Below are 55,923 nucleotides of genomic sequence, written 5' to 3'. Positions count from 1 at the left end.
GACGGCACGGAGCTGAAGCGCGTGATGCGCACCGGCACGGTCGCGAGCGTCGACAACCGCAACTGGGAGCTGCGCGATCATCGCGAGCCGGTGCAGCGGCTGTCGCAGAGCCGCGCGATCGCGCTCGACATGGAGAGCGCGACGATCGCCGCGAACGGCTTCCGCTTCCGCGTGCCGTACGGCACGCTGCTATGCGTGTCGGACAAGCCGCTGCATGGCGAACTGAAACTGCCGGGCATGGCCGATCAGTTCTATCGCGCGCAGGTCGACCAGCATCTGCAGATCGGCGTGAAGGCGATGGAGATCCTGCGAACCAACGGGCTCGACAAGCTGCATAGTCGGAAGCTGCGGAGCTTCGCGGAAGTGGCGTTCCAGTAAAGCGCGCGGCCCGAGGGGATGTCGATGCCCCGCCGGGCTTCACGGCGGCCGGCGCGCGCACGCGGTCCGGCCGCGTGCCTGCGCCACCTGCCGGACCGCGTTGACGCTCGCCGCGACCGCATCGCGGCCTTCGTGGCCGGGCGCAATCTGCTGATCGGCCGCTGCCCACTGCGTCCCGGCGCCACGCGAGCCACCAGCCGCCCGCAGCCGAGATCTGGCGATTTTACTATTTGTAATCCTTATCATCAGGAATAGGCTCTCATGCGCGGCGTTACCCGACGCCTGCACCAAGGATCGACGAACAGTCGAATCCGATTGATTCCCATCATATTGAGAGCAGACATACCCGATGAAAATCAAAATCCTGCTGGCTTCCCTGATGCTTACCTCGTCCCTGTCGGCCATGGCCCAATGCGCGGTGATCGGACCGTCCAAGAACCCTTGTGGGCTGGTCGCGGTAATCGGCCCTACCAAGTGTGTGTGCACGTTGCCGGGCAAGTGATGAACCAGGCGCGCCCGCCGATGGGCGCGCCTCACCCGCGATTGGATCGCGACGGGGAAACAAATACTTCAACAGCGGGAGGGAGACCCTCTCTGCTGCGCAAAGCCGGGCGGGACGCCCGCAGCCTCGGGACACCCCGCTCAGGACACGGTCGGGCCGGAAGCGGGCAGTCAGCATCTCGGGGATTTCATCCTTGATCAGCCGCGCCGTTCCTTGAGTTTTCTCGGTTCCTCGTCAGCGACCGCCACGGTCTCCGCATTGGGCGACGCCATGAAGGCGTGCCCGGACACACCGGGATCCGCGGGAACGCGGAATGATCGTTTGGAAGCGTCGACCGTATTCGTCCGTGTCGCCGCTGGCAGCATCGGCGCGGCCGCCGCGCCGCCGAACGCGACAAGGCCGCCCGGCGCCGAAGCGCGCGGGCGGCCTTGTCTGTCGGTCGAACGTGCCGTTTCGCTCAGCACTCGCCCTTCTTCGCATGTCCCGGCGGGCAGTGATAGCCACCGTGGCCGCGATGGCGCCGGTGGTCTTCCCACTCGCGGCGCTCCCAGTAGCGGTGGCCGTCCCAGTAGCGGTCGCCGTGCCAGCCGATCACGACCGCGGGCGCTGGCGCGACCACGACGGGCGCAGGTGCGACGACGACCGGGGCGGGCGTGCCGATGTTCACGTCGACGTTCACGGCATGGGCGATGCCGGACAGCGAGATGCCGAGACCTGCGAGGGCGGCGGCGAGCAGCGAGCGTTTCATGTTGTTTTCCCGAATGGTGTGGAGATCGCGGCGCGACGAAGCGGATCGCCGGAGGCAGCGGACCTGTTCCGCTCCGCCATGCGCACCGTTAGACCGCAGTGTGCCGTTGCGCGGCGGGAAAAGCGAACGGGTTCTGTTACCGCAGATTGGCGGTGCGGCGCCCACGCAGGGCCGGGCGGGATGGGGTGATTTGACAATGGCGCGCCGCGATGCTGCATTTGCTGTGGCGCAGCATGCGGCGAACGGCCGCCGGATTTGACGTTCTCGAGTCGGCCGGTTTCGCGTGGCGTTACAAAATGAAGCAAATTGCACGCTGCCGGACACGGCGTTCCGGCGGCGTGTGTCCGGCGAGCCCCGGTGGCGAGGCTCGGGCCGGGCCATTTACAGATAGAACATCCGGTCCTCTTCCGGGCGCGGCGGATGCGATTCGTCGCCTTCCTCCTCGCCTTGGTCCTCATAGAACGCGAGCACTGCGTCGAGCACCTGGTCGGGATCGTCGATCACCTGCATCAGGTCCATGTCTTCCGCATTGATGAGGCCGTTCGGAATCAGCTGATCGCGGAACCACTGCAGCAACCCCTGCCAGAACGTGCTGCCGACGAGGATGATCGGCACGAGGCGCGACTTCTTCGTCTGGATCAGCGTGAGCACTTCCGACAGCTCGTCGAGCGTGCCGAAGCCGCCCGGCATCACGATCACCGCATCGGAGTTCTTCACGAACGTGACCTTGCGCGTGAAGAAGTGGCGGAAGCGCAGCGAGATGTCCTGGTAGTGGTTGCCGGCCTGCTCGTGCGGCAGCTCGATGTTCAGGCCGACCGACGGCGCCTTGCCGGCGTGCGCGCCCTTGTTCGCGGCTTCCATGATGCCGGGGCCGCCGCCGGAGATCACCGCGAAGCCGGCGTCGGACAGCTTGCGCGCGATCTGTACCGCGAGCTTGTAGTGCGGCGTATCCGGTTTGAGACGGGCAGAACCGTAGATGCTGACGGCAGGGCGGATCTCCGACAGGTACTCGGTCGCCTCGATAAACTCTGCCATAATCGTGAACATCTGCCACGATGCGCGCGCCTTCTTGGCCGTCGCGCGTTCTTGATCTGCGAGCGAACGCAGACTCGGAATCACTTTTCTCTTGTTCATAATGCCTGAAGAACGAAATCTGGAAGGTAAGACCCTGCTATTGGTTGACGGTTCGAGCTATCTGTATCGGGCTTACCATGCGATGCCTGATTTGCGTGGCCCTGGCGGGGAGCCGACCGGAGCGCTCTACGGAATCATCAACATGCTGCGCCGTATGCGCAAGGAAGTCAGTGCAGAGTATAGCGCTTGCGTGTTCGATGCAAAGGGCAAGACGTTCCGCGACGACCTCTATGCCGACTATAAGGCAAACCGGCCTTCGATGCCGCCCGATCTCGCATTGCAGGTCGAGCCGATCCACGGCGCGGTGCGCGCGCTCGGCTGGCCGCTGTTGATGGTCGAAGGCGTCGAGGCCGACGACGTGATCGGCACGCTCGCACGCGAAGCCGAGCGGCACGGGATGAAGGTGGTCGTGTCGACGGGCGACAAGGATCTCGCGCAGCTCGTCACCGACCACGTCACGCTCGTCAACACGATGACCAACGAGACGCTCGATCGCGACGGCGTGATCGCGAAGTTCGGCGTGCCGCCGGAGCGGATCGTCGACTACCTGACGCTGATCGGCGATACGGTCGACAACGTGCCGGGCGTCGAGAAGTGCGGCCCGAAGACGGCCGTAAAGTGGCTCACGCAATACGACAGCCTCGACGGCGTCGTCGCGCATGCGGGCGAGATCAAGGGTGTGGTCGGCGACAACCTGCGCCGCGCGCTCGACTTCCTGCCGCTCGGCCGCAAGCTCGTGACGGTCGAGACCGCATGCGATCTCGCGCCGCATCTCGAATCGATCGAGGCGACGCTCGCGACCGACGGCGAGGCACGCGACCTGCTGCGCGACATCTTCGCGCGCTACGGTTTCAAGACGTGGCTGCGCGAGATCGACAGCGCGCCGGCCGAAGGCAACGGCATCGACGCGCCGGACGGCGAGCCCGCGCCCGTGGTCGAAGCGAACGTCGCACGCGAATACGACACGATCCAGACCTGGGCGCAGTTCGATGCATGGTTCGCGAAGATCCACGCGGCCGCGCTGACCGCGTTCGACACGGAAACGACGTCGCTCGACCCGATGGCCGCGCGGCTCGTCGGCCTGTCGTTCTCGGTCGAGCCCGGCAAGGCCGCCTATCTGCCGGTCGCGCATCGCGGCCCCGACATGCCCGAGCAGCTGCCGCTCGACGAGGTGCTCGCGCGCCTCAAGCCGTGGCTCGAATCGGCCGACCGCAAGAAGGTCGGCCAGCACCTGAAATACGACGCGCAGGTGCTCGCGAACTACGGGATCGAGCTGAACGGCATCGAGCACGACACGCTGCTCGAATCGTACGTGCTCGAATCGCATCGCACACATGACATGGACAGCCTCGCGCTGCGTCATCTGGGCGTCAAGACGATCAAGTACGAAGACGTGGCGGGCAAGGGCGCGAAGCAGATCGGCTTCGACGAAGTCGCGCTCGCGCAGGCCGCCGAATACGCGGCCGAAGATGCGGACGTCACGCTGCAGCTCCATCACGCGCTGTATCCGCAGGTTGCGCGCGAGCCGGGCCTCGAGCGCGTGTATCGCGAGATCGAGATGCCGGTGTCGCGCGTGCTGCGCAAGATGGAGCGCACGGGCGTGCTGATCGACGACGCGCGCCTGGAAGCGCAGAGCAGCGAGATCGCGAGGCGGCTCGTCGATCTCGAAGCGCAGGCGTACGAGCTGGCCGGCGGCGAGTTCAACCTCGGATCACCGAAGCAGATCGGCCAGATCTTCTTCGAGAAGCTGCAGCTGCCGGTCGTCAAGAAGACGCCGAGCGGCGCGCCGTCGACCGACGAGGAGGTGCTGCAGAAGCTGGCCGAGGACTACCCGCTGCCGAAGCTGCTGCTCGAGCATCGCGGGCTGTCGAAGCTGAAATCGACCTATACCGACAAGCTGCCGCGGATGGTGAACCCGGAAACCGGCCGCGTGCACACGAACTATGCGCAGGCCGTCGCGGTGACGGGCCGCCTGGCGTCGAACGACCCCAATCTTCAGAACATTCCGGTGCGCACGGCCGAAGGCCGGCGGATCCGCGAGGCGTTCATCGCACCGCCCGGCCACCGCATCATGTCGGCCGATTATTCGCAGATCGAACTGCGGATCATGGCGCACATTTCGGGCGACGCGTCGCTGCTGCGCGCGTTCTCGCAAGGCGAGGACATTCATCGCGCGACGGCCGCCGAGGTGTTCGGCGTGACGCCGCTGGAGGTCAATGCCGACCAGCGCCGGATCGCGAAGGTGATCAACTTCGGGCTGATCTACGGGATGAGCGCGTTCGGCCTCGCATCGAACCTCGGCATCACGCGCGATGCGGCGAAGCTGTACATCGACCGGTATTTCGCGCGCTACCCGGGCGTCGCGCAGTACATGGAAGACACGCGCGCGGCCGCGAAGGAGAAGGGCTACGTCGAAACCGTTTTCGGCCGCCGCCTGTGGCTGCCGGAAATCAACGGCGGCAACGGCCCGCGCCGCCAGGCGGCGGAACGCGCGGCGATCAATGCACCGATGCAGGGCACCGCGGCCGACCTGATCAAGCTGTCGATGATCGCGGTGGACGAATGGCTGACGCGCGACGGCCTTGCGTCGCGGATGATCATGCAGGTGCACGACGAACTGGTGCTCGAGGTGCCCGACGCCGAGCTGCCGCGCGTGCGCGAAAAGCTGCCGGAAATGATGTGCGGCGTCGCGAAGCTGAAGGTGCCGCTCGTCGCCGAGGTCGGTGCGGGCGCGAACTGGGAAGAGGCTCACTGACCGGCGCCGATACGCGCCCCTTGTGACCTGCGACATATTGTTGCAGCGATGTCACTTATCGACAGGGTTTGCTTGTCGTCAAGGTGCAAGCTCCCGGACAATGCATGTCACACATGGCATGTATTGATGGCGAAGCGCGGCGCGCTTCGCTGCTCCGGGGGCGGACTCATCGATGTCGTTCGAACTACGCATCGATGATGTTCGAACTGGTTCGCCACGAAGTGCGCGGCTGCGCGACCTATCGCGCGGCTGCAGCCAGTTTTGAATCGCAAGGGGGTATCAGATGCATCGGATCATCATCGTAGGCGGGGGCGCGGGCGGCCTGGAGTTGGCGACACGGCTCGGCGATCGATACGGCGCGCGCGGCAAGCGTCCGGCGCGTGCACTCGTCACGCTCGTCGACCGCAATCCGACGCATATCTGGAAACCGCTGCTGCATGAGGTTGCCGCCGGCAGCATGGATCCGTTCACGCAGGAACTCGAATATGCCGCGCAGGCGCGCTGGCACGGCTTCGAATTTCAGCAGGGCGAACTGACGGCCCTCGACCGTGCCGCGAAGCGGATCACGCTGTCGCCCGTCAACGACAGCGACGGCGCGGAGCTGCTGCCGGAGCGCACGCTCGACTACGACACGCTGGTGATCGCGATCGGCAGCACGACGCATTTCTTCGGCGTGCAGGGTGCGCAGGAAAACGCGATCGCGCTCGATACCGTCGCGGAGGCCGAGCGCTTCCGCAAGCGGCTGATCGCCGCGTGCATGCGCGCCGAGCACCAGAACCCCGCGCCGGCGGATGCATCGGCAGCGGGCGAGCCGCGCATCCAGGTGGCGATCGTCGGCGGCGGCGCGACCGGCGTCGAGCTGTCCGCAGAACTTCGCAATACCGCGCAGGTGCTGTCGGCCTACGGCCTGCACAAGCTCGACCCGCGGCACGACGTCGGCATCGTGCTGATCGAGTCCGGCCCGCGCATTCTGCCGGCGCTGCAGGAGCGCGTGTCGTCCGCGACGGCCGAGCTGCTCGAGAAGCTCGGCGTGCGGCTGCTGCTCGGCGAGCGCGTGACCGAGGTGGCGCCGGGCGTGGTCCGCACCGCGAGCGGCAAGGCGGTGCGCGCCGACCTGACCGTCTGGGCGGCCGGCATCAAGGCGCCGTCCGTGCTCGCAAAGCTCGACGGCCTCGATGTCAACAAGCTCGGCCAGCTCGACGTGCGCCGCACGTTGCAGACGGTCAACGACGACAACGTATTCGCACTCGGCGACTGTGCGGCATGCGCGTGGCCCGGCAACGAGCGCAACGTGCCGCCGCGCGCGCAGGCCGCGCACCAGCAGGCGAATTTCCTGCTGAAGGCGCTCGCGTGCAGGCTGGACGGTCAGCCGCTGCCCGAGTTCACGTATCGCGATCTCGGTTCGCTCGTGTCGCTCGGCCACTTCAGCGCGGTGGGCAACCTGATGGGCGGGCTGATCGGCGGCAGCATGCTGATCGAAGGCCTGTTCGCGCGCTTCATGTACATGTCGCTGTACCGGCTGCACGTCGCGGCGCTGCACGGCTATCCGCGGATGGTGCTCGACACCGTCGCGCACTGGCTGCGGCGCACGACGCTGCCGCGCGTGAAGCTGCACTGACGGCGCGAACACGCACTCAAGGCGGGCGGGGAATGCGCGACGAGCGGATTCCCCGCCCGTTGCATTTCGGGCGGGTGCACCGCAGCGGGCGCCGGCCGAGTGCTGGCGGCACGCGCCGGGCCAGCGAATCTTCGTGGTTGCGCGCGCACATGGTTGACGCGCGGGCGGATTATTGTGCATCGTGTGCGGGTTACCGCTTGCGGCGGCGTGCCTACCGTCCGCAACATCAGCGCCGCGCACCGCAAGCGACGCTCAATCGAGGAGTGCATTCATGTTGAAACCCGAAGTCGACAGCCTGGTTCCCCATGTTCCGTTCTCGCGCCGCAAGTTCATGCAGGCCGCGTTGGGCAGCACCTTCGCGGCCGCTGTGCTGCCCGTGTCGGCACAGACGATCGCGACCGACAGCGCCGGGCTGGACGTCGACACCGTCGAGATCCGCTCGGGCGACGCGAGCGTACCGGCTTATCGCGCGCAACCGAAGGACAAGACCAATCTGCCGGTGGTGATCGTGATTCACGAGATCTTCGCCGTGCACGCGCACATCGCCGACATCTGCCGCCGCTTCGCGAAGCTCGGCTATCTGGCGATCGCCCCCGACCTGTTCGCGCGGCAGGGCGACGTGTCGAAGTATCAGACGATCCAGGATCTGGTCGCGAACGTGGTCAGCAAGGTGCCGGATCGGCAGGTTTCCGAGGATCTCGATGCAACGGTTGCGTGGGCCGGCAAGAACGGCGGCGACCTGAGCCGTCTCGGTGTGGTCGGCTTCTGCTGGGGCGGGCGCCAGTCGTGGCTGTATGCGGAGCACAACCCGCACGTGCGTGCGGCAGTCGCATGGTACGGGTTCGTCGAGGGCACGACCGACGAGATGACACCGTTCAACCCCGTCGACCACGCCGACACGCTGAAGGTGCCGGTGCTCGGCCTGTATGGTGCGAAGGACGCGAACATCACGCAGGCGTCGCTCGCGGCCATGCGCGAGCGCATCGCGAAGAGCGACTCGAAGCTGGCGCGCGAATCGCAGATCGTCGTCTACGACGATGCAGGCCACGCGTTCTTCGCCGATTACCGCCCGAGCTACGTGAAGGGGGATGCCGAGGATAGCTGGAAGCGCGCGCTCGCGTGGTTCCATCGCTACGGCGTGATGTGAGCGGCGCGGCGGCGCGTGACGCCGCCGCGCGGGTGACGGACGCTTACGGGTTGGGGCCGGTGGCGACCGGTCGCGACGGATCGGCGCACCACTCGCTCCACGAGCCGGGGTAGAGCGATGCGCCGTGCAGCCCCGCGATCTCCATCGCAAGGGCGTTGTGGCACGCGGTCACGCCGGAGCCGCACTGCAGGATCACGCGATTCGGCTCGGTGCCGGCCAGCAGCGTCGAGAACGTCTCGCGCAGTTCATGGCCGGTCTTGAAGCGGCCGTCGGCGCCCAGGTTGTCCTTGAAGAAACGGTTGAGCGCGCCGGGGATGTGCCCGCCCACCGGATCGATCGTCTCGTTTTCGCCGCGATAGCGATCGGCGGCACGCGCGTCGATCACGGTACGCGTGCGGGCCGTGAGGTTCGCGAGCACGGCCTGCGCGTCGACGGTCGATTCGAGCGGCGCCTGCGCGCGGAAGTCGCCGCGCGAAGGGTGCTGCGTCTCGATCGTCAGCGGCTGTCCGGCCGCTTCCCATGCCTGCAGGCCGCCGTCGAGCACGGCGATCGAATCGTGCCCGAGCCAGCGCAGCAGCCACCATAGCCGCGCTGCATACGCGCCGCCTTGCGCGTCATACGCGACGGCCTGCTGGCCCTGCCTGAGCCCGCGATCGGCGAGCGTCGCGACGAGCGCGTCGCGCGACGGCAGCGGGTGACGGCCGTTGGTGCCGGTCTTGCGGCCCGACAGGTCGCGGTCGAGATGCAGGTACTGCGCGCCCGGAATGTGCCCGGCCGCATACGCCGCTTCGCCCGCGCCCGTATCGGCGAGATCGAAGCGGCAGTCGAACACGACGACGCTGGCGGGCGCGGCGGCGAGGCGCTCGGCAAGGTTGGCCGCGGAGATGAGCGTGGTGTAATGAGTATGTGGCATGACGGCTCCTGATTGAGCAAACGGCCTGATGGTCTAAGTCTAAACAAAAAAAGACGGGCCGAAGCCCGTCTTTTCCTCATGCATCGTGATGCCGAAAGCGCATGCCGGCGTCAAAGGTCGCCCAGGTGGCGGCGCAGGAACTCGTGGAAGTGCTGCATGCCGTCTTCCATCGGGCTCTGGTACGGGCCGACCTGCGATTCGCCGCGATCCATCAGCGCGCGGCGGCCGGCGTCCATGCGCATCGCGATCTCGTCGTCCTCGATGGCTGTTTCCATGTATGCGGCGCGTTCCGCCTCGACGAAATCGCGCTCGAACAGCGCGATTTCCTCAGGATAATAGAACTCGACGATGTTGGTCGTCTTCTGCGGCCCGCGCGGAATCAGCCATGACACGACCAGTACGTGCGGATACCACTCGATCATCAGGCCAGGGTAGTAGACCATCCAGATCGCGCCGAACTCCGGCGGCACGCCGTTGCGGAACTTCAGCACCTGCTCGTGCCACTTCTGGTAGGTCGCGCTGCCCGGCTTCGCGAGCGCGTTGTGCACGCCGACCGTCTGTACGCTGTACCAGTCGCCGAACTCCCACTTGAGATCGTCGCAGGACACGAAGTTGCCGAGGCCCGGGTGGAACGGGACGACGTGGTAATCCTCGAGGTAGACCTCGATGAACGTCTTCCAGTTGTAGTCGCACTCGTGGACTTCGACGTGATCGAACTGGTACTCGGAGAAATCGAAGTGGTGCTTCGTGCCCAGGTTCGCGAGATCGCGCGCGACATTGCGGCCTGCCGCCTCGAACAGCAGCCCCTGCCAGTTCTGCAGCGGGGATTTGCCGAGGTTCAGGCAGGGCTTGTCGGGGAAGTGCGGCGCGCCGAGCAGCTGGCCTTCCAGATCGTACGTCCAGCGGTGCAGCGGGCACACGATGTTCTGCGTGTGGCCGCGCCCGTTCAGCATGATCGCCTGCCGGTGACGGCACACGTTCGACAGCAGTTCGATCTGGTTCGCCGGGTTGCGCACCAGCACGCGGCCTTCCTGCTCGGACGGCAACGCGAAATAATCCCCCGCCTCGGGCACCATCAATTCGTGCCCGACGTAGCGAGGTCCTTTCTTGAAGAGTGTTTCGATTTCGCGCGCTAGCAGCGCCTCATCGAAGTATGCAGTGACTGGAAGCTGGCTGTGAGCCGACTTCAACTGAAGCGCATCGCTCAGATTGGACATTCCCACTCCCGGTGATAGCGTGAAAGCAGTGAACAACCCAACCATCGAAAAATCGATTTAGGGAAACGGAGAATTATACCCGGTTCCCTCGGCGAGGCCAGTATTAAGTGCCTGATTTGTGTCAATTTTTTGTGCGCCGAGGCCTCGCGGGCGCACAATGTGCGTCACAGGTGGGGCCGGAGCGTGCGTCTGGCGCACCAAGTCGGCAGGTCGGAAATTTCTCTTTTGCCGTAGAATGTCCGACTTGTTTTGAAATTTGACACCTCGTCCATGGCGAAAACCGCATCCCCAGGCGCCACGCCGCCCGGCAATGGCGCCGAAGCGTTGCCGGACAATTACGAGATGGCGCTCGCGGAGCTCGAGGCGCTGGTTGCCCGGATGGAGGGCGGCGCGCTGAGCCTCGAGGATTCGCTCGCGGCATACCGCCGTGGGGCGGCACTCGTTGCGTTTTGCCAACAGCAGCTCGAGAAAGTGGAGCAGCAGGTGCGCGTGCTCGACGGCGCGACCCTGAAGCCGCTTTCGGCCGGCGCGGCCGCCACGGACGGCGAAGACGACGATCTATGACATTCGAACAATGGATGCGGTCTGTGCTTGACCGCGTCGAGGATGCACTCGGCCACTACCTGCCGGCCGAAACTGTGGTGCCCACGCAACTCCACGAAGCGATGCGCTACGCAGTCCTCGGGGGCGGCAAGCGCGTGCGCCCGCTGCTGTGCCATGCAGCGGGCGAACTGACCGGCGCGACGGAGGCGGCACGCAATGCGGCGGCGGCGGCGCTGGAGATGATCCACGTCTATTCGCTCGTGCATGACGACATGCCGTGCATGGATGACGACGCGCTGCGGCGCGGCAAGCCGACCGTGCACGTGCAGTACGACGAGCCGACCGCGCTGCTGGTCGGCGACGCGCTGCAGTCGCAGGCGTTCGTCGCGCTGACGGATTCCGCCGCGCTGGCGCCGGTGCAGCAGGCCGCGCTCGTGCGCGAACTGGCGCTGGCGAGCGGCTCGATCGGCATGGCCGGCGGGCAGGCGATCGATCTGGCGAGCGTCGGCCTGAAGCTGACGCGCGAGCAGCTCGAGACGATGCACCGGATGAAGACGGGGGCGCTGCTGCGCGCCGCCGTGCGCATGGGCGCGCTGGCGGGCGAGACGCCGTCCGCGGACACGATGGCCGCGCTCGACGTTTATGCGGGCGCGGTGGGCCTGGCCTTCCAGGTCGTCGACGACATTCTCGACGTGACGACCGATTCGGCGACGCTCGGCAAGACGGCCGGCAAGGACGCGGCGAACGACAAGCCGACCTACGTGTCGATCCTCGGCCTCGACGCGTCGCGCGAACTGGCCGCCCAGCTGCGCGCCGATGCGCACGCTGCGCTGCAACCCTTCGGCGCGCGCGCCCAGCGTCTCGCCGAACTTGCCGACCTGGTGGTGAACCGGGTCAGCTGACGCGAAAGCCCGCCGCCGCGCACACGCTACGGTGCGTGCAACAGAATGCGGGCGCGTTTGATTTCCTACAATGGAACGACGATGTACGACTTGCTGAAAACTATCGACGATCCGGCCGATCTGCGCCGCCTTGATCGTCGCCAACTGCAACCGCTCGCCGACGAGCTGCGTTCGTTCGTGCTCGACAGCGTGTCGAAGACGGGCGGCCATTTGTCGTCCAACCTCGGGACGGTCGAGCTGACGATCGCGTTGCACTACGTGTTCAACACGCCGAACGACCGCATCGTCTGGGACGTGGGCCACCAGACCTATCCGCACAAGATCCTGACGGGCCGCCGCGACCAGATGCACACGCTGCGTCAGTACGACGGCATCTCGGGCTTTCCGCGCCGCTCCGAATCGGAGTACGACACGTTCGGTACCGCGCATTCGAGCACGTCGATCTCGGCCGCGCTCGGCATGGCCATCGGCAGCCAGCTGAACGGCGACGACCGCTTCTCGATCGCGGTGATCGGCGATGGCGCGATGACGGCCGGCATGGCGTTCGAAGCGATGAACAACGCCGGCGTGTCCGAGGACGCGAAGCTGCTCGTGATCCTCAACGACAACGACATGTCGATCTCGCCGCCGGTCGGCGCGCTGAACCGCCATCTCGCGCGCCTGATGTCGGGCCGCTTCTACGCGGCCGCGCGCGCGGGCGTCGAGCGTGTGCTGAGCGTTGCGCCGCCGGTGCTCGAACTCGCGCGCAAGCTCGAGGAGCACGCGAAGGGCATGGTCGTGCCGGCCACGCTGTTCGAGGAGTTCGGCTTCAACTACATCGGCCCGATCGACGGTCACGATCTCGATTCGCTGATCCCGACCCTGCAGAACATCAAGGAGCTGCGTGGCCCGCAGTTCCTGCACGTGGTGACGAAGAAAGGCCAGGGCTACAAGCTCGCCGAGGCCGATCCGGTGCTCTACCACGGCCCGGGCAAGTTCAATCCGGCCGAGGGCATCAAGCCGTCGTCCACCCCGGCGAAGAAGACCTACACGCAAGTGTTCGGCGAATGGCTGTGCGACGAGGCGGAACGCGATTCGCGCGTGGTCGGCATCACGCCCGCGATGCGCGAAGGCTCGGGCATGGTCGAATTCGAGAAGCGCTTCAAGGATCGCTATTACGACGTCGGCATCGCCGAGCAGCACGCGGTGACGTTCGCGGGCGGTCTCGCGACCGAAGGCCTGAAGCCGGTCGTCGCGATCTACTCGACGTTCCTGCAGCGCGCATACGACCAGCTGATCCACGACGTCGCGCTGCAGAACCTGCCGGTCGTGTTCGCGATCGACCGCGCGGGCCTCGTCGGCGCCGACGGTGCGACGCACGCGGGCGCGTACGATCTGTCGTTCATGCGCTGTATCCCGAACATGACGATCATGGCGGCGTCCGACGAGGACGAATGCCGCCAGATGCTGCACACCGCGCTGATGCAGCCGAACCCGACCGCGGTGCGCTATCCGCGCGGCGCGGGCACCGGCGTGCCGACGGTGAAGGAATTCACCGAGATTCCGCTGGGCAAGGGCGAGGTGCGTCGCCGCACGTCGCAGCCGGAAGGCAAGCGGGTCGCGATCCTCGCATTCGGCACGATGGTTGCGCCGTCGCTGGCTGCGGCCGAGGAACTCGATGCGACCGTCGCGAACATGCGCTTCGTGAAGCCGGTCGACGCGGCGCTCGTGCGCGAGCTCGCCGAAACGCACGACTTCATCGTCACGGCCGAGGAAGGCTGCGTGATGGGCGGCGCGGGCTCGGCCTGCGTGGAAGCCCTGATGGAGAGTGGGGTTATCCGACCCGTACTACAATTGGGCCTCCCTGACCAGTTCATCGATCACGGTGATCCCGCGAAGCTGCTGTCGCAATGCGGCCTCGACGGCGCGGGCATCGCGAAATCGATTCGCGAACGCTTCCTGAATCCGGCGGCCGACGTCGCCGGTCAGGCCAAGCGCGTCGCGTAAGCCGGCGCCGCCTCCGGGCGGCGCGGCTGCGACTGGCGAAACCGGTCTTCATTGATGCGGAAAACATGGGCCTGCGGGCCCATGTTGCTTTTCCGGCTGCCGCATGACGCGGCGCGCGCGTCGTCGAACGCGCGGCTTACAAGGATTGAACAAGATGAACCAGATGAATCCCGCCTTCGTGATGCCCGACGTGCAGAGCACGGTGGATACCCGTCAGATTCCGATTCAGCGCGTGGGCGTGAAGGCGGTCCGGCATCCGTTGACGGTGCGCACCGAAAGCGGCGACGTGCAGCCGACGGTCGGTGTCTGGAACCTCGACGTCCATCTGCCGGCCGACCAGAAGGGCACGCACATGTCGCGTTTCGTCGCGCTGCTCGAAGAGCACCGCGCGCCACTGACGACCGAGCGGTTCCGCGCGATGCTCGCGGCGATGCTCGAGAAGCTCGAGGCCGAGGCGGGCCGCATCGAGGTCACGTTCCCGTATTTCGTGAACAAGACGGCGCCCGTGTCGGGCGTGCAGAGTCTGCTGGACTACGAAGTAACGCTCGCGGGCGACACCCGCGGCGGTGCGACGCGCCTGTTCATGAAGGTGCTGGTGCCGGTCACGAGCCTGTGCCCGTGCTCGAAGAAGATCTCGCAGTACGGTGCGCACAACCAGCGCTCGCACGTGACGATCGATGCCGAACTGGCGGCGGACGTGCCGGTCGAGGCGCTGATCCGGATGGCCGAGGAAGAGGCGTCCTGCGAGCTGTGGGGCCTGCTGAAGCGCCCGGACGAGAAATTCGTTACCGAGCGCGCATACGAGAATCCGAAGTTCGTCGAGGATCTGGTGCGCGACGTTGCTCAGCGGCTCGATCGCGACGAGCGCATCGTGGCCTACGTGCTCGAGGCCGAGAACTTCGAGTCGATCCACAATCACAGCGCGTATGCGCTGATCGAGCGCGACAAGCGGCACGCCGCGTAACGCAGCGCACGTCCTCGTATCAGCAAAAAGGCCGCTCGAGCGGCCTTTTGTTTGCTGGCAACTTGCAGCGCCGCGCGTGATGCGCGGCGCGGTGTTCGGCCCGGCTCAGCGCGCGAGCGACGCGAGATCCCAGCGCGGCTTCACGGTGAACGCGTAGTCGGCGTTCGCCTGTTCGGGCCAGCGCGCGAGCCGCAATGCGCCCGCGAGCGCGATCATTGCGCCGTTGTCGGTGCAGAGCGCGAGGTCGGGGTAGTGCACGTCGAAGCCGCGCTTGGCCGCGGCGGCCGACAGCGCGGCGCGCAGCTGGCGGTTTGCGCCGACGCCGCCCGCGACCACGAGGCGCTTGAGCCGGGTCTTCTTCAGCGCCGCGAGCGATTTCGCGACGAGCACGTCGACGGCCGCGTCGACGAAGCCGCGTGCGAGGTCGGCCTTCGCGCGTTCGAGTGCGTCGCCCGACAGCTTCGCCGCCTCGAATTTCTTCATCTGCGTCAGCACGGCCGTCTTCAGGCCGCTGAAGCTGAAGTCGAGATCGCCGGAGTGCAGCATCGGGCGCGGCAGCACGACGGCGCCCGGCGTGCCGGTTTCCGCGAGCTTCGACACTTCCGGGCCGCCCGGGTAGCCGAGGCCGATCAGCTTCGCGGTCTTGTCGAACGCTTCGCCGGCCGCGTCGTCGAGTGTTTCGCCGAGCGTCTCGTACACGCCGACATCGGTCACGCGCATCAGCTGCGTATGGCCGCCCGACACGAGCAGCGCGACGAACGGGAACGGCGGCGGTTCCGCGACGAGCAGCGGCGACAGCAGGTGGCCCTCGAGGTGGTGGATGCCGACGGTCGGCTTGTTCCAGGCAAGCGCGAGCGCGTTCGCGATGCTCGCGCCGACGAGCAGCGCGCCGGCGAGCCCCGGGCCCTGCGTGAACGCGATGGCGTCGATGTCCTCGCGCCGCGCGCCGCTCTGTGCGATCACTTCCTCGAGCAGCGGCAGCGCGCGGCGGATGTGGTCGCGCGATGCGAGCTCGGGCACGACGCCGCCGTAGTCGCGGTGCATGGCGATCTGCGAGTGGAGCGCGTGCGCGAGCAGCCCGCGCTGCGTGTCGTAGAGCGCGAGGCCGGTTTCGTCACAGGAGCTTTCGATGCCGAGAACGAGCATGGTATGGGGCGGGGCGTGCCGCGTTGCGGGCTGCGCCGGAATGTCAACGTAACCGAAAAGTATAGCAGGCACGCGCTTCCGGCCGCTGGCGGCGGTGCGGGGCGGTACAATCCGCGCCATGGAAACCTATGACATCGCCGTGATCGGCGCGGGGGCCGCCGGCATGATGAGCGCGGCGGTCGCCGGCCAGCTCGGCCGCCGGGTCGTGCTGGTCGACCACGCGCCGCGCCTCGCCGAGAAGATCCGCATCTCGGGCGGCGGCCGCTGCAACTTCACGAACCTGTACGCCGGCCCGGACAACTACCTGTCGGCCAACCCGCATTTCGCCCGCTCGGCGCTCGCGCGCTATACGCCGCGCGACTTTCTCGCGCTCCTCAAGCGCCATCGCGTGACCTGGCACGAAAAGCACAAGGGCCAGCTGTTCTGCGACCACGGCAGCGACGCGGTCATCGACATGCTGAAGGACGAGTGCGACGCGGGCGGCATCGCGTGGCGCCGGCCGGTCGTCGTCGACGCGGTGCGCCACGCGCCGGCCGACGGCTTCACGCTCGATACGCAGGCGGGCCAGATTGCCGCGCGCGCGCTGATCGTCGCCACCGGCGGCCTGTCGATCCCGAAGATCGGCGCGACCGACTTCGGCTACCGGCTCGCGAAACAGTTCGGCCACAAGCTCGTCGATACGCGGCCCGCGCTCGTGCCGCTCACGTTCGCGCCGCATGACTGGGCGCCGTTCGCGGCGCTGTCCGGCGTGTCGCTCGAGGTGCGCGTGTCGACCGGCGACAAGAAGCGCGGCGGCGAATTCGTCGAGGATCTGCTGCTCACGCACCGTGGGCTGTCGGGGCCCGGCATCCTGCAGATTTCGAGCTACTGGCAGCCCGGCGAGCCGATTCGCGTCGACCTGCTGCCGCAGCGCGACGCGGTGGCCGACCTGCTCGAGGCCAAGCGTGAGTCGAAGCGCCAGGTCGGCTCGCTGCTCGCGGAGTGGGTGCCGTCGCGGCTGGCCCACGTCTGGCTCGACACGCATCGCGTGGCCGCCGACGCGCGGCTGGCCGATCTGCCGGACAAGGCGCTGCGCCAGGTCGGCGAGGCGCTGGCCGGCTGGACGCTGACGCCGAACGGCACCGAGGGCTACAAGAAGGCGGAAGTCACGCGCGGCGGCGTGGATACCCGAGAGCTATCGTCGGCGACGATGATGAGTGCGCGCGTGCCGGGCCTGTTCTTCGTCGGCGAGGCGATGGACGTGACCGGCTGGCTGGGCGGCTACAACTTCCAGTGGGCGTGGGCGTCCGGCGTGGCGGCCGGGCAGGCGGCCGCGGAGTTTGCACGCGGCGCTTGACGCGGTAGTGCCCTTTGTGCAAAGGCTCTGCTATACTCAGTAATCTTTCCCTGCCAACTTTTTTGCGTGTCGGGTCATGACGATCATTCGCGTTAAAGAAAACGAGCCGTTCGAAGTTGCGATGCGTCGCTTCAAGCGCACGATCGAGAAGAACGGTCTGCTGACCGAACTTCGTGCGCGAGAGTTCTACGAGAAGCCGACGGCCGAGCGCAAGCGCAAGAAGGCCGCTGCAGTGAAGCGTCACTACAAGCGTATCCGCAGCCAGACGCTGCCGAAAAAGCTGTACTGAACGATTGAGCGCCGCGCGGTTCGCTGAGCGGCGCACCGGCGGCTCCGTCGCGAGTCGCCGATGCCGGATTCGAGCAACCCGCTTGAGACAGTGTCCCAAGCGGGTTTTTGTGTTGACGCCCACTGGCGGGCGTCGGTTTCACGTTTCCATTTCCGGGTGAAAGATGAGTTTGAAAGAGCAGATCAGCGAAGACATGAAGGCTGCGATGCGCGCGAAGGAAGCCGAGCGCCTTGCGACGATTCGCCTGCTGCTGGCCGCGATCAAGCAGCGTGAGGTCGACGAGCAGATCACGCTCGACGATGCCGCCGTCACGGCCGTGATCGACAAGATGATCAAGCAGCGCAAGGATTCGATCAGCCAGTTCCAGGCCGCGGGTCGCGACGACCTCGTCGCGAAGGAGCAGGCCGAGCTGACGGTGCTGAGCGGTTACATGCCTGCGCAACTGTCGGAGGCCGAGGTGGCCGCCGAAGTGCAGGCCGCGGTTGCGCAAGTCGGCGCAGCCGGCCCGCAGGACATGGGCAAGGTGATGGGCGTGCTGAAGGGCAAGCTCGCCGGCCGCGCCGACATGACCGCCGTTTCCGCGCTCGTCAAGGCTGCGCTCTCGAAGTAAAACCTCCGCGCCCGGTGCGTGCCGATCGCACACACCGGGCCATCGCATGTCTTTTTTCCGTTTGATCCCACGGTGATTCCGCATTCGTTCCTGCAGGATTTGCTGAACCGCGTCGACATCGTCGACGTGGTGGGCCGGTACGTGCAGCTCAAGAAGGGCGGCGCGAACTTCATGGGGCTGTGCCCGTTCCATAACGAGAAAAGCCCGTCGTTCACCGTCAGCCCGACCAAGCAGTTCTATCACTGCTTCGGCTGCGGCGCGCACGGCACGGCGATCGGCTTCCTGATGGAGCATGCGGGGCTGACGTTCCCGGAAGCTGTGCAGGAGCTCGCGCAATCGGTCGGCCTGACCGTGCCGCACGAGCCGTCGCCGATGCGCGGCGGCGGCGGTGGTGGCGGCGGCGACTATCCGGCGCAGCCGTCCGTCTCGAAATCGGTGGCGACGGCGCTGTCCGACGCGATGTCCGCCGCATGCGATTACTACCGCAAGCAACTGCGCGGCGCGCCGACCGCCATCCAGTATCTGAAGAAGCGGGGCCTGACCGGCGAGATCGCGGCCCGTTTCGGCCTCGGCTATGCGCCGGATGGCTGGCAGAACCTCGAGGCCGCGTTCCCCGACTATCGCGACGATGCGCTCGTCGAGTCCGGGCTCGTGATCGTCAGCGAGAAGACCGACGCGCAGGGCGTCGCGCGGCGCTACGACCGCTTCCGCGAGCGGATCATGTTCCCGATCCGCAACGTGAAGGGGCAGGTGATCGGCTTCGGCGGCCGCGTGCTCGGCAGCGGCGAGCCGAAGTATTTGAATTCGCCGGAAACGCCGCTATTTAACAAGGGCAGCGAGCTGTACGGGCTGTTCGAGGCGCGGCTCGCGATTCGCGAGCGCAAGTACGTGCTCGTCGTCGAAGGCTACATGGACGTGGTCGCGCTCGCGCAGCTCGGCTTCCCGAACGCGGTGGCGACGCTCGGCACCGCGTGCACGCCGATTCACGTGCAGAAGCTGATGCGGCAGACCGACACGGTCGTCTTCAGCTTCGACGGCGACGCGGCCGGGCGACGTGCGGCGCGGCGGGCGCTCGAGGCGTGCCTGCCGCACGCGGCGGACAACCGGACGATCCGGTTCCTTTTTCTGCCGACCGAGCACGACCCGGACAGCTACGTGCGCGAATTCGGCGCGGACGCGTTTTCCGCGCAGGTCGAGCGGGCGATGCCGCTGTCGCAGTTCCTGCTGAACGAGGCGATCGCCGGCAAGGCGCTCGATCAGCCGGAAGGCCGGGCGAAGGCGCTGTTCGATGCGAAACCGCTGTTGCAGGCGCTGCCCGCGAACGCGTTGCGTGCGCAGATCATGCACATGATCGCGGATCGGCTCGACATCCCGTTCGACGAGGTCGCGGGGCTGTCCGACGTCGATACGCGAATCGAGGCGCCGCCGCGCCAGGCGCCGGCGCGCAGCGACAGGCGCCGCGTGACGGACAATGAGAAGCGCGCGTTGCGCAACCTCGTGATGCATCCGCGCGTCGCGTCGCTGCTCGACGACGAGCAGATCGCGACGCTGCGGGCGCTGCCGCGCATCGGCGAGCTGTTCGGCGAAGTCGTCGATCATGCGCGCGCGCTGGGCGACGGCGCGGAGTTCAGATTGTTGTCAGATGTGTTGAGGATGTCCTCGAATGCAGCGACTTACGAGGAAATCTTCCGTGAAATTCTGGACTATGATGAAAACGTCCGCGATCTGCTGTTACAGAATCCGGACGACGAGACGGTGCTCGAGCGGCAGCGCGAGCAGGAACGGATTGCAGGGGAGGAGCTTCAGGCGGCGGTGCTCAAGATGCGTTACGACGCATGTTGCGAGCGCCTCGACAGGCTTTCGCGGCAATCCGGTTTCACACCCGAGGAATTGGCTGAATTGACGGAATTGAACCAGCAGCGGGCCGACATGAAGCGTCGGCTCGGGCTGTGAGCGGCCGGGGCGCCAGGAGAGGGTACCTCAGCGTGCTATAATATAAGGTTTCCAGCGGTTTGTTTTCTAAGCAGAGGCGAGATTCGCAATGGCAAAGACGACAGGCGGAAAGAAAGCAGCAGGCAAGGGCTCGACGGAGCCGACCACGAAGGTCACAGCGGCCAAATCTGCTTCTTCCGCCAGGACGGTGTCTTCCGCCACGTCGGCAGCTGCAGGAAAAAGAACCGCGGCCGACGCCGCTCACGCTGCGCCGGTGGAGGCAGCCAGAACACGGGCTGCCGCCAGATCCGCCTCCGGGCCGGCCAAGCCGGCGGCGAAGCGGGTCAGTGCGAAAAGCGCAAGGGACACGGCTGCCGCGGCGGACGAAGCGGCAGTACGTACTACTCATGCACCCACGGTTCAACCGGCTGTCGTCCAGCAGCCGCGAGTCGATTTAGCCGGTACGGCGAACTCCATGACGAAAAAGCTGAACGAAGTATCCGTCGATGACGACGCAAATCAGAGCGACGAGCAGCCTGCTGCGGCAGCGACGGGCAAGGCCAAGGTGCGCGATCGCCGCGCCAAGGAGAAGGCGCTGCTGAAGGAAGCGTTCGCGACGAGCACGCCCGGCACGGCCGAGGAGCTCGAAGAACGCCGCGTGAAGCTGCGCGCACTGATCAAGCTCGGCAAGGAGCGCGGCTTCCTGACGTATGCCGAAATCAACGACCATCTGCCGGACAACTTCACCGAGACGGAAGCGCTCGAAGGCATCATCGGCACGTTCAACGACATGGGCGTGGCGGTTTATGAGCAGGCGCCGGACGCGGAAACGCTGCTTCTGAACGACAATGCGCCGGCGGCTTCGTCGGACGACGAAGTCGAGGAGGAAGCGGAAGTTGCGCTCTCCACCGTCGATTCGGAGTTCGGCCGTACGACCGATCCGGTCCGGATGTACATGCGCGAGATGGGCACGGTCGAGCTGCTCACGCGCGAAGGCGAAATCGAGATCGCGAAGCGGATCGAGGATGGCCTGCGCCACATGGTGATGGCGATTTCCGCGTGCCCGACGACGATCGCCGACATCCTTGCGATGGCCGAGCGCGTCGCGAACGAGGAAAGCCGCGTCGACGAGCTGGTCGACGGCCTGCTCGATCCGAATGCGTCGGATACCGACACCGATGGCTTCTCCGCGAAGGCTGCCGAAGAGATCGAGAACGAGGACGAGGAAGCCGACGAGGGCGAGGAAGAGGAAGAAGAGGACGACGACGACGGCGCCGCGCAGGCGTCGGCCAACGCCGCCCAGCTCGAGGCGCTCAAGCGCGCATCGCTTGAGAAGTTCGCGCTGATCAGCGAATGGTTCGACAAGATGCGCCGTGCGTTCGAGAAGGAAGGCTACAAGTCCAAGGCCTACCTGAAGGCGCAGGAAACGATCCAGACCGAGCTGATGACGATCCGCTTCACCGCGCGTACCGTCGAGCGCCTGTGCGACACGCTGCGTGCGCAGGTGGACGAGGTGCGCCAGGTCGAGCGCCAGATCCTGCACATCGTCGTCGACAAGTGCGGCATGCCGCGTTCGGAGTTCATCGCGCGCTTCCCGGGCAGCGAGACGGATCTCGACTGGGCCGAGAAGGTCACGGCGGAAGGGCATCCGTACAGCGCGGTCCTGTCGCGCAACATCCCGGCGATCCGCGAACAGCAGCAGCGCCTGCTCGACCTGCAGGCGCGCGTCGTGCTGCCGCTGAAGGACCTGAAGGAAACCAACCGCCAGATGGCGGCTGGCGAACTGAAGGCGCGCCAGGCGAAGCGTGAGATGACCGAGGCGAACCTGCGTCTCGTGATCTCGATCGCGAAGAAGTACACGAACCGTGGCCTGCAGTTCCTCGACCTGATCCAGGAAGGCAACATCGGCCTGATGAAGGCCGTGGACAAGTTCGAATACCGTCGCGGCTACAAGTTCTCGACGTATGCGACGTGGTGGATCCGCCAGGCCATCACGCGCTCGATCGCGGACCAGGCGCGCACGATCCGGATTCCGGTTCACATGATCGAGACGATCAACAAGATGAACCGCATCTCGCGGCAGATCCTGCAGGAAACCGGTCTCGAGCCGGATCCGGCAACGCTCGCCGAGAAGATGGAAATGCCGGAAGACAAGATCCGCAAGATCATGAAGATCGCGAAGGAGCCGATTTCGATGGAAACGCCGATCGGTGACGACGACGATTCCCATCTCGGCGACTTCATCGAGGACAACAACACGGTCGCGCCGGCCGATGCCGCGCTGCACGCGAGCATGCGCGATGTCGTGAAGGACGTCCTCGATTCGCTGACGCCGCGCGAGGCGAAGGTGCTGCGGATGCGTTTCGGTATCGAGATGAGCACCGATCACACGCTCGAGGAAGTCGGCAAGCAGTTCGACGTCACGCGTGAGCGGATCCGTCAGATCGAGGCGAAGGCGCTGCGCAAGCTGCGTCACCCGAGCCGTTCCGACAAGCTGAAGTCGTTCCTCGAAGGGAACTGATCTCCAGCGTTCTCTCTGAACGCCGCCGGTATCGATACGGTACCGGTGGCGTTTGTCCCTTTTATTGATACAATGCCGGCCCGGCGTCTCCGCCCGGGTGGCGTGCAGCACGTCTCACTTCTTCAGGGCCTGTAGCTCAGCGGTTAGAGCAGTCGACTCATAATCGATTGGTCGCGGGTTCGAACCCCGCCGGGCCCACCAGACTCCATTTCCGGCTTGTTCCGGAAAATCAAGAAACCCATGATGCCGAAAGGCTTCGTGGGTTTTTTTCTTTCCGAATGGAAAGAATTGCGCTCGGCCGATATTTTTAGAGGTGAGTGTCAAGAAGGATGATGCGGTCCTCGGATATGCTCCGGTCGCACATAAGCTCGAAGTGAGATGCGCTCGAAAGGTAACAAAGGCTACGATAATTCAGTGAATTTGAGCGCATGGGAATAGATGGCGGAGCATCGCCGCCTTTCGGCATCGTGATAATTTAATATTATTAAAATTCCGGGCTAACTATTCATATTAATTGATGCGCCTGCTCGTAAATGGTCTGTTATTCATGAATTGACTTCCCGCGAGCGCGCCGCATGTCGCCAAGCGGCTCATAACCCGGTTGTTTGATTCATGGCAGCATATCGGGTTCGGATGGAGCCGACATGTTATCCGTTGACGATAACTGAAAGCTATTTCGAAGAAATCATCGCTTGAACGACTTTTCCGAACATTGAAAGATGTGCCATCGAGTGTTTGCATGCACTTTGGATCGCACGTCGGTAAATACACGTCATATCGAACGCGTATGAAAATTCATCCGATTCCGCCCCTGCAATGCCTTGTGTTCTTCGATGCAGCCGCACGGCATGGCAACTTCACGCGCGCGGCCGAGGAGCTGAACGTGACGCAAGGCGCGGTGAGCAAGCAGGTGGTCAAGCTGGAGAGCTTCCTCGGCATGCAGCTGTTCGTGCGTGACGCAAAGACGCTTCATCTGACGCGCGCCGGGCAAACCTATGCCGACCGGATTCACGACATGCTCGTCGGCTGCGCCGAGGCCACGGCGCTCGTCATGAAGGAGCCGACGCCCCACAGCATCACGATTGCGTGCGCGTCCGGCACGGCCGGCATGTTCTTGACGGCTGTCATCGCCGATTTCAGCCGCGAGTATCCCAATGTGGCGATCCGGATCCTGGTTCGGGAAGGCGTTTTCAATCTGAATCCCGCGGAATTCGATATCGGCGTTTATTACATCCGCGATGTTCCCCCTCCTGGCATGAGCGGCATCCGCATCATCGAGGAGGAGGTGCGGGCCTATTGCTCGCCGGATTATCTGGGAGGGCGGCGCGTGTTGCCGCTCGAATTGATGAGCGCGACATTGCTGGTCGCGGAGGAGCAGCAGCGTCAATGGATGAGTTGGCGCGACTGGTTTCATTTGTGCGACGGCGAGATCGCATACAAGCCGACGCGTACGATCACGGCCAATAGCTATCCCGTATTGCTGCAGCTTGCGCTGCGAGGCCATGGCGTCCTCCTCGGATGGAACCAGATGATCACGCCGCTGGTTGAAAGCGCCGATCTCGTGCCTGCGTCGGATGCAAGCGCAAGCTTCGGCGGCGCGTACCAGCTGGTCTGGCCCGAGGATCGGCGCGATACGGCAGCCGTGGCGCGATTCCGGGAGTGGTTGCTGCAGCGGATGCGGCAGCGATGAAAATCGTGCATTCCAGGAAGTCAGCCTTGCTGGAAAAAAATTCAGAGTAAATCATCGGGAAAAACCCGTACCATTGGCTGCGCCAGCGATCATTGCCAATGGCGCCAGAACATTAAAATCCGAGGGTAAAATAATATGAGCAGCATTGTTGATGCGGCGGAAAGTAATCGGGACTTTGCCACGCAAGGGCGGGCAAAGGCGGTCATTGCCGTAATCATCGGGAATGGATTCGAGTGGTTCGATTTTATTTCGTATGGCTTCTTTTCCGTAATTATTGCCAAGCTGTTCTTTCCTGCATCGGATGACAACCTGTCCCTGCTGTTGTCCGTTTCCACGATCGGCGTCGGGTTCTTCATGCGGCCGGTGGGCGGCATTGTCCTGGGAGGGATGGCGGACAAATTCGGGCGCCGTGCCACCCTGGTCATCACGATCACGTTGATGACTGTCGGTACGGGCCTGATTGCTTTTGCGCCGACCTACAAGGATGCCGGCATTTTCGCGCCTTTGATGATCGTGTGCGCGCGCCTGCTGCAAGGGTTTTCTGCCGGCGGCGAGATGGGCGGCGCCACCGGATTCCTCAGGGACAACGTGCCTGCCGAGCGGGTGGGCTATTACACCAGCTGGATTCAGGCGAGTATCGGCTTTGCGATTATTCTTGCGTCGATTCTTGCGGTGGTGCTCGTCAAGTATCTCAGCCCGGATCAAGTCGAGTCATGGGGGTGGCGCATTCCGTTCCTGATCGGTTTGTGTCTGGGGCCGCTCGGCATCTATATCCGTAACCAGGTGCATGGATCCGCGGAGGAAAATGCGCACATCCGGGAGCGCACGCCGGTGCTCGAGATTGCGCGTCGTTGGAAGGGAAAGACGCTGACGGGGTTCGGGCTGGTGATATTTTGGACCGTTTGTTCGTATGTCCTTCTGTTCTATATCCCGACCTATGCGACGAAGGTGCTGCATTTGCCGGCCTCGACCGGGTTTGTCGCCGTGCTCGTCGGCGCATCGATCGTTCTGTTCGTCACGCCGATCTTCGGTCACCTCTCCGATCGATACGGGCGTCGTCGATTCCTCATGGGGGCGCTGGTCGTCGCCATCGTGGTTGCGTACCCCATGTTCGAGCTGTTGAACACGCAGCCGGGGCTGCATTCGCTGCTGCTATTCCAGATTGTCTTCGGGCTCGTCATCGCCAGCTATGAAGGGCCCATCCTCGCGGCACTGAGCGAGACGTTTCCTCGCCGGATCATCTCGACAGGGATTTCAATTTCATACAACCTGGCCGTCATTACGTTCGGCGGATTTTCCGCGGCGATTCTCACCTGGGCCATCGCGGCAACGCAGAACAATCTCGCTCCCGCGTTTTATGTGATGGGGACGGCGCTCCTCAGTTTTGTCGCAACCGCATGCTGGGCCCCGCACAAAGAGTAAGACAGCCATGTTGCCGGAGCGGTGCATCGTTCCGGATGGACATTTCTATGAATGGAATAAAAAAATGAGCGAACGGAATCCTGAAACATTTCAAGAGCTCCAGGCCAGATTGAAGTCGGTTGTCGAGGCGGCCGAGATTGCACGCAAGAGGGAAGCCGCGGATGCGATCCAGGCAATACGGCAAATCGTCCTTCAGTACGGCATTTCCGCGGAAGACATCTTCGGCCGGGCAAGGCCGAACGGCGGCCGCAGGAAGCGCCGCGGCCCGGTCGCCCCGAAGTATCGCAACCCGGAAACCGGCGTGACGTGGACCGGTCGGGGCAAGCCGCCTCAGTGGATCGCGGGCAGGAACCGCGACCTGTTCCTGATCACTGCATAGCGTCGGCGCGACGCGCGATGGCCGGACGCGCCGAACGTGTCCGGCGCGCGCGTTGCCGGGCGCTCGACTGCGCCCGGCTTGCCGCCGTCGATATCAGTCGCCTCGCCTCGATGGCGCGGCAGGGCGCGCCAGCCCGAGCAGCGCGCGCATGTCCGGGCTCTGATATGCGGCTTCGAATGCGTCCTTGCCCATTGCGTTGATCAGGACGCGCCCCATCACATCGGCCTTGACGTACTCGACAGCCAGCAGGCTGATGACGGGATTGTTCGTGATGACGGCCTCGTCGATTGCGATCGAGTCGAATTCCGCGGTGACCGCGCTCCTTTCGTCGGCCACGACGACGGAGAGGCGGCGCCCCTCCAGCCGCTTTTGCGCACTCGCGCCACACTCCCGCAAGTCGTAGCAATGCGGCCCGTCCAGCGTTTCCGCGCCGTAGATCGCGACGTGAACATCCACCCCCCGCGCGGATGCGGCTTCAAGGCTGTTTCTCAGCAGCGGCAATTCGGCGTCCCAGAGCGCGGCAAACAACGACGTTTGCGCGCTCTCTATCGCGCTTTTGAATGCCTCGACGATCGCTTCCTTGTCGCGTAGCGACCAGACGAGACCGGGTTCGCGCGTTGCCGGCAAGCGTGTCAATTCCTGCTCGATCAGATCGAGATCCTTGTCGACGGTCGAGCGGATGCGGGAAAGCACCTCGCGATAGGGCACGGCTGCATAGAGCACCGGTTCCGAACGATGCAGCAAGACCGCGCCTTTTGCCTCGAGGCGCTGCAGCGTTTCGTAGATCTTGGATGGCGGCACGCCCGAAAGCTTCCCCGCTTCGTGTCCATTGACGGGCGAGCGACGAAGCAGCGCGCAATAGGCCTGCGATTCGTACTGCGAAAACCCGACGCGTATCAATGCCTGAATCAGGTCGCTTGAAATGTTCGTTGTCATGCTCGAAAGACTAGCACGCGACCTGTGGATCGTCTACACTACCGCTGTAGTTGAATATATAACTACCGAGGTAGTTGAATGTGCGGAGATCTTTCACCCTAACGGAGAACGCATCATGCATAAGCTGTATTCGTCCGGCTCGAGCTGGGAAGCGACGATCGGTTATTCGCGGGCAGTGCAGGCCGGCAACACGTTGTATATCTCCGCCACCGCGTCGAGTGGTCCGGATGGCTCGATCGTCGGCGACGACCTGTATACGCAGACGAAGAACATTCTGCAAAAGCTCGGCACCGTACTGGCCGATGCCGGATTCAGCTTCCAGGATGTCGTTCAGAGCCGTCTCTATGTCACCGACATCACCAACTGGAAGGAAGCCGGGCGTGCGCACGGAGAGGTCTACGGGGATATCCGTCCGGCGCTGACGCTGCTGCACGTTGCGCCGTTCGTCGATCCGAAGATCCTGATCGAAATCGAGCTCACGGCCGTGAAGCGCGACGCCGGCGCGTAACCCATCATGAAGACACCGCAGCAGGAACATGATCGAGCTGTCGCCAGGGCGCCTGCGCGCGGGTTGAGTGCCTTTATCGCGACGGCCGCCGGCGCTGCCATCGCGAACAATTACACGCTCCAGCCCGCCCTCCCGGAAATAGCACGGGAATTCCATACCCCGCTCGCGACCACGGGCCTCGTGGCGGGCAGCATGCAGATCGGCTACATGCTCGGCATTCTCCTGCTGGTCCCGGTCGGGGATAAGGTTTCACCGTCACGGCTGGTGTTCCTGCAGTTCGCGGTGCTGACGGTGGCGCTCGGGCTGGCTGCGCTCGCGCCGTCGCTGTATGCGCTGGCGCTGGTGGGCTGCGTGATCGGTGCGATGGCAACGAATGCCGTTCATCTGGCCACCGTTGCGTTTCGAGCCGCCGCGCCGGACGAGCGAGGCAAGGCGGTGGGCACCGTGGGCACCGGCATGTCGGCGGGCATCCTGTTGAGCCGCTTCGTGGGCGGCGCGCTGTCCGAGCGTGCAGGCTGGCGCGCGATGCTCGTGGTGAGCGCCGTCATCGCGCTGGTTCTCGCGGTGCTGACCTATCGACTGCTGCCGGTGGACCAGACGCGCAGCAAGGAACGCTATCGGGAACTGCTCGGCTCCTTGCCGGCATTGGTCCGGCGCTATCCGTTGCTTCGCGAGGGCATGTTCGTCGGAGCATGCTGGTTCTTCGTGTTCAGCATGCTCTGGATCACGCTCGTGGTCGCCGTCGCGGGGCCGCCGCTCGACCTCAACGCCGCGCAGGCCGGCATGTTCGGATTCGCGGGCGCGTTGGGCTTGTTTGCGACGCGCGCGGCCGGCCGGCTGGCCGATCGCCGGGGGGCGAGGCCGGTGATCGCCGGAGGGTTTCTACTGGTGATCGCCGGCGTGGCGATCATCTTGCTGGCTTCGTCTTCGATCCCGGGAATCGCGGTGGGCGTGGTGCTGTTCGACATCGGCTGCTTTTCTGCCCAGGTCGCGAACCAGACGCGGCTCCTGGCGATCGACGCAGCCTCGCGCAGCCGGATCTACAGCATCTATATGCTCGCGTATTACGCAGCGGGCGCGGTGGGTTCGATCGTCGGGCCGGTGATCCTTGAACGCCATGGCTGGAGCGCAGTTTGCAAGCTGGCCGTGGTGATTGCCGTCGTTGGTCTCGGCGTCACGCTCATGAGCAATCTCGCGGCCCGGAAAGCACGATCCGAAGACGGCATACCGGAGCTTTCGGAATCGTCCGGAAGTGACGGCAAGGGCCTTTGACCGCAGCTCACGCTGGAACGGTCTGTCCCGAAGGAGGGGGCGCAAGAGGCCATTCACGGGATCAACCCGGTCCGATGAAGTACGGCCCGGACGCATTTCGTGCTGCGTCCCAAAAGATCGGCGAATTTCTGGCCGGCGGAAACTTCACGTCGTGATTCGGTGAGGGGCGGTAACCTTCGGGTTACCCAAAGCCTGCCAACGGGCCGGCAAGAGGAGGGGCAGCGCATGACACCTCGGAACGAAGCTTTCGCACGTGATCTCGCCATGTCGGCGACGGCTCGCAACACCCCGCCTGCGCATCGGGACCGGGGGGCCGTATGACCTCACTCCCCGACGATGCGGGCTGCGCAGAAGGATTCCAGCCGCTCTTCCGCACGAACCCGCTTCTCGATGCGACGGGGCCGTACTTCTACAAGCCGATGGAGGATGGATTCGTGGTCGGGCTGCGTGTGCAGGACAAGCACGCCAACGCGTCAGGAACCATTCACGGCGGGCTGGTCGCGGCCTTGGCCGACGTGTCGATCGGCTATGTCACCAGCATGTCGAAAACGCCGGCGCTGCGCATGATGACGGCGAGCCTGACGATCGATTATGTCGGGACAGTCAAAATGGGCGACTGGGTCGAGGCGCATGTCAGCATCGTCAAGACAGAGCGGCGCCTCGCGTTTGCCAATGCCGTGATCAAGGTCGGCGCTACGCCCGTGGCCAGCGCCGGGGCAGTCTTTCTCGTGCTTGACGACAACGGTTAGCGGATTGGGTGGGGCAACGCACGGCCCCGGCCCGTGAGTCCCGCCTTCGTACTGCGCCTTCCACCCATTCCCGTCTCGCATTCCATCTTCTTTTCTTTGGGAAAGTTTCGATACGCGAAACTCTCCACCGCGTAGCCAGCTCGTCTTGTCACAGCCCGACGGGAATCGGCCAAATTATTGCCAATACGCAAATATTGTTGTGCGATGAATCGAGCATTGCGATTTCCGAACGACAGTGCTAAATTTTTCGACAGCTTTTCCGGCCGTATTGCCATTCATTAAGTTTCGCTAAACGGAACTAACGGGTCGCACGCGATCGCGCCGCCCGACAGGAGACGCACGTGATGGAGCATGCATCGATCGAATGCACGCATGCCGACGCAGACGCGCGTAGCGCGCGATGCGAGCGGCGGCCTGCCGTGGTTCGCGCACGCGGGGAGGCCGCGCGATGAGCCTGCTGATGTCGCGGCGCGACCTCGCGTTCCTGCTGTATGAGTGGCTCGATGCCGAAGCGCTTGCGTCGTTGCCGCGCTATGCGGAGCACAATCGCGAAACCTTCGATGCGGTGCTCGACACCAGCGAGCGGATCGCAGCCGACCTGTTCGCGCCGCACGCGGCCCGCGGCGATCGCGAGGAACCGCATTTCGACGGCGAGCGCGTGACGCTGATTCCCGAAGTCGAGCCGGCCGTGCGCGCGTTCGCCGGCGCGGGCCTGATCGCCGCGGGCCATGACGAGGCGCTCGGCGGCATGCGGCTGCCGAAGCTCGTCGAAGCGGCGTCGTTCCTGTTTTTCCAGGCCGCGAACATCGCCACGGCCGCCTATCCGTTCCTGACCGTCGCCAACGCGAACCTGCTCGTCGCGCACGGCAGCCCCGCGCAGATCGACGCATTCGCGCGGCCGGAGCTGGAAGGGCGCTATTTCGGCACGATGTGCCTGTCCGAACCGCAGGCCGGGTCGTCGCTGTCCGACATCACGACGCGCGCGGACTTCGAGTGCGAATCGCCGCTCGGCCCGCGCTACCGGCTCACCGGCAACAAGATGTGGATCTCCGGCGGCGAACACGAACTGGCGGAGAACATCGTCCATCTCGTGCTCGCGAAGATTCCCGACGAGCACGGCCGGCTGCTGCCCGGCACGCGCGGCATCTCGCTCTTCATCGTGCCGAAGTATCTGCCGGGCGACGGCGGCAAGCGCGGCGAGCGCAACGACGTGGTGCTCGCGGGCCTGAACCACAAGATGGGCTATCGCGGCACGACCAACTGCCTACTGAACTTCGGCGAGGGCACGCGGTACCGTCCCGAAGGCCGCGCGGGCGCGATCGGCTATCTGGTCGGCACGCCGAACCACGGCCTCGCATACATGTTCCACATGATGAACGAGGCACGCATCGGTGTCGGCGCGGGCGCGGTGGCGCTCGGCTATACGGGCTACCTGCACGCGCTCGACTATGCGCGCAACCGGCCGCAAGGGCGTCCGCTCGGGCCGGCCGGCAAGGATGCCTCCGCGCCGCAGGCGCCCATCGTCGCGCATCCGGACGTGCGCCGCATGCTGCTCGCGCAGAAGGCGTACGTCGAAGGCGGCCTTGCGCTGATCCTGTACTGCGCGCGGCGCGTCGACGACGCGCGTGTACATGCCGACGCGGACGTGCGCGCCGATGCCGGGCGCCTGCTCGACATCCTGACGCCGATCGCGAAGAGCTGGCCGTCGCAGTGGTGCCTGGCCGCGAACGACCTCGCGATCCAGGTGCATGGCGGCTACGGCTACACGCGCGACTACGCGGTCGAGCGGCTCTATCGCGACAACCGTCTCAACCCGATTCACGAAGGCACGCACGGCATCCAGGCGCTCGACCTGCTGGGCCGCAAGGTCGTGCAGGACGACGGCGCCGCGCTGCGCGCGCTCGATATGCGCGTCGCGGCGACGGTCGAGCGCGCACGGGCCGTGGACGGCGACGCGTGTGTGCACGCCGATGCGCTGGCGCGGCGCTGGACAAGGCTCTGCGACGTCACGCGCCAGTTGGGCTCGATCGACGATCCGCAAGTGCGGCTCGCGAACGCGAGTGTCTATCTGGAGGCGTTCGGCCATCTGGTCGTTGCGTGGCTGTGGCTCGACGTGATGCTGGCTGCGCACGGGCAAGGCGGCGACTTCTACGCCGGCAAGCGCGCCGCCGCCCGCTACTTTTTCCGCTGGGAGCTGCCGAAGGTGGATGCGCAGCTCGACCTGCTCGCGAGCGTCGACACGACGACGCTCGATGTGCGCGATGCGTGGTTCTGAGTGCGCACCGCGCACCTGTTCCGGAGAACTGAAGATGCATGAAGCCATCAAGCAGCTGTTCGATCTCACCGGCAAGACCGCGCTCGTCACGGGCGGCTCACGCGGGCTCGGCCTGCAGCTTGCGCGCACGCTCGGCCAGGCCGGCGCGCGCGTGATCGTGACCGCGCGCAAGGCCGACGAGCTGCGCGACGCGCAGCGCACGCTGGCGGAGCTCGGCATCGACGCCGGCTGGATTGCCGCGAACGGCGCGCAGGACGACGATATCGCGCGGATCGCCGACGAAGCGCTTGCGCAGCTCGGGCACGTCGACATTCTCGTCAACAACGCGGGCGCGACGTGGGGCGCGCCGGCCGAGGACTATCCGGCCGACGCGTGGGACAAGGTGTTCGATCTGAACGTGCGCGGCCTGTTCCTGCTGACGCAGCAGATCGGCAAGCGCTCGATGATTCCGCGCGGCGGCGGGCGCATCGTCAACGTCGCGTCGATCGCGGGGCTGCGCGGCAACCCGCCCGGCGCGATGACGACGATCGCGTACAACAGCAGCAAGGGTGCGGTCGTGAACTTCACGCGCGCGCTCGCGGGCGAGTGGGGCAAGTACGGGATCAACGTGAACGCGCTCGCGCCGGGTTTCTTTCCGACGAAGATGGCGAACGGCCTGCTCGCGGAAATCGGTGTCGACACGCTCGTCGCGCAGACGCCGCTGCAGCGGCTCGGCGCCGACGGCGATCTCGCCGGCGCGTTGCTGCTGTTCGCGTCGCCGGCGGGCCGGCACATCACCGGGCAGATTCTCGCGGTGGACGGCGGCGTGAGTGCGGTCTGAGCCCGCACCGATGCCGCGCGCGCATCGACTAGAAGCGGCCGCCGACGCGCGCGAACACTTCGTCGCGCAGCGCGACGAGCCGCGGGCCGAAATCGTCGATCAGGCGCGCGCGCGTGACGGTCGACGCGCGGCCGCTGCAGTTGAATGCGAGGATGCGCGAGCGATCGGCCGACACCATCGGCACGCCGACCGCGAACAGGTCCGGCATCCAGTCGCCGAGCGACAGGCAGAAGCCCAGCCGTTCGTAGTCTTCGCGCGCGGCGACGATCCCGGCTTCCAGCGCCGGCCATTCGTTCGGCGGGCTGCTCGCGCGGGCGGTCTGCAGATAGCGCTCGAACAGCGCGGCCGGCAGCGCCGCGAGATGCGCACGGCCGAGCGCGGTCGAGCCGTGCGGCACGCGCGAGCCGGGCTCGAGCCGCAGCTGGAACAGCGGGTCGCCCTGGCACACGTCGAGCAGGATCATCTGCTTGCCGTCGAACTCGCCGAGCATCGCCGCCGCCTGCGTGTATTCCGCGTACGCCTGCAGGAACGGGCGCGCGATGTCGACGACCTCGTTGTTTTGCAGGAACGCCTGCCCGAGATTCAGCACGCCGATGCCGAGCGAATACTTTTCCAGTTCTGCCGAGTAATGCAGGTAGCCGAGCTGCGTGAGCGTGAACGTGAGGCGCGACACCGTCGGTTTCGGCAGGTGCGTGCGTCGCGCGATGTCCTGGTTGCCGAGAAAGCGCTCGCCGCGCGTGAAGCAGCGCAGCACCGCCATCCCGCGCGCGAGCGCGGTGATGAATTGCGGATGGTCTTCGTCGGGGACGGACAGCAGCGTGATGGCGTCGCGCTTCGGATTACCCATGGGCGTGCGGTGCGGGATGGAGAGAGCCCGCGCATGCCGGGCGGAGGGCTGCGGGGATTCTACCGGAAAGCGTCCGGCGCGTTCATCACTGAAACGGAGCGGAACCATGTCCAGCGAAAGGTCGCCGAACTGGCCGGCGCATCTGTCCGGCCATCTGACGTTGCCGGAAACGAACCTGTTCCATAACGCCGAGGTGGCGGCGGCACGTTATCCGGACAAGCCGTTCATCGTCTTCTACGACACCGTGGTGACCTTCGCCGAGTTCAAGGACGAGGCCGAGCGTGTCGCCGGTTTCCTGCAGCAACGCCACGGCGTGCGCGCGGGCGATCGCGTGCTGCTGAACATGCAGAACAGCCCGCAATGGATGATCGCGTACTACGGCATCCTGCGCGCCGGCGCAGTCGTCGTGCCGATCAATCCGATGAACCTGACCGACGAGCTGCGGCACTACGTCGAGGACAGCGGCGCGCGCGTGATGATCGTCGCGCAGGACCTGTATCCGCGCGTGCGGCCGCTCGTCGGCACGAGCGGGCTCGAACACGTCGTCGTCGCGACTTATGGCGATTACGTGCGGCGGCCGCCGCAGGGGCTCGCGCCGCCGGATTTCGTCATGGCGCCGCGCGACGCGCACGGCCCGGGCGTGACGCGCTGGTGCGACATGCTGGCCGCGCGGCTCGCGCCGGGCCCGCTTGCGACCGGGCCGGACGACCTGTGCGTGATGCCGTATACGTCGGGCACGACCGGCAAGCCGAAGGGCTGCATGCATACGCACCGCGGCGCGATGTGCACGGCGGTGGGCGGCGTGAACTGGTTCGGCCAGACGCAGGACACGATCACGCTGTCGGTGCTGCCGCTGTTCCACGTCACCGGCATGCAGGGCGGCATGAACGGGCCGCTGTTCAGCGGCGCGACGGTCGTCGTGCTGCCGCGCTGGGATCGCGACGCGGCCGCGTGGGCGATCGAGCGCTACCGCGTGACCAACTGGCAGTCGATCGCGACGATGGTGGTCGACTTCCTGTGGAACCCGCGCCTCGACGCGTTCGACCTGTCGAGCCTGCGCCGCATGAGCGGCGGCGGCGCGGCAATGCCGGAAGCGGTCGTGCAGCGGCTCGCGGAGCGCGTGGGCATCGAGTACGTCGAAGGCTACGGATTGTCGGAGACGATCGCGGCCACCCATATCAATCCGCCGCAGCAGCCGAAGCGGCAATGCCTCGGCATTCCGGTGTTCGACGTCGATGCGCGGGTGGTCGATCCGATCACGCTGGAGGCCGTGCCGCGCGGCGAGACGGGCGAGATCGTCGTGCACGGCCCGCAGGTGATGCGCGGCTACTGGGGCCGCCCCGACGCGACGCGCGACGCCTTCGTCGAGATCGACGGCAAGGCGTTCCTGCGCACCGGCGATCTCGGCTACATGGACGAGGACGGCTACTTCTTCATGGTGGACCGCCTCAAGCGGATGATCAACGCGGCCGGCTACAAGGTGTGGCCGGCGGAGGTGGAGGCGCTCCTGTACGGCCATCCGGACATCCAGGAGGTGTGCGTGATCGCCGCGCTCGCCCCGTATCGCGGCGAGACGGTCAAGGCGGTCGTGGTTGCGGATCCCGCGCGGCGCGTCGAATTGACCGAGGACGCGATCATCGCGTGGGCGCGCGAGCGCATGGCGTCGTACAAGGCGCCGCGCGTCGTCGAATTCGTGGACGCGCTGCCGAAATCGGGCAGCGGCAAGATCCTGTGGCGCCAGCTGCAGGAACGGGAAGCGGCACGCCAGGCCGCGCAAGGAGAGAGGAAAACATGAAAGCTCTGCTGTGTACCGCATTCGGTCCGATCGACCAGTTGCGGCTCGAGGACGTGGCGGTGCCCGAACCGGCCGCGGGCCAGGTGCGGATTCGCGTGAAGGCGGCGTCGCTCAATTTCCCCGACGCGCTGATCGTCCAGGGGCTGTATCAGGTGAAGCCGGCGCTGCCGTTCTCGCCCGGCGCGGAACTGGCCGGTGTGGTCGACGCGGTGGGCGAAGGCGTGAGCGCGTGGCGGCCCGGCGACGCCGTGATCGCGTCGACCGGCTTCGGCGGGTTCGCCGAGCAGTGCGTGGCCGACGCGCGCCAGATCGCCGCGCTGCCGCCGGGGATGGCGTTCGACCAGGGCGCGGCGCTCGTGCTGACCTACGGCACGTCGCTGCATGCGCTGCAGCAGCGCGCGCGCCTGCAGCCGGGCGAGACGCTGCTCGTGCTCGGCGCGGCGGGCGGCGTCGGGCTCGCGGCGATCGAGATCGCGAAGGCGCTCGGCGCGCGCGTGATCGCGGCCGCGTCGAGCGCGGACAAGCTCGCGCTATGCCGCGACGCGGGCGCCGACGAGACGATCGACTATGCAACCGAAGACTTGCGCCGCCGCGTGGACGCGCTGACCGGCGGGCGCGGCGCCGACGTCGTCTACGACCCGGTGGGCGGCGCGTACAGCGAGGCGGCGCTACGAGCGACCGCGTGGCGCGGCCGCTTCCTGGTGGTGGGCTTCGCGGCCGGCGAAATCCCGAAGATCGCGCTGAACCTCGCGCTGCTCAAGGAGCGCGACATCCTCGGCGTGTTCTGGGGCGACGCGGTGCGCCGCGACCCGGCGCAGCATGCGGCCAACATGCGGCTGCTCGCCGAATGGTTCGCGGCGGGCAAGGTGCGGCCCATGATCACCGAGCGTGTGCCGCTCGCCGGCGCGGCCGACGCGATCGCGCGGATGGCGAACCGGCAGGTCAAGGGCAAGGTGGTGATCCTGCCGGACGCGTGATCCGGCGGCGCCGCGCGGCCGGCGGATACGGGCCGCGCGACGTGCGGAACTGTTCCGCGTCATGCGGAAATGACCATCGACCCCAGATACGATTGGTAGAGGCCGAAACCGAGCACGGTGATGCCGGACGCGTAGTTGATGATCCGCATGGCCTTTTCCGATATCCGCTCCCGAACCAGCGACACCGCGCCGCTCAGCGCCAGCCACCAGGTGGCGGAGCCGACGAACACCCCGGACACGACGAGCGCGATCACGGCGGACTTCTGCCCGCTTGCGGCGACGCCCGTGCCGAGCGCGGCAAAGATCGCGATGAACGACAGGATGGTCATCGGGTTGGACGCGGTCAGCAGGAACGTCGACCCGTAGGAGCGGGCGGCGTCCATCGGGCCGGCCGCCGCCTGCGTGCCGGCCGGCGCCGCCAGCACGGTCCTGACGCCCAGATAGCACAGGAACATGCCGCCGAGCAGGCTCAGCCACGGTCCGGCCGACGTGAGGGACGTGATCAGCACGCTGACGCCCAGCGCGCCGATCAGGCCATACATGCCGTCGGCGGTTGCGGCGCCGAGGCCGGTCGCGAAACCGATGCGCCATCCGCCGAGCAGGCTGCGCTGGATGCACAGCAGTCCTATCGGACCGACGGGCGCGGCGATGGAAAGGCCGATGAAGAACGACTTGAGGAAGAGGGACATGGCGATGGCGGAAGGCGAGCCGATGAATGGGTTTCATACTAGCTCTGCCGAATGTGACCCGCTATGCTGTTTTTAAGGCGATCGTACGAATCCGTTCGATGTTCTTCACGTTTTTTGGCCGGGACACTTAAAAATGGATGCGCTGGACTGGAAAATCCTGGATGAGGTGCAGCAAGCGGGGCGCGTGTCGCAGACGGACCTTGCGCGCAAGGTCGGTCTTTCCATCCCCGCGACGGCCGAGCGCCTGAAAAAGCTCGAGGATGCCGGCGTGATCGAGGCCTTCGTCGCGCGCGTCAACGCGAAGAAGGTGGGCTATGAAATCATGGCGCTGATCGGCATCACGACCGGGCAGCCGCAAAAGAGCCGCCTGCTCAAGCAGCTCGAGTCGATGCCCGAGGTGATCGAATGCCTGCACGTGACCGGCGACGATTCCTACGTGATGAAAGTCGTCGCGAGCGACATCCCGCAGCTCGAAGCGCTGATCGCGAAGATCAACGTGTTCGGCGAAACGCGCACGTCGATCGTGCTGTCGCACAGCATTCCGCCGAGGCCGATTCGAAGGCCGCAGGCCGGCGAACGCGGCAGGCGGTAGAGCGGGCGGGTCGGTTATCCCTTCGGCAGCCGCAGGATGTCGAGCGCCTCCTGCGCGAACTCGACCCAGAACGCCTCTTGCGCGATACCGGCCTTCAGCACCAGGTGCTGCAGGCGCTTTGCGCGTGAATCCGTTTCTGCCGGGAAATCGCGCGCCTCGATCTGCCGATACAGGTCGAGCTTTTCCCGATGCAGCGCCAGGCGCCGCGTGAGGTCGTCCTCCAGGCCGGCGGGGCCGAGCACCGCTTCCGCACGCAGCCGCACCATCAGCGCGTCGCGCAGCGGCGTCGGGTCTTCCTGCTCGGCGATCCAGCGGCGCAGCTCCTTCTTGCCGGCCGGCAGGATTCGGTACGCGCGCTTGCGGCCGCGTCCGGATTCGGCGGGCAGCGATTCGATCCATTCCATCTCCTCGAGGCGGCCCAGCTCGCGATAGATCTGCTGGTGCGTCGCTTGCCAGAAATAGCCGATCGAGCGATCGAAGCGGCCGGCGAGTTCCGAGCCGGAGCCGGGGCGCTCGGCCAGCGCGGTGAGGAGTGCGTGAGGCAGTGACATGTCGAATCGGTCGAATTCACGGGACTGCACGCATCTTGCCATATCGGGGACACAGGGTTAAAGGGCAAGGCCTTGTTTATGCAACATGTTGCATGAACGAAAGCGGCGCGCTAGTATCTGTGCAACTTGTTGCATAAATACGGAGACACGACCGATGACCCGCTATCCCCACTTGACGACCCCGCTCGAGCTCGGCTTCACGTCGCTCAGAAACCGCGTGCTGATGGGCTCGATGCACGTCGGCCTCGAGGAGGCGCCGAACGGCTTCGAGCGGATGGCGGCGTTCTATGCGGAGCGGGCGCGCGGCGAAGCCGGCCTGATCGTCACGGGCGGCTTCGCGCCGAACGAGCGCGGCCGCCCGGCGCCGGGCGGCGCGATGCTGACGACGGAGGCGGACGCCGGGCAGCATCGCGTCGTGACGCGCGCGGTGCATGCGGAGGGCGGCAAGATCGCGCTGCAGATCCTGCATTTCGGCCGCTATGCGTACCACCCGGCGCTCGTCGCGCCCAGCGCGCTGAAGGCGCCGATCAATCCGTTCACGCCGCACGCGCTGAGCGGCGACGAGGTCGAGGAGACGATCGCCGATTACGTGCGCTGCGCGGCGCTCGCGCAGCACGCGGGCTACGACGGCGTCGAGATCATGGGCTCCGAGGGCTACCTGATCAACGAGTTCATCGCCGCGCGCACGAACCATCGCGACGACGCATGGGGCGGCGCGTACGACAACCGCATCCGCTTTCCGGTCGAGATCGTGCGGCGGGTGCGCGAACGCGTCGGCGTGAATTTCATCATCATCTACCGGCTGTCGATGCTCGATCTCGTCGAAGGCGGCTCGACGCTCGACGAAGTGATCCGGCTCGCGCAGGCGATCGAGGCGGCCGGCGCGACGATCATCAATACCGGCATCGGCTGGCACGAGGCGCGGGTGCCGACCATCGCGACCAAGGTGCCGCGCGCCGCGTATGCGTGGGTCACGCAGCAGTTGATGGGCAAGGTCGGCATTCCGCTCGTGGCGACCAACCGGATCAATACGCCGGAGGTGGCCGAGCGGCTGCTCGCCGACGGCGTGTGCGACATGGTGTCGATGGCGCGGCCGTTCCTGGCCGACGCCGAATTCGTCCGCAAGGCCCGCGAGGGGCGCGCCGACGAAATCAACACCTGCATCGGCTGCAACCAGGCATGCCTCGATCACACGTTCTCCGGCAAGATCACGTCCTGCCTCGTGAACCCGCGCGCGTGCCATGAAACCGAGCTCGTGATCCGCCCGGCGCCCGCGCGCAAGCGGATCGCCGTGGTCGGGGCCGGGCCCGCGGGGCTCAGCTTCGCGGTGACGGCGGCCGAACGCGGCCATGCGGTCACGCTGTACGAGGCCGGCGCCGAGATCGGCGGACAGTTCAACATCGCGCGGAAGGTGCCCGGCAAGGAAGAGTTCGACGAGACGCTGCGCTACTTTCGCCGGCAGATCGCGCTGCGTGGCGTGGACCTGCGGCTCGAGACCCGCGCGAGCGCCGAACTGCTGCTGCAGGGCGGCTTCGACGAGGTGGTGCTGGCGACCGGCGTCGTGCCGCGCACGCCGCCGATCGACGGCATCGGCCACCCGAAGGCGCTCGGCTATCTCGACGTGCTGCGCGACGGCAAGGCGGTCGGGCGCAACGTGGCGATCGTCGGCGCGGGCGGGATCGGCTTCGACGTGGCCGAGGCTCTCACGCACGGCGGCCACGGCACGAGCCTGAACCGGGATGGTTTTTTCGCCGAATGGGGCGTCGATACCGCGTATGCGCAGGCCGGCGGCCTGCGCGCGCCGCGGCCCGAGCCGGCGGCGCGGCAGGTGCACTTGCTGCAGCGCAAGCCGTCGAAGGTGGGCGACGGGCTCGGCAAGACCACCGGCTGGATTCATCGCGCGGCGCTGAAGGCGCGCGGCGTCGCGATGTCGTCGTCGGTGGAATACCGCCGCATCGACGACGACGGCCTTCACGTGACGATCGGCGGCGTGCCGCAGACGCTGCCGGTGGACCACGTGGTGATCTGCGCGGGGCAGGAGCCGCTGCGCGAACTCGCCGAACAGTTGCGGGCGGCCGGGTGTCCGGTGCACCTGATCGGCGGCGCGTGCGAGGCGGCCGAACTCGACGCGAAGCGCGCGATCCATCAGGGCACCACGCTCGCCGCCACCCTTTGACACCCGATCGACCTTTTCCTGCCTGACGACAAGGAGCACGCCATGACGGAAGCATTCACGCCGCACCATCCCGCTGTCGCGAAGTCCCTCGCAACCTGGCATGCGCTGGTCGCAAGCAAGGACCTGAGCACGCTGGCCTCGATCGTCCATCCGGATGCGGTGTTCCGCTCGCCGATGGCGTTCAGGCCTTACGGCCCGGCGCCCGCGCTGCTGATGGCGCTGCAGACGGTGATCACGATCTTCAGGGACTTCACCTATCACCGTGAATTCGGCAGCGGCGACGGGATGAGCGTGGTGCTCGAATTCAGCGCGACGGTCGGCGACAAGCAGCTCAAGGGCATCGACATGATCCGCTTCGACACCGACGGACGCATCGTCGAATTCGAGGTGATGATCCGCCCGTTCAACGCGCTGCAGGCACTCGGCGCGGAGATGGGCGCGCGGCTGGGGCAGGTGCTGCCCGGCTACAAGGTCGATGGCTGACGCTGCTGCCCGGCGACCCGTGCGCGACCGGCCGAACTGCGATGTGCTGTCGGTCGCGTTGCCGCTGCATCCCGATGCGCTCGCGAGCGACGGTTTTCATCCCGGTGAGCTTGCGTACCGGCATTGGGCGAACCCGCTGGCTGCGCGGATCCGGGCGCGCGAATCGTCGCGAGCATCCGGGGTTCGACATGCGTAAGTGAATCGCTGATAATCGCCGAGGCATCCCGATCCGGAATGGCGCCGCGTCGCGAGGCCGCGAGGAGAGCCGGCAGATGAACCTGACCTACGCAAGCACGACGCACGACGATGTCGAAGCATTGATCTCGATTCGCATCGCCGCGATGCGCGAGAGCCTCGAGCGCATCGGCCGCTTCGATCCGCAGCGGGCACGCGCGCGCTTCCTGGCGTCCTTCGATCCCGCGTACTGCAAGTACATCGTGGCAGACGGCGCGACCGTCGGATTCTTTCTCGCGAAGCCCGACGCGGCGTTCGTGACGCTCGAACATCTGTACATCCTGCCGGCGCACCAGGGAAAGGGGATCGGCGCGGCGGTGCTCGCGTCGGTCGTGGCCGACGCCGAGGCCCGCGCGCTTCCGGTCAAGGTCGGCGCGTTGCGCGAAAGCGCGTCGAACCGCTTCTACCAGAGGCACGGATTCCGGAAAGTCGACGAGGCGGAGTGGGACATCTACTACGTCAGGGCGCCGGAATAGCGCAGTGGCGCGCTGGAAAGCGAACGCGGCTGCCCGCTTTACTTTTGAACAAGAATCAGCCTATAAAGCAGATCGCTTTGATTTCAACGCAAGAATGAAAGTCACGCTCGACGAACTCCAGGCCTTTGCGACCGTGGTCGACACGGGCTCGATCACCGCGGCCGCGCAGCAGCTCGACCTGACCGTGTCGGCGACGAGCCGCACGCTCGCGCGGCTCGAGGAAAAGCTGAAGACCACGCTGCTGCGGCGGACCACGCGCCGCCTCGCGCTGACCGAGGAGGGGCGGGCGTTCCTGCAGGATGCGCGCGCGATCATCGAATCGGTCGAAAGCGCGGAAGAACAGATGATTGCGCGCCAGGAGCAGCCGTCGGGGCGGCTGCGGGTCGATGCGGCGTCGCCGTTCATGCTGCACGTGATCGTGCCGCTCGTGCGCGGCTATCGCGAGCGCTTTCCCCAGGTGGAACTGGAGCTGAACAGCAACGAAGGCATCATCGACCTGCTCGAGCGGCGCACCGACGTCGCGATCCGGATCGGCCGGCTCAAGGATTCGACCTTGCGCAGCCGGATGGTGGCCAACAGCCGGCTGCGGATGCTCGCGAGCCCCGCGTATCTCGAGGCACACGGCCAGCCGCGCAAGGTCGACGATCTCGCCGAGCATGCGCTGCTCGGCTTCAACCAGCCGGAATCGCTGAACGTCTGGCCAATCCTCGGCGCCGACGGCGAACCGTACCGCATCGAGCCCGACGTGTGGTCGTCGAGCGGCGAGACGCTTCGGCAACTGGCGCTCGAAGGCGCGGGTATCGTCTGCCTGTCGGATTTCATGACCGCGCAGGATCGCGAGGCCGGACGGCTCGTGCAGGTCCTCGCGCGCCACACGCAGGACGTGCGGCAGCCGATCCATGCCGTGTACTACCGGAATACGGCGCTCTCGTCGCGGATCGCGTCGTTTGTCGATTACCTGATCGACGCGATCGGCGGCAACGGCTCGGGGCGGCAGGCGGTGGAGTGGGCGGCGCGCACGTGACGGGGCGCGGATCCCTGTGTCGAAGCAACGGGTGGCCTGATCGTCACGCGTCTTCATGAAACGCCGGCAGCACGTGCGCGGCGATTTCCTCGAGCACGTCGCGCACGGGCCGGTTCGAGCCGAGATTCAGGCTCACGTGATGCGTGCCCGCCGCACGCATGTCCTGCAGCACGCGCAGCAGCGCATGCCGGCCGCTTGCATAGCCGAGCGGCAGCGCCGTCGCCGGCGCATCGGGATGCGCGTCGAGGTCGAGCCGCATCGCGACGCCGAATGCGCGAAAGCCCGGTTCCGCGAGCCGCTCGACTGCGCCGCGCCACATGTCGCGGCGCGCGCGCTGCGTGTCCGGATCGCGGTGGTAGGTCATCCAGCCGAGCGAATGCCGGGCGATCCAGTCGACGCTCTGTCCGCCGGAGCCGACGGCGAGCAGCGGAATCGCGTCGGCGCTGCGCGGCAGCAGCGCGAAGTCGGGCGCGTCCGGCGGAGCCCGGTCGGGCGTGACGCGCGACGGCAGGCCGAGCGCAGCGGCGACGACCTCCCAGTGGCGTCGATACCGTTCGCGGCGCTCATCGGCATCGACGCCGAAGGCCGCGTATTCGGGCGGCCGGTCGCCGGAGCCGAGGCCGAGGATGAAGCGTCCGCCGGACAGCGTGCCGACGGACAGCGCGCCCTTCGCGATGTGCAGCGGATGTCGCAGCGGCAGCACGATCGCGCCGCTTGCGAGCGCGATGTCGCGGGTGCGCGTGGCCAACGCGCCGAGCAGGACCCACGGGTCGAGATGGCCGACGGGATCGGGATAGTCGGCGCTGTTCAGCGGCACGTCGCGCACCCACAGCGCGCGAAAGCCGAGCGTGTCGGCGAACGCCGCGAGTTCGAGTTGTTCGTGGAAGTCCGCGACGATGTCGCCGCTGCGCAGCAGCGGGAGCGTCAGCCCGATCGTGAGCCGGCCTGCGGAAAAGACGCGGTGCGCAATGCCGGGTTGGCGGGGGGCGGGCGTGGTCATCTGCTTCTCGCTGAAGGATAAGGGTGGCGCGGTTGCATGCGACGGATAAGCAACCGCACGCGATCGTGCTTGCCGAATGCTAGCGGTTTTGCGCGGATGGCGTGCGGGCAGCGCGGGCGCGGGCGGTATGGTGCCGATGTCCGATCCGCACCGCGATTTGGCGGATGCGGCCATTCCTCGCGAGAACCTGCCGGCATAAAATCGCAGCGAACTGACCGCCGCGCGGACGGGGCTCTTCCTCTCGCTCCGGACGCACCACTCCGAATGTTGGCGGATTGCATCCCGGCTCGATTCCCGAGCCGGGATATTTTTTATGGGGCGGCCCGCGTCGGCGCTGGGCTTCGCCCGCTCCCGAAACGATTTCCCCGCCACTGCGTTTCAACTCTGAAACATTCGCCGCGTCCGGGCGCCCGCGTTTCGCGGCGTCCGATTGCGGAGCCCCGCCAGGCATGGCGCTGCGCGAGATGGTGCGCTCCTTGCATATACCCGGGTGCTGCCGGCGTGCAGGTCGACCGAACCGGATCGACGTTCGCATGCCGATGGTCAGGGAGTATTTGAATCGGGGACAAGAGAATGAAAAAAGATCGAATCGCAACGCGCCGTGTTGCAAGCATGAAGCGCCGAATATCTCGGGTGCCCAACCCACTTCTGCTCGAGGTGACCTGATCACGCTCGGCACCGAATCCCGTCCGACAATCCGCGTCCGTTTCAACTGTCCGTCTCACGCATGCGTCGCGCGCGCGGCCCCCCGGCCAGGCGCCGTCCGCCGGCATTGACGGGCATCGAGACAGGCACCGGCCGACGGACGGCCATCCAGCAATTGATTTGTCATCCTGATGAACAGGGTGCGGGTCTCGCACGCCGCGCGAAATGTCGGCGGGCGGCGCGGCAGACCCGAAGCGGCATCGAGCGCGACAGCCGGGCGGTGTGATTCAAAACCGAAACCGAACGCGCCTGCCGAAGGGAGGCACCTTGACAGACATCGGGAGACGAAACGGCGATCGACACGACATGAACGGTCATCTCGACGCGCAGGCTGCACGAACGCTCTCCGGTTTCGGCGTGCGTGCGGCGGTTGCATCGCCGGTCAGGCATCCGGGCAACCGGAGCGAATGGGGAGGGTAGACAGCGTGCGGCGACGCGTATGACACGCAACGATTGGCGTTGACCGGGGACCATCCGCCCAGCACGGCTTCGCGGATGCAGCAGCGCCAGGTTTCCAGTTGATCCACAACCCCGATGGATCAATTGTTCAAGCGCCCATCACCCTTTGGCGGATGGGCGCCTTTTTTTGTGCGCGGTGACGTGACAGCCGCGCCGGTTTGCGTGGCGTGCCATCGGCACCATCGACGTCGGCGCGCGCCGGGGTTCGGTATGATGAGCGGACCTGCAGGCCGGCCGCGCGAATGCCCGACCGGCCGATTCCGCCCGCTCACCTGCCGCCGTCATGACCGACCCTGTCGCATCCGCCACGTCTCCTGCCGTCACCGTCGATCCGGCCGCGCTCGATGCGCTGCATGCGTTCGTCGAGCGCCACCCGCGCCTGCTGGTGCTGACGGGCGCGGGCATCAGCACCGATTCCGGCATTCCCGGCTATCGCGACCGCAACGGCCAATGGATGCGCTCCCCGCCGATCCAGCTTCAGGAGTTCCTCGGCTCGGACGCGGCGCGGCGGCGCTACTGGGCGCGCAGCATGATCGGCTGGCCGGTCGTCGGCCGCGCGCGGCCGAACCGGTCGCACGTCGCGCTCGCGCGGCTCGGCGCCGCCGGGCGCATCGAACGCCTCGTCACGCAGAACGTCGACGGCCTGCACCAGCGTGCGGGCAGCACCGACGTGATCGAACTGCACGGCGGCATCGGCGGCGTGACCTGTCTCGCGTGCGGCGCGCAGCATGCGCGGGCGGCGATCCAGGCCGTGCTCGAAGCGGAGAACCCCGAACTGCTCGGTGCGCAGGCGGAGCCGGCCGCCGACGGCGACGCGCATCTCGAATGGCATGCGCTCGACCGCTTCCGCATTCCGGCGTGCCCGGCGTGCGGCGGCCTGCTGAAGCCGGCGGTCGTGTTCTTCGGCGAGAACGTGCCGCGCGAGCGCGTGGCCGCGGCCGCGCAGGCGCTCGACGCGGCCGATGCGCTGCTGGTCGTCGGGTCGTCGCTGATGGTGTACTCGGGCTACCGCTTCTGCGTGTGGGCGCAGGCGCAGAACAAGCCGGTCGCCGCGCTCAATCTCGGCCACACGCGCGCCGATCCGATGCTGACGCTGAAGGTCGAGGCGCATTGCGCGCCCGCGCTCGATGCGCTGAACGCGCGGCTCGGCCTCGAACCCCTTGATACTACGGAGCACATCGCACCATGACCGGCACGACCCCAGTCGATCCGTCGCTGCGGCTTTCAGCGCCCGCGGCCGAACGCAACCGCGCGCCGATTCTCGACGTGCTGCGGCGCGTGCTGCCGGCCAGCGGCGACGTGCTCGAAATCGCCAGCGGCACCGGCCAACACGTCGTGCATTTCGCGGCGGGGCTGCCCGGGCTGCGCTGGCACCCGAGCGACCCCGACGCGCAGGCGCGCCAATCGATCGCCGCGTGGGTCGCGCACGCGGGGCTGCCGAACGTCGACGTGCCGCGCGCATTCGACGTGCGCGACGCGGCCTGGCCGTTCGCCGTGCTCGACGCGATCGTCTGCATCAACATGATTCACATCGCGCCGTGGGCCTGCGCCGACGCGCTGTTCGCCGGCGCGTCGCGCGTGCTGCGGCCGGGCGGCGTGCTGGTGCTCTACGGCCCGTACCGGCGCGAGGGCCGGCACACCGCGCCGTCGAACGAAGCGTTCGACGCGCAATTGCGCAGCCGCGATCCGTCGTGGGGCGTGCGCGATCTCGAGGCGGTCGTCGCGCTCGGCCTCGATCGCGGGCTCGACTGCATCGAGGTCGTCGAGATGCCCGCCAACAACCTGAGCGTCGTTTTCCGGCGCCTGCCGCACGCCGAGCAGTAACGCCCGGCGCGCATCGCGGCCGCGTTTCCCTTATCCTTTCGCCTGTGCGCGCGGCCCGTTCGGGTCGCGCCCTGTTTTTTCCGGAGAATTGACTGATGGGCAAACAAGCAATCGGTGTGATCGGCCTTGCGGTAATGGGCCGCAACCTCGCACTCAATATCGAAAGCCGCGGCTATGCGGTGTCGGTATACAACCGCAGCGGCGAGAAAACCGACGAACTGATCGCCGAATTCCCCGGCCGCAACCTGGTGCCGACCTACACGCTCGAGGAATTCGTCGCATCGCTCGAGACGCCGCGCCGCATCCTGATGATGGTGAAGGCGGGCGAAGCCACCGACGCGACGATCGCCGCGCTCAAGCCGCTGCTCGAAAAGGGCGACGTGCTGATCGACGGCGGCAACACGCACTTCACCGATACGATCCGCCGCAACCAGGAGCTCGCGCAGTCGGGCCTGCACTTCATCGGCACCGGCGTGTCGGGCGGCGAGGAGGGCGCGCTGCGCGGCCCGTCGATCATGCCCGGCGGCCAGCGCGACGCGTACGACCTCGTCGAGCCGATCCTCAAGCAGATCGCCGCGAAGGCGCCGTCGGACGGCGAGCCGTGCGTGGCCTACATGGGGCCGGACGGCGCGGGCCATTACGTGAAGATGGTCCACAACGGCATCGAGTACGGCGACATGCAGCTGATCGCCGAGAGCTATGCGGTGCTGAAGGGCGTCGCGGGCCTGACCAACGACGAGCTGGGCGCGGTCTACACGGAGTGGAACCAGGGCGAGCTCGACAGCTACCTGATGGAGATCACGTCGAAGATCTTCGCGAAGAAGGACGACGAAACCGGCCAGCACCTGGTCGACGTGATCCTCGATCGCGCGGCGCAGAAGGGCACCGGCAAGTGGACCAGCCAGAACGCGCTGGATCTCGGCGTGCCGCTGCCGCTGATCACGGAGTCGGTGTTCGCACGCGTGCTGTCGTCGCTGAAGACGGAGCGCGTGGCGGCCAGCAAGGTGCTGTCGGGCCCGGCCGCGACGCCGCTCGCCGGCGACCGCGCGGCGTTCGTCGAAGCCGTGCGCCGTGCGCTGTACCTGAGCAAGGTGATCTCGTACGCGCAGGGCTTCGCGCAGCTGCGCACCGCGTCCGAGGAATACGGCTGGAACCTCGATCTCGGGACGATCGCGAAGATCTTCCGCGCGGGCTGCATCATCCGTGCGCGCTTCCTGCAGAAGATCACGGAGGCTTACGCGAAGGACGCGGCGCTCGCGAACCTGCTGCTCGACCCGTACTTCCAGGAAATCGCCGCGAGCTACCAGGCGTCGCTGCGCGAGGTCGTGATCGCGGCGGTGCGGGCCGGGGTGCCGGTGCCGGCGTTCGCGTCGGCCGTCGCGTACTTCGACAGCTATCGTTCGGCGCGGCTGCCCGCGAACCTCGTGCAGGCGCAGCGCGACTTCTTCGGCGCGCACACGTTCGAGCGCACCGACAAGCCGGGCAGCTTCCACGCGAACTGGTCGTAAGCGGTGTAAGGCAGCGCGGCGGCAATTGTTGCGAAAATCTATTCTATCGATAGGGTTTCTGGATATCGGATTCCGGAATTGTTAGCTACGGCGAAACAGTGTTTTTGTAGATTCATGGTTTTCCCTAAGTGATCACGGGACTAAACTTCGTTCCATCGCTGCAGACACGGTGTGTGCGGCGGAGCAAAAAATCACGGAGGTAAGTCATGAAATCGCTGATCGCAACGTTCGCCGCTGCTGCCGTCCTCGCTGTCCCGGCAGTCTCTTTCGCCCAACAGAATGGCCCGGTCACCCGTGATCAGGTCAAGGCCGATCTGGTCGCGCTGCAAAAGGCCGGCTACAAGCTGGGCAGCGACCGCACGAACTATCCGGAAGGCATCCTCGCAGCCGAAGCGCGCCTGAACCCGCAACAGAACGTCGCCGCTGCCGATACGAGCGGCTACGGTGCGCAACCGGCCGCCCAGCAGGAATCGGGTGCACCGGTCGCGTCGGAATCGCGCTGGCCGAACGGCGTCAAGCGCATCGCCGACGGCGCGCCGGTCTACAAGGGTCGTTGATCGAAGCGGCCGGAAGGCCGCGCCGGCTGCCCGCCGGAGTCGAAACACCCGTACCCGGTTGTCGTCACAGCCCGTCGTTCCAGGATATGGAACGACGGGCTGTTTTCATTTCGGGCCCGGCCGTGACGACGTGCCACACGTCAGTGCAGCGGCCGCCGGCCGCGGCCGATATCCCTGAACAGCTTGTCGGCGGGCTCCAGCGCCATCAGCCAGGTTTCGTCGTAGCCGCTCAGCGTATCGAGCGCGTCGCGCAGCCGCTCGATCGCCGCGACCGGCAGCTCGACGCTGCGGCGCGCACCGCCCGACAGGTGGGTGACGCTCGCCAGCTGTACGAGCGCGTCGGCGGCTTCCGCGACGTCGGTCGCGAACAGCAGGTGCCGGTTCAACAGTTCGACGAGGCCGCTCGAACCGGCGAAATCCTCGGCATCGAGCTGCACGGAAAGAAACGTCGCGTTGTTCATGGGGGTCTCCTCTTGTCGTCGGATCGGGCAGGGCATCAGTGAGTATAGGTGACGGATCGCGAGCGGTCGGCCGGGCCGGCGGGGGGCTGGCGATCGCATCCCGGACGCGGCCGCCGGCCGGGCCGGAACGCCGCGTGCATGCGGCGCCGGCGGGCGATGACGCGTGCGCGACGGTGTCCGGTCGGGGCGCTTGTCGCAGCCCCGACCGCCGCAAATGGTATCTTTGCCGGTCGGGACGACGCGAAACGGGCCTGCGAACCCGCGCGCGATCCCCTACATGGAAACTGCCGGCCGCGGCTGCGGTCGGATTCTGGTTGGTCCGGCCGCCGCGCCGGACACGGTGCGACGCATGCCGGAGGGCGGTGGGCGTCGCACCGACGCAAATCTGGGAGGTACGCTTGAGCAACATCAATCCCATCCACTTTTCCGCGCAACGCGGGTTGCCGCGCGCGGCGCTGGCTGCTGTCACCGTCGTGGCCGCCGCGCTGGCGGGCTGCACGATGACGCCGTGGACCGACAGCTGGCAGCCGTACCGGCCGTCGGCGCCCACGGCGAGCACGTCCGGGGGCGTGCTCGCGGGCTACTACCGCGTGAACCCGGGCGATACGCTCGCGAGCGTCGCGGGCGCATTCGGCCAGCGCGTGCAGGACGTGGCCAGCTGGAACCACATGGCGCCGACCGACATGATCCGGCCCGGCCAGGTGCTGCGCGTCGCGCCGCCGCCCGCGACGACGTCGCTCGCGCCGCAGCCGGCGGCAGCGGCCCAGCCGGGCGCGCTCGCGTGGCCTGCGTCCGGCGTCGTGACGGCGCCGTTCTCGGCCGGCAAGACGCGCGGGATCACCATCGCCGCGTCCGGGCCCGACGTGACGGTGCGCGCCGCCGCGAACGGCCGCGTGGTGTACGCGGGCTCGGGCGTCAAGGCCTATGGCCCGCTCGTGATCCTGAAGCACGAAAACGGCCTGATCACCGCGTACGGCCACAACGGCAAGCTGCTCGTCAACGAAGGCGATGCGGTGCGGGCCGGACAGCCGGTCGCCGAGATGGGCACCGATGCGAGCGGGCGGGCGACGTTCGAATTCGAGGTGCGGCAGAACGGCAAGGTGGTCGATCCGATGGGCTTCCTGCCGAGGAACGGCGGCTGAGCGCATCGCGCCGGCGTGCGTGCCGCCATGCGCGCACGCACGCCGTTCAACCTTCGTTCGCCCCGACCGTCGCGGCCGGCCTCGCCCGGTTGCCGAGCCAGCGGATCGCCATCGCGAGCGCACTCGCGCCGAGCGCGATCAGCGTGCATTGCAGCGCGACGGGCAGGTAGCCGTCGGGCCGCGGGTCGACGAACGGATACGGATACCAGTTTTCCCACGCGCCGCGCACGAGCGTGTAGGCGAGATAGATGACCGGAAAGCCGAGCCACGTCACCGCGCTCTGCCACGGAATCGGCTTGCGCGGCTCGACGTAGACCCAGTCGCCGAGCACGACGAGCGGCACGATGCGGTGCAGCACCCAGTTGTTGTAGGCCGGCGTGATGTGCTGGATGGCGTCGTGCTGCGCGAGCAGCAGCTCGTAGACGATCGCGGTGATCAGCATGTACAGCACGGCCGCGCCGCGCATCGATTCGTAGCGCGCGGACCCCGGGCGGGTGACTCGCCACAGCCCCGCCAGCAGCATGGCGGCGGCATACAGGCTGCTCAGCTGGGTGAAGTAGCTGAGATAGTTGCCGAGATGAAACGTCGGCATGCCCCAGCGGCCCGCGATGCTGTGCAGCGGTGTCGACACGGCGAGCAGCGCGGCCATCAGCCGGTAGGCTGTCACGAAGAACGCTTTGCTCATGGCGCTGCACGACATCGACGCAAACAAGTTTCCATCGTGCCACAGTCGCGCCCGCGCGTCGCGTGTTTCCGCGTCGCCTTCGTGCGCGCAACGGCGCGGCAATATCGTCGGATATTTGATCGCGTCGATCCAAACCCGCCGCCCGTGCCGCTACAATCGCTGCATCATGCCGGGCGCTGGCCTGCGTCCACGGCATCGGCCCCATCCCCGCATACGAGACGAGACCACGCATGAGAAACATCCTCGCCAGACAGGCGCGATACAGCACGCCCACGATCTTCTTTCACTGGGCGATCTTCCTGCTCGTGGCGCTCGCCTATCTGGCGATCGAGATCCGCGGGCCGAAGGGCAGCGACAGCCGCGTGTTCTGGATGAACGTGCATCTCACCGCGGGCGCGCTCGTGCTGGTGCTGTCGGTGCTGCGGATCGTCTGGCGAGCGGCCAGCCGCGCGCCGGCGCCGGTGCCGCAGCCCGCGCTGCTGCAATGGCTCGCGAAGCTCACGCACCTCGCGCTGTACGCGTTCATCATCGCGCAGCCGCTGCTGGGCATCATGATGATCAACCTCGGCGGCAAGCCGGTGTCGCTCGACTGGCTCGGCGTCTCGTTCACGCTGTTCGGGCCCGACAAGGCGCTGCGGCCGGCCATCAAGGACGCGCACGAGCTGATCGGCAACGCGTTCTATTTCGTGATCGGCCTGCATGCGCTCGCCGCGCTCTATCACCACTTCTTCCTGCGGGACGGCATGCTCAAGCGCATGGCGCCGTGAGCCGCGCCGGCTCCTCCGCTGCGTCGCACCCCGGGGGCGCATGGTTGCACGAACAACCATGCGCCCCCGTGCATTGGCGGGCCCGCGCGGGCTGGTCATGGCGCTGAACATTCTGTAACATCCGGTCTGCTTTTACATTCCGCTTACTCGACACCCCGCATGCCGAACCGACATCGCACACTGACTGCCTGGCTGGGCATGCTCGCGATCTGGTTCGCGATCGTCGCGCCGCTGGTGTCGCAGTGGCGCGTCGCGCAGGCGTCGACACCCGACGCGATTGTCTGCAGTGCAGAGCATGGCGGGCATCGTGCACAGGGCGCGGATCGCGCGCATCACGCACTGCATCTCGATGCGTGCGGCTACTGCAGCTTCTTCACGCATACCCCGGCGCTCGGCGGCGTCACCGCCGCGCCGCTTCCCACCGCCTTCCTCGCCGATGCATCCGCAGCCGCGCCCGTCGCCGTCGCGGCCCGCGTCGGCCGCTATCCGCGTGCGTACCCGCGCGCGCCGCCCGTGAACGCCTGACGCGGTTCTCCTCGTTCTTCTTTCCGCCGATATCCGTGCGATCCGACGATCGCGTGGAGGGCGTTACTCGGGCTTTGATCATGACAATTTTTCAATTGCGCGCGCAACCGTCGCCGCGCAATGCCGGTATGCGGCGCCTGCCGCTGATGTTGAAACTCACGATGCCCGCGCTGGCCGCCAGCGCGATGACGGCCGCCAGCGCGGCGACCGACGCTGCACGCACGGCCGACACGGCGGCGGCCGCACCGGCCGGCGTGGCCGAGATGCTGCCGCCGGTCGAGGTCGTCGCGTCGCCGCTGACGACGCCGCTCGTCGTCGTCACCGATCCGAAGAAGCCGCGCCAGCCGCTGCCCGCCAGCGACGGCGCGGACTACCTGAAGACGATTCCCGGCTTCACGTCGATCCGCAGCGGCGGAACGAACGGCGACCCGGTGCTGCGCGGCATGTTCGGCTCGCGGCTCAACATCCTCGCGAACGGGATGCCGACGCTCGGCGCGTGCCCGGGCCGGATGGATGCGCCCACGTCGTACATCGCGCCGGAAAGCTACGACAAGGTGACGGTGGTGAAGGGGCCGCAGACGGTGCTGTACGGGCCGGGCGCATCGGCCGGCACGGTGCTGTTCGAGCGTGTGACGCCGCGCTTCGACAAGCCCGGCATGCGCTTCGACGGCAGCGTCGTCGGCGGCTCGTTCGGGCGCAACGACCAGAACCTCGACGTGACGGCCGGCACGCCGGACGTGTACGGCCGCGTGACCGCGAACCACGCGCATTCCGACGACTACAAGGACGGCAACGGCCGCACCGTGCCGTCACAGTGGGACAAGTGGAATGCCGACGCGGCGCTCGGCTGGACGCCGGACGACCACACGCGCGTCGAGCTGACGGCCGGCGGGGGTGACGGCTATGCGCGCTACGCGGGGCGCGGAATGGACGGCGCGCATTTCCGCCGCGAGACGTTCGGCCTGTCGTTCGACAAGCGGCACATCGGCGACGTGCTCGAGCGCATCGAGGCGCGCGTGTACTACAACGAAGCCGACCACGTGATGGACAACTACACGCTGCGGCAGCCCGACCCGACGAGCAGCATGCCGATGCGGATGGCGTCGGAGGTGCGGCGCCGCACGTTCGGCGCGCGCGCCGCGGCGACGTTCCGTTTCGGCAGCGACTTCAAGCTGGTGACCGGCGTCGACGCGCAGTCGAACCGGCTCGATTCGCGCGGGGCGATGGGGCGGCAGAACTACGGGGACCAGCCGTGGGACGCGCAGGCGACGATGTGGAACGCGGGCGCGTTCGGCGAGCTGACCTGGTATGCGAGCGATGCGTCGCGCGTGATCGGCGGCGCGCGCGTCGACTATGCGAGCGCACGCGACAAGCGGCCGACGACCGGCGGCATGATGAGCAAGCCGAACCCGACCTTCGACGACACCCGCTCGCGCGTGCTGCCGAGCGGCTTCGTCCGCTACGAGCGCGATCTCGCGGCGCTGCCGGTCACGTGGTATGCGGGCATCGGCCATACGGAGCGCTACCCCGACTACTGGGAGCTGTTCTCCGCGAAGCGCGGGCCGGACGGCGCGGTCAACGCGTTCTCGGCGGTCCAGCCCGAGAAGACTACGCAGCTCGACATCGGCGCGCAGTACCGCGGCGACAAGCTCGACGCGTGGGTGTCCGGCTACGCGGGCTACGTGCAGGACTACATCCTGTTCAACTACGCGGCCGGCAAGATGGGGATGACCACGCAGTCGACCAACGTCAACGCGCAGATCATGGGCGGCGAGGCCGGGCTCGCGTGGCGGCCGGTCGCGCCGCTGCGCGTCGAGACGTCGCTCGCGTATGCATGGGGACGCAACGCGACGAGCGGCGACCCGCTGCCGCAGATGCCGCCGCTCGAGGCGCGCTTCGGGCTCGAATACACGCGCGGCGCGTGGTCGGCGGGCGGGTTGTGGCGGGTCGTTGCACCGCAGCATCGCTATGCGCTGAACCAGGGCAACGTGGTCGGCAAGGACTTCGGTTCGAGCGCGGGCTTCGGCGTGCTGTCGCTGCATGCGCAATACAACGTGAGCAAGACCGTGCAGGTGTCGGTGGGCGTCGACAACGTGCTCGACAAGGCTTATACGGAGCACCTGAACCTCGCCGGCAACGCGGGCTTCGGCTATCCGGCCAGAACCCCCGTGAACGAGCCGGGCCGTACCGCGTGGGTGCGGGTCAGCGCGAAGATGTGAGCGGCGCATGAATGGCGCGCATCCCGTGTGTGCGACGCAGCAAACGCATGCACGGGAGATGCCCCGCCGGTTTCGACCGCTCGCGTCAACCGACTAGAGAACCGTATCTAACGGGGGCACAAACATTCGTCAGTCATGTTTCACTCCCGCATTCGACGCGCCGCGCACGAGGGCGCCGGCGCGTCGAGGCAATCTCTCTCGCACCAGCAGCACCAATAACAGGAGAAAAGCATGGCCAGAGCAATGCGTTCCAGGGTGGTGGCAGGGGTAGTGGCATGCGCGATGAGCGCCGCGCCGTTCGCGGGCATGACCGCGCTCGCGACGGCCGCGACCACGCGCGCGGCGGTGGCGGCGACCGCGCCGGCCGACGACTACGCGGCGACGCGTTATCCGATCATTCTCGTGCACGGGCTGACGGGCACCGACAAGTACGCGGGCGTGCTCGATTATTTTTACGGCATCCAGCAGGACCTGCAGCAGCGCGGCGCGAACGTGTACGTCGCGAACCTGTCGGGCTTCCAGAGCGACGACGGCCCGAACGGCCGCGGCGAACAGCTGCTCGCGTACGTGAAGCAGGTGCTCGCGCAAACCGGCGCGACCAAGGTCAACCTGATCGGCCACAGCCAGGGCGGCCTGAGTTCGCGCTACGTCGCGGCCGTCGCGCCGGAGCTCGTCGCGTCGGTGACGACGATCGGCACGCCGCATCGCGGCTCGGAGTTCGCCGATTTCGTGCAGGGCGTGCTGGCCTACGATCCGACCGGTCTGTCGTCGACGGTGATCGCGGCGTTCGTCAATGTGTTCGGCGCGCTGACGAACAGCACGCACAACACCAACCAGGACGCGCTCGCCGCGCTGCAGACGCTGACCACGGCGCGGGCCGCGACCTATAACCAGAACTATCCGAGCGCGGGCCTCGGCGCGCCCGGCTCGTGCCAGACCGGCGCGCCGACGGAGACGGTGGGCGGCAACACGCACCTGCTGTATTCGTGGGCCGGCACCGCGATCCAGCCGACGTTTTCGGCGCTGGGCGTGACGGGCGCGACGGACACGAGCACGATTCCGGTCGTCGATCCGGCGAATGCGCTCGACGCGTCGACGCTCGCGCTGCTCGGCAGCGGCACCGTGATGGTCAATCGCGGCTCGGGCGAGAACGACGGCGTCGTGTCGAAGTGCAGCGCATTGTTCGGACAGGTGCTGAGCACGCGCTACAAGTGGAACCACGTCGACGAGATCAACCAGCTCCTCGGCGTGCGCGGCGCCTACGCGGAAGACCCGGTCGCGGTGATCCGCACGCACGCGAACCGCCTCAAGCTCGCGGGCGTCTGACCGATGGCGGCACGTGACGAACGCGCGCCGCTGACGCGGCGCGTCGTGACGGCCGCCGCCGTGGCGCTGGTCGTCGCGGGCGGCGTGTGGATCGGGCGCGGCATCGCGTTGCGGCATGACGCGGCGGCGCCTCGCGCACCGGCGGATGCAGTCGCGTCCGCCGGCACGCTCGCGGCGGCGCAGCCGGTTGCCGCAAGCGCAGGCGCGGG

Annotated in this window: 53 protein-coding genes, 1 tRNA gene and 1 pseudogene (2 of these 55 cut by a window edge); 40 read left to right on the top strand and 15 right to left on the bottom strand. The window is 66.7% G+C overall.

The genetic code is table 11. From position 1 onward, the window contains the following. Positions 1 to 378, top strand: the 3' portion of a protein-coding gene (locus ABFO07_RS25360) for an AMP nucleosidase (RefSeq protein WP_059566041.1). It extends 1,149 nt beyond the left edge of the window; only the last 378 of its 1,527 coding nucleotides appear in the window; its start codon lies beyond the left edge, outside the window; it ends in the stop codon at positions 376 to 378. 39 nt (positions 379 to 417) lie between these two features. On the opposite strand, the gene ABFO07_RS25355 is transcribed toward ABFO07_RS25360, so the two are convergent. After that, positions 418 to 813, bottom strand: coding sequence for a hypothetical protein (locus ABFO07_RS25355; protein WP_347469717.1), 396 nt, complete (start codon positions 811 to 813; stop codon positions 418 to 420). Between ABFO07_RS25355 and ABFO07_RS25350 the strand changes: the two genes are divergently transcribed. Beyond that, on the top strand, positions 758 to 880 hold the full coding sequence (locus ABFO07_RS25350) for a PA0050 family protein (RefSeq protein ID WP_347469689.1): 123 nt from the start codon (positions 758 to 760) through the stop codon (positions 878 to 880). The two genes, ABFO07_RS25355 and ABFO07_RS25350, sit on opposite strands and share 56 nt — an antisense overlap. 197 nt (positions 881 to 1,077) lie before the next feature. On the opposite strand, the gene ABFO07_RS25345 is transcribed toward ABFO07_RS25350, so the two are convergent. From ABFO07_RS25345 to ABFO07_RS25335, 3 genes are all read right to left on the bottom strand, one after another. After that, positions 1,078 to 1,344, bottom strand: a complete 267-nt coding sequence (locus tag ABFO07_RS25345; RefSeq protein ID WP_347468757.1) for a hypothetical protein — start codon at positions 1,342 to 1,344, stop codon at positions 1,078 to 1,080. After that, the gene (locus tag ABFO07_RS25340; RefSeq protein ID WP_059808679.1) at positions 1,338 to 1,628 is read right to left on the bottom strand and encodes a hypothetical protein; all 291 of its coding nucleotides are present in this window, start codon (positions 1,626 to 1,628) and stop codon (positions 1,338 to 1,340) included. The genes ABFO07_RS25345 and ABFO07_RS25340 overlap by 7 nt, the downstream gene beginning before the upstream one ends. 381 nt (positions 1,629 to 2,009) lie before the next feature. Next, positions 2,010 to 2,762, bottom strand: a complete 753-nt coding sequence (locus tag ABFO07_RS25335; RefSeq protein ID WP_059565951.1) for a TIGR00730 family Rossman fold protein — start codon at positions 2,760 to 2,762, stop codon at positions 2,010 to 2,012. 1 nt (position 2,763) lies between these two features. On the opposite strand from ABFO07_RS25335, the gene polA reads away from it, so the two are divergent. From polA to ABFO07_RS25320, 3 genes are all read left to right on the top strand, one after another. After that, on the top strand, positions 2,764 to 5,517 hold the full coding sequence (gene polA / locus ABFO07_RS25330; RefSeq protein WP_347468756.1) for a DNA polymerase I: 2,754 nt from the start codon (positions 2,764 to 2,766) through the stop codon (positions 5,515 to 5,517). Between the two features lie 283 nt (positions 5,518 to 5,800). Next, complete coding sequence (locus ABFO07_RS25325; protein ID WP_059565953.1) at positions 5,801 to 7,135, top strand: NAD(P)/FAD-dependent oxidoreductase; 1,335 nt, start codon at positions 5,801 to 5,803, stop codon at positions 7,133 to 7,135. Between the two features lie 271 nt (positions 7,136 to 7,406). Next, a complete protein-coding gene (locus ABFO07_RS25320) occupies positions 7,407 to 8,282 on the top strand; it encodes a dienelactone hydrolase family protein (protein WP_060013808.1) in 876 nt (291 codons plus the stop codon). Positions 8,283 to 8,325: 43 nt separating this feature from the next. Here ABFO07_RS25320 and ABFO07_RS25315 read toward each other — a convergent pair whose 3' ends face one another. Then, positions 8,326 to 9,195: a sulfurtransferase gene (locus ABFO07_RS25315; RefSeq protein WP_059884344.1), complete on the bottom strand. Its 870-nt coding sequence runs from the start codon at positions 9,193 to 9,195 to the stop codon at positions 8,326 to 8,328. A 110-nt stretch (positions 9,196 to 9,305) separates the two neighbouring features. Beyond that, on the bottom strand, positions 9,306 to 10,412 hold the full coding sequence (locus ABFO07_RS25310) for an aromatic ring-hydroxylating oxygenase subunit alpha (protein WP_347468755.1): 1,107 nt from the start codon (positions 10,410 to 10,412) through the stop codon (positions 9,306 to 9,308). 270 nt (positions 10,413 to 10,682) lie between these two features. Between ABFO07_RS25310 and ABFO07_RS25305 the strand changes: the two genes are divergently transcribed. From ABFO07_RS25305 to folE2, 4 genes are all read left to right on the top strand, one after another. Then, positions 10,683 to 10,976: an exodeoxyribonuclease VII small subunit gene (locus tag ABFO07_RS25305; protein ID WP_059565957.1), complete on the top strand. Its 294-nt coding sequence runs from the start codon at positions 10,683 to 10,685 to the stop codon at positions 10,974 to 10,976. Further along, entirely contained in the window at positions 10,973 to 11,857 is an 885-nt protein-coding gene (locus tag ABFO07_RS25300; RefSeq protein ID WP_059884342.1) for a polyprenyl synthetase family protein, read from the top strand. Before ABFO07_RS25305 ends, ABFO07_RS25300 begins: the two co-directional genes overlap by 4 nt. Positions 11,858 to 11,938: 81 nt before the next feature. Next, positions 11,939 to 13,843 (top strand): 1-deoxy-D-xylulose-5-phosphate synthase, encoded by a 1,905-nt coding sequence (gene dxs / locus ABFO07_RS25295; RefSeq protein WP_059565959.1) that lies wholly within the window; start codon positions 11,939 to 11,941, stop codon positions 13,841 to 13,843. Positions 13,844 to 13,997: 154 nt separating this feature from the next. Beyond that, positions 13,998 to 14,807 (top strand): GTP cyclohydrolase FolE2, encoded by an 810-nt coding sequence (gene folE2, locus ABFO07_RS25290; RefSeq protein WP_059808669.1) that lies wholly within the window; start codon positions 13,998 to 14,000, stop codon positions 14,805 to 14,807. 105 nt (positions 14,808 to 14,912) lie between these two features. On the opposite strand, the gene tsaD is transcribed toward folE2, so the two are convergent. Next, positions 14,913 to 15,953, bottom strand: a complete 1,041-nt coding sequence (tsaD, locus tag ABFO07_RS25285; protein ID WP_059565960.1) for a tRNA (adenosine(37)-N6)-threonylcarbamoyltransferase complex transferase subunit TsaD — start codon at positions 15,951 to 15,953, stop codon at positions 14,913 to 14,915. 118 nt (positions 15,954 to 16,071) lie between these two features. Between tsaD and ABFO07_RS25280 the strand changes: the two genes are divergently transcribed. The 9 genes from ABFO07_RS25280 (at position 16,072) to ABFO07_RS25240 (ending at position 26,132) form a co-directional block, all read left to right on the top strand. Then, positions 16,072 to 17,289 (top strand): NAD(P)/FAD-dependent oxidoreductase, encoded by a 1,218-nt coding sequence (locus ABFO07_RS25280; protein WP_059565961.1) that lies wholly within the window; start codon positions 16,072 to 16,074, stop codon positions 17,287 to 17,289. Between the two features lie 76 nt (positions 17,290 to 17,365). Continuing rightward, positions 17,366 to 17,578, top strand: a complete 213-nt coding sequence (gene rpsU / locus ABFO07_RS25275; protein ID WP_006479415.1) for a 30S ribosomal protein S21 — start codon at positions 17,366 to 17,368, stop codon at positions 17,576 to 17,578. 163 nt (positions 17,579 to 17,741) lie between these two features. Then, a complete protein-coding gene (locus tag ABFO07_RS25270) occupies positions 17,742 to 18,188 on the top strand; it encodes a GatB/YqeY domain-containing protein (RefSeq protein ID WP_059565962.1) in 447 nt (148 codons plus the stop codon). A gap of 72 nt (positions 18,189 to 18,260) precedes the next feature. After that, the gene (gene dnaG / locus ABFO07_RS25265; RefSeq protein ID WP_060271539.1) at positions 18,261 to 20,141 is read left to right on the top strand and encodes a DNA primase; all 1,881 of its coding nucleotides are present in this window, start codon (positions 18,261 to 18,263) and stop codon (positions 20,139 to 20,141) included. Between the two features lie 88 nt (positions 20,142 to 20,229). After that, the gene (gene rpoD / locus ABFO07_RS25260; protein ID WP_081059675.1) at positions 20,230 to 22,641 is read left to right on the top strand and encodes an RNA polymerase sigma factor RpoD; all 2,412 of its coding nucleotides are present in this window, start codon (positions 20,230 to 20,232) and stop codon (positions 22,639 to 22,641) included. Positions 22,642 to 22,766: 125 nt separating this feature from the next. Further along, a tRNA-Ile gene (locus ABFO07_RS25255) sits at positions 22,767 to 22,842 on the top strand. A 586-nt stretch (positions 22,843 to 23,428) separates the two neighbouring features. Continuing rightward, on the top strand, positions 23,429 to 24,331 hold the full coding sequence (locus ABFO07_RS25250) for a LysR substrate-binding domain-containing protein (protein ID WP_059565965.1): 903 nt from the start codon (positions 23,429 to 23,431) through the stop codon (positions 24,329 to 24,331). Between the two features lie 135 nt (positions 24,332 to 24,466). Then, positions 24,467 to 25,753: an MFS transporter gene (locus ABFO07_RS25245; protein WP_059891124.1), complete on the top strand. Its 1,287-nt coding sequence runs from the start codon at positions 24,467 to 24,469 to the stop codon at positions 25,751 to 25,753. 64 nt (positions 25,754 to 25,817) lie between these two features. Further along, positions 25,818 to 26,132 carry an H-NS family nucleoid-associated regulatory protein gene (locus ABFO07_RS25240; RefSeq protein WP_059565967.1) on the top strand — a complete coding sequence of 105 codons (315 nt, stop codon included), beginning with the start codon at positions 25,818 to 25,820 and terminating at the stop codon, positions 26,130 to 26,132. Between the two features lie 93 nt (positions 26,133 to 26,225). Here ABFO07_RS25240 and ABFO07_RS25235 read toward each other — a convergent pair whose 3' ends face one another. Then, a complete protein-coding gene (locus ABFO07_RS25235; protein ID WP_059808658.1) occupies positions 26,226 to 27,068 on the bottom strand; it encodes a TrmB family transcriptional regulator in 843 nt (280 codons plus the stop codon). A 115-nt stretch (positions 27,069 to 27,183) separates the two neighbouring features. Here ABFO07_RS25235 and ABFO07_RS25230 point away from each other — a divergent pair, with 115 nt between their 5' ends. The 5 genes from ABFO07_RS25230 (at position 27,184) to ABFO07_RS25210 (ending at position 32,692) form a co-directional block, all read left to right on the top strand. Further along, positions 27,184 to 27,576, top strand: coding sequence for a RidA family protein (locus ABFO07_RS25230; RefSeq protein WP_059565969.1), 393 nt, complete (start codon positions 27,184 to 27,186; stop codon positions 27,574 to 27,576). A gap of 6 nt (positions 27,577 to 27,582) precedes the next feature. Next, positions 27,583 to 28,848 carry an MFS transporter gene (locus ABFO07_RS25225; RefSeq protein ID WP_063900050.1) on the top strand — a complete coding sequence of 422 codons (1,266 nt, stop codon included), beginning with the start codon at positions 27,583 to 27,585 and terminating at the stop codon, positions 28,846 to 28,848. Between the two features lie 317 nt (positions 28,849 to 29,165). Beyond that, positions 29,166 to 29,597, top strand: a complete 432-nt coding sequence (locus tag ABFO07_RS25220; protein WP_347468754.1) for a PaaI family thioesterase — start codon at positions 29,166 to 29,168, stop codon at positions 29,595 to 29,597. Between the two features lie 448 nt (positions 29,598 to 30,045). Then, positions 30,046 to 31,872: an acyl-CoA dehydrogenase gene (locus ABFO07_RS25215; protein WP_347468753.1), complete on the top strand. Its 1,827-nt coding sequence runs from the start codon at positions 30,046 to 30,048 to the stop codon at positions 31,870 to 31,872. A 34-nt stretch (positions 31,873 to 31,906) separates the two neighbouring features. Beyond that, entirely contained in the window at positions 31,907 to 32,692 is a 786-nt protein-coding gene (locus ABFO07_RS25210) for an SDR family oxidoreductase (RefSeq protein ID WP_059565972.1), read from the top strand. Positions 32,693 to 32,720: 28 nt separating this feature from the next. Here ABFO07_RS25210 and ABFO07_RS25205 read toward each other — a convergent pair whose 3' ends face one another. Beyond that, on the bottom strand, positions 32,721 to 33,539 hold the full coding sequence (locus ABFO07_RS25205; protein WP_059808649.1) for an IclR family transcriptional regulator: 819 nt from the start codon (positions 33,537 to 33,539) through the stop codon (positions 32,721 to 32,723). A 106-nt stretch (positions 33,540 to 33,645) separates the two neighbouring features. On the opposite strand from ABFO07_RS25205, the gene ABFO07_RS25200 reads away from it, so the two are divergent. After that, on the top strand, positions 33,646 to 35,334 hold the full coding sequence (locus ABFO07_RS25200) for a long-chain fatty acid--CoA ligase (protein ID WP_347468752.1): 1,689 nt from the start codon (positions 33,646 to 33,648) through the stop codon (positions 35,332 to 35,334). Continuing rightward, positions 35,331 to 36,311, top strand: coding sequence for an NADPH:quinone oxidoreductase family protein (locus ABFO07_RS25195; RefSeq protein WP_059565976.1), 981 nt, complete (start codon positions 35,331 to 35,333; stop codon positions 36,309 to 36,311). Before ABFO07_RS25200 ends, ABFO07_RS25195 begins: the two co-directional genes overlap by 4 nt. A gap of 59 nt (positions 36,312 to 36,370) precedes the next feature. Here ABFO07_RS25195 and ABFO07_RS25190 read toward each other — a convergent pair whose 3' ends face one another. Beyond that, positions 36,371 to 37,000 (bottom strand): LysE family translocator, encoded by a 630-nt coding sequence (locus tag ABFO07_RS25190; RefSeq protein WP_059963260.1) that lies wholly within the window; start codon positions 36,998 to 37,000, stop codon positions 36,371 to 36,373. A gap of 133 nt (positions 37,001 to 37,133) precedes the next feature. Here ABFO07_RS25190 and ABFO07_RS25185 point away from each other — a divergent pair, with 133 nt between their 5' ends. Further along, positions 37,134 to 37,592, top strand: coding sequence for an Lrp/AsnC family transcriptional regulator (locus ABFO07_RS25185; RefSeq protein ID WP_347468751.1), 459 nt, complete (start codon positions 37,134 to 37,136; stop codon positions 37,590 to 37,592). Between the two features lie 14 nt (positions 37,593 to 37,606). Here ABFO07_RS25185 and ABFO07_RS25180 read toward each other — a convergent pair whose 3' ends face one another. Further along, complete coding sequence (locus ABFO07_RS25180; RefSeq protein ID WP_059808637.1) at positions 37,607 to 38,143, bottom strand: PadR family transcriptional regulator; 537 nt, start codon at positions 38,141 to 38,143, stop codon at positions 37,607 to 37,609. A gap of 154 nt (positions 38,144 to 38,297) precedes the next feature. On the opposite strand from ABFO07_RS25180, the gene ABFO07_RS25175 reads away from it, so the two are divergent. The 4 genes from ABFO07_RS25175 (at position 38,298) to ABFO07_RS25160 (ending at position 42,536) form a co-directional block, all read left to right on the top strand. Beyond that, positions 38,298 to 40,319 carry an NADPH-dependent 2,4-dienoyl-CoA reductase gene (locus ABFO07_RS25175; protein ID WP_347468750.1) on the top strand — a complete coding sequence of 674 codons (2,022 nt, stop codon included), beginning with the start codon at positions 38,298 to 38,300 and terminating at the stop codon, positions 40,317 to 40,319. Positions 40,320 to 40,361: 42 nt separating this feature from the next. Further along, complete coding sequence (locus tag ABFO07_RS25170) at positions 40,362 to 40,802, top strand: nuclear transport factor 2 family protein (protein WP_059910301.1); 441 nt, start codon at positions 40,362 to 40,364, stop codon at positions 40,800 to 40,802. A 272-nt stretch (positions 40,803 to 41,074) separates the two neighbouring features. Next, positions 41,075 to 41,512 (top strand): GNAT family N-acetyltransferase, encoded by a 438-nt coding sequence (locus ABFO07_RS25165; protein WP_059808628.1) that lies wholly within the window; start codon positions 41,075 to 41,077, stop codon positions 41,510 to 41,512. Between the two features lie 94 nt (positions 41,513 to 41,606). Beyond that, the gene (locus tag ABFO07_RS25160; RefSeq protein WP_059808625.1) at positions 41,607 to 42,536 is read left to right on the top strand and encodes a LysR family transcriptional regulator; all 930 of its coding nucleotides are present in this window, start codon (positions 41,607 to 41,609) and stop codon (positions 42,534 to 42,536) included. A 43-nt stretch (positions 42,537 to 42,579) separates the two neighbouring features. Here ABFO07_RS25160 and ABFO07_RS25155 read toward each other — a convergent pair whose 3' ends face one another. Next, complete coding sequence (locus ABFO07_RS25155) at positions 42,580 to 43,536, bottom strand: LLM class oxidoreductase (protein ID WP_060028005.1); 957 nt, start codon at positions 43,534 to 43,536, stop codon at positions 42,580 to 42,582. Positions 43,537 to 44,983: 1,447 nt separating this feature from the next. On the opposite strand from ABFO07_RS25155, the gene ABFO07_RS25150 reads away from it, so the two are divergent. Next, the gene (locus ABFO07_RS25150) at positions 44,984 to 45,889 is read left to right on the top strand and encodes an NAD-dependent protein deacetylase (RefSeq protein ID WP_059988850.1); all 906 of its coding nucleotides are present in this window, start codon (positions 44,984 to 44,986) and stop codon (positions 45,887 to 45,889) included. After that, complete coding sequence (locus ABFO07_RS25145) at positions 45,886 to 46,524, top strand: DUF938 domain-containing protein (RefSeq protein WP_322229127.1); 639 nt, start codon at positions 45,886 to 45,888, stop codon at positions 46,522 to 46,524. The genes ABFO07_RS25150 and ABFO07_RS25145 overlap by 4 nt, the downstream gene beginning before the upstream one ends. 14 nt (positions 46,525 to 46,538) lie before the next feature. Here ABFO07_RS25145 and ABFO07_RS25140 read toward each other — a convergent pair. Continuing rightward, positions 46,539 to 46,631, bottom strand: a pseudogene (locus ABFO07_RS25140) (6-phosphogluconate dehydrogenase); the annotation flags it as partial. Between ABFO07_RS25140 and gndA the strand changes: the two are divergent. Together gndA and ABFO07_RS25130 are read left to right on the top strand one after the other, a co-directional pair. Beyond that, complete coding sequence (gene gndA, locus ABFO07_RS25135; protein WP_060150229.1) at positions 46,620 to 48,032, top strand: NADP-dependent phosphogluconate dehydrogenase; 1,413 nt, start codon at positions 46,620 to 46,622, stop codon at positions 48,030 to 48,032. The pseudogene ABFO07_RS25140 and the gene gndA sit on opposite strands and share 12 nt — an antisense overlap. 206 nt (positions 48,033 to 48,238) lie before the next feature. Continuing rightward, complete coding sequence (locus ABFO07_RS25130; protein ID WP_059565989.1) at positions 48,239 to 48,589, top strand: DUF4148 domain-containing protein; 351 nt, start codon at positions 48,239 to 48,241, stop codon at positions 48,587 to 48,589. Between the two features lie 140 nt (positions 48,590 to 48,729). Here the strand turns inward: ABFO07_RS25130 and ABFO07_RS25125 are convergent, their stop codons facing one another. After that, the gene (locus ABFO07_RS25125; RefSeq protein WP_059808611.1) at positions 48,730 to 49,050 is read right to left on the bottom strand and encodes a hypothetical protein; all 321 of its coding nucleotides are present in this window, start codon (positions 49,048 to 49,050) and stop codon (positions 48,730 to 48,732) included. 398 nt (positions 49,051 to 49,448) lie between these two features. Here ABFO07_RS25125 and ABFO07_RS25120 point away from each other — a divergent pair, with 398 nt between their 5' ends. Beyond that, positions 49,449 to 50,192, top strand: a complete 744-nt coding sequence (locus tag ABFO07_RS25120; RefSeq protein ID WP_059808608.1) for a peptidoglycan DD-metalloendopeptidase family protein — start codon at positions 49,449 to 49,451, stop codon at positions 50,190 to 50,192. A gap of 46 nt (positions 50,193 to 50,238) precedes the next feature. Here the strand turns inward: ABFO07_RS25120 and ABFO07_RS25115 are convergent, their stop codons facing one another. Continuing rightward, positions 50,239 to 50,877: a Pr6Pr family membrane protein gene (locus ABFO07_RS25115; protein WP_059884493.1), complete on the bottom strand. Its 639-nt coding sequence runs from the start codon at positions 50,875 to 50,877 to the stop codon at positions 50,239 to 50,241. Between the two features lie 230 nt (positions 50,878 to 51,107). On the opposite strand from ABFO07_RS25115, the gene ABFO07_RS25110 reads away from it, so the two are divergent. From ABFO07_RS25110 to ABFO07_RS25090, 5 genes are all read left to right on the top strand, one after another. Beyond that, a complete protein-coding gene (locus ABFO07_RS25110) occupies positions 51,108 to 51,644 on the top strand; it encodes a cytochrome b (RefSeq protein ID WP_059808605.1) in 537 nt (178 codons plus the stop codon). A gap of 159 nt (positions 51,645 to 51,803) precedes the next feature. After that, positions 51,804 to 52,169 carry a DUF2946 domain-containing protein gene (locus tag ABFO07_RS25105; RefSeq protein ID WP_060013780.1) on the top strand — a complete coding sequence of 122 codons (366 nt, stop codon included), beginning with the start codon at positions 51,804 to 51,806 and terminating at the stop codon, positions 52,167 to 52,169. An 80-nt stretch (positions 52,170 to 52,249) separates the two neighbouring features. Next, positions 52,250 to 54,388, top strand: a complete 2,139-nt coding sequence (locus tag ABFO07_RS25100; protein ID WP_060013778.1) for a TonB-dependent copper receptor — start codon at positions 52,250 to 52,252, stop codon at positions 54,386 to 54,388. Between the two features lie 231 nt (positions 54,389 to 54,619). Continuing rightward, positions 54,620 to 55,714 (top strand): triacylglycerol lipase, encoded by a 1,095-nt coding sequence (locus ABFO07_RS25095; RefSeq protein WP_059565995.1) that lies wholly within the window; start codon positions 54,620 to 54,622, stop codon positions 55,712 to 55,714. 3 nt (positions 55,715 to 55,717) lie between these two features. Beyond that, positions 55,718 to 55,923, top strand: the start of a protein-coding gene (locus ABFO07_RS25090) for a lipase secretion chaperone (RefSeq protein ID WP_059808597.1). It continues 841 nt past the right edge of the window; only the first 206 of its 1,047 coding nucleotides appear in the window; its start codon is at positions 55,718 to 55,720; its stop codon lies beyond the right edge, outside the window.

Source organism: Burkholderia stagnalis, from assembly GCF_039848545.1.
Taxonomy (GTDB): domain Bacteria; phylum Pseudomonadota; class Gammaproteobacteria; order Burkholderiales; family Burkholderiaceae; genus Burkholderia; species Burkholderia stagnalis.
This window is presented reverse-complemented; position numbering and strand designations above follow the sequence as displayed.

Bases quoted from the DNA above. Each gene is read 5' to 3' on its own strand.
- ABFO07_RS25350 (WP_347469689.1), top strand. From the start codon at position 758: ATGCTTACCTCGTCCCTGTCGGCCATGGCCCAATGCGCGGTGATCGGA.
- ABFO07_RS25340 (WP_059808679.1), bottom strand. From the start codon at position 1,628: ATGAAACGCTCGCTGCTCGCCGCCGCCCTCGCAGGTCTCGGCATCTCG.
- ABFO07_RS25335 (WP_059565951.1), bottom strand. From the start codon at position 2,762: ATGAACAAGAGAAAAGTGATTCCGAGTCTGCGTTCGCTCGCAGATCAA.
- polA (WP_347468756.1), top strand. From the start codon at position 2,764: ATGCCTGAAGAACGAAATCTGGAAGGTAAGACCCTGCTATTGGTTGAC.
- ABFO07_RS25325 (WP_059565953.1), top strand. From the start codon at position 5,801: ATGCATCGGATCATCATCGTAGGCGGGGGCGCGGGCGGCCTGGAGTTG.
- ABFO07_RS25320 (WP_060013808.1), top strand. From the start codon at position 7,407: ATGTTGAAACCCGAAGTCGACAGCCTGGTTCCCCATGTTCCGTTCTCG.
- ABFO07_RS25315 (WP_059884344.1), bottom strand. From the start codon at position 9,195: ATGCCACATACTCATTACACCACGCTCATCTCCGCGGCCAACCTTGCC.
- ABFO07_RS25310 (WP_347468755.1), bottom strand. From the start codon at position 10,412: ATGTCCAATCTGAGCGATGCGCTTCAGTTGAAGTCGGCTCACAGCCAG.
- ABFO07_RS25305 (WP_059565957.1), top strand. From the start codon at position 10,683: ATGGCGAAAACCGCATCCCCAGGCGCCACGCCGCCCGGCAATGGCGCC.
- ABFO07_RS25300 (WP_059884342.1), top strand. From the start codon at position 10,973: ATGACATTCGAACAATGGATGCGGTCTGTGCTTGACCGCGTCGAGGAT.
- dxs (WP_059565959.1), top strand. From the start codon at position 11,939: ATGTACGACTTGCTGAAAACTATCGACGATCCGGCCGATCTGCGCCGC.
- folE2 (WP_059808669.1), top strand. From the start codon at position 13,998: ATGAACCAGATGAATCCCGCCTTCGTGATGCCCGACGTGCAGAGCACG.
- tsaD (WP_059565960.1), bottom strand. From the start codon at position 15,953: ATGCTCGTTCTCGGCATCGAAAGCTCCTGTGACGAAACCGGCCTCGCG.
- ABFO07_RS25280 (WP_059565961.1), top strand. From the start codon at position 16,072: ATGGAAACCTATGACATCGCCGTGATCGGCGCGGGGGCCGCCGGCATG.
- rpsU (WP_006479415.1), top strand. From the start codon at position 17,366: ATGACGATCATTCGCGTTAAAGAAAACGAGCCGTTCGAAGTTGCGATG.
- ABFO07_RS25270 (WP_059565962.1), top strand. From the start codon at position 17,742: ATGAGTTTGAAAGAGCAGATCAGCGAAGACATGAAGGCTGCGATGCGC.
- rpoD (WP_081059675.1), top strand. From the start codon at position 20,230: ATGGCAAAGACGACAGGCGGAAAGAAAGCAGCAGGCAAGGGCTCGACG.
- ABFO07_RS25250 (WP_059565965.1), top strand. From the start codon at position 23,429: ATGAAAATTCATCCGATTCCGCCCCTGCAATGCCTTGTGTTCTTCGAT.
- ABFO07_RS25245 (WP_059891124.1), top strand. From the start codon at position 24,467: ATGAGCAGCATTGTTGATGCGGCGGAAAGTAATCGGGACTTTGCCACG.
- ABFO07_RS25240 (WP_059565967.1), top strand. From the start codon at position 25,818: ATGAGCGAACGGAATCCTGAAACATTTCAAGAGCTCCAGGCCAGATTG.
- ABFO07_RS25235 (WP_059808658.1), bottom strand. From the start codon at position 27,068: ATGACAACGAACATTTCAAGCGACCTGATTCAGGCATTGATACGCGTC.
- ABFO07_RS25230 (WP_059565969.1), top strand. From the start codon at position 27,184: ATGCATAAGCTGTATTCGTCCGGCTCGAGCTGGGAAGCGACGATCGGT.
- ABFO07_RS25225 (WP_063900050.1), top strand. From the start codon at position 27,583: ATGAAGACACCGCAGCAGGAACATGATCGAGCTGTCGCCAGGGCGCCT.
- ABFO07_RS25220 (WP_347468754.1), top strand. From the start codon at position 29,166: ATGACCTCACTCCCCGACGATGCGGGCTGCGCAGAAGGATTCCAGCCG.
- ABFO07_RS25215 (WP_347468753.1), top strand. From the start codon at position 30,046: ATGAGCCTGCTGATGTCGCGGCGCGACCTCGCGTTCCTGCTGTATGAG.
- ABFO07_RS25210 (WP_059565972.1), top strand. From the start codon at position 31,907: ATGCATGAAGCCATCAAGCAGCTGTTCGATCTCACCGGCAAGACCGCG.
- ABFO07_RS25205 (WP_059808649.1), bottom strand. From the start codon at position 33,539: ATGGGTAATCCGAAGCGCGACGCCATCACGCTGCTGTCCGTCCCCGAC.
- ABFO07_RS25200 (WP_347468752.1), top strand. From the start codon at position 33,646: ATGTCCAGCGAAAGGTCGCCGAACTGGCCGGCGCATCTGTCCGGCCAT.
- ABFO07_RS25195 (WP_059565976.1), top strand. From the start codon at position 35,331: ATGAAAGCTCTGCTGTGTACCGCATTCGGTCCGATCGACCAGTTGCGG.
- ABFO07_RS25190 (WP_059963260.1), bottom strand. From the start codon at position 37,000: ATGTCCCTCTTCCTCAAGTCGTTCTTCATCGGCCTTTCCATCGCCGCG.
- ABFO07_RS25185 (WP_347468751.1), top strand. From the start codon at position 37,134: ATGGATGCGCTGGACTGGAAAATCCTGGATGAGGTGCAGCAAGCGGGG.
- ABFO07_RS25180 (WP_059808637.1), bottom strand. From the start codon at position 38,143: ATGTCACTGCCTCACGCACTCCTCACCGCGCTGGCCGAGCGCCCCGGC.
- ABFO07_RS25175 (WP_347468750.1), top strand. From the start codon at position 38,298: ATGACCCGCTATCCCCACTTGACGACCCCGCTCGAGCTCGGCTTCACG.
- ABFO07_RS25170 (WP_059910301.1), top strand. From the start codon at position 40,362: ATGACGGAAGCATTCACGCCGCACCATCCCGCTGTCGCGAAGTCCCTC.
- ABFO07_RS25165 (WP_059808628.1), top strand. From the start codon at position 41,075: ATGAACCTGACCTACGCAAGCACGACGCACGACGATGTCGAAGCATTG.
- ABFO07_RS25160 (WP_059808625.1), top strand. From the start codon at position 41,607: ATGAAAGTCACGCTCGACGAACTCCAGGCCTTTGCGACCGTGGTCGAC.
- ABFO07_RS25155 (WP_060028005.1), bottom strand. From the start codon at position 43,536: ATGACCACGCCCGCCCCCCGCCAACCCGGCATTGCGCACCGCGTCTTT.
- ABFO07_RS25150 (WP_059988850.1), top strand. From the start codon at position 44,984: ATGACCGACCCTGTCGCATCCGCCACGTCTCCTGCCGTCACCGTCGAT.
- ABFO07_RS25145 (WP_322229127.1), top strand. From the start codon at position 45,886: ATGACCGGCACGACCCCAGTCGATCCGTCGCTGCGGCTTTCAGCGCCC.
- gndA (WP_060150229.1), top strand. From the start codon at position 46,620: ATGGGCAAACAAGCAATCGGTGTGATCGGCCTTGCGGTAATGGGCCGC.
- ABFO07_RS25130 (WP_059565989.1), top strand. From the start codon at position 48,239: ATGAAATCGCTGATCGCAACGTTCGCCGCTGCTGCCGTCCTCGCTGTC.
- ABFO07_RS25125 (WP_059808611.1), bottom strand. From the start codon at position 49,050: ATGAACAACGCGACGTTTCTTTCCGTGCAGCTCGATGCCGAGGATTTC.
- ABFO07_RS25115 (WP_059884493.1), bottom strand. From the start codon at position 50,877: ATGAGCAAAGCGTTCTTCGTGACAGCCTACCGGCTGATGGCCGCGCTG.
- ABFO07_RS25110 (WP_059808605.1), top strand. From the start codon at position 51,108: ATGAGAAACATCCTCGCCAGACAGGCGCGATACAGCACGCCCACGATC.
- ABFO07_RS25105 (WP_060013780.1), top strand. From the start codon at position 51,804: ATGCCGAACCGACATCGCACACTGACTGCCTGGCTGGGCATGCTCGCG.
- ABFO07_RS25100 (WP_060013778.1), top strand. From the start codon at position 52,250: ATGACAATTTTTCAATTGCGCGCGCAACCGTCGCCGCGCAATGCCGGT.
- ABFO07_RS25095 (WP_059565995.1), top strand. From the start codon at position 54,620: ATGGCCAGAGCAATGCGTTCCAGGGTGGTGGCAGGGGTAGTGGCATGC.